At 61.4% G+C, this 57266-nt stretch carries 52 protein-coding genes (1 of these 52 running past the window's edge); 30 read left to right on the top strand and 22 right to left on the bottom strand.

Annotated elements, in window-relative coordinates:
* A protein-coding gene (locus tag PG888_RS10815) for a DNA-J related domain-containing protein (RefSeq protein WP_270693358.1) crosses the window boundary here: on the top strand, positions 1-329 show its 3' portion. The gene continues 244 nt to the left of window position 1, outside the view; only the last 329 of its 573 coding nucleotides appear in the window; the start codon falls outside the window, past its left edge; the stop codon is at positions 327-329.
* Positions 330-407: 78 nt separating this feature from the next.
* Positions 408-656: a hypothetical protein gene (locus PG888_RS10810; protein ID WP_042057543.1), complete on the top strand. Its 249-nt coding sequence runs from the start codon at positions 408-410 to the stop codon at positions 654-656.
* 78 nt (positions 657-734) lie between these two features.
* Here PG888_RS10810 and PG888_RS10805 read toward each other — a convergent pair whose 3' ends face one another.
* Positions 735-1247, bottom strand: a complete 513-nt coding sequence (locus PG888_RS10805) for a mechanosensitive ion channel domain-containing protein (RefSeq protein ID WP_005354921.1) — start codon at positions 1245-1247, stop codon at positions 735-737.
* A 13-nt stretch (positions 1248-1260) separates the two neighbouring features.
* Positions 1261-2226: a zinc transporter ZntB gene (gene zntB / locus PG888_RS10800; RefSeq protein WP_058053159.1), complete on the bottom strand. Its 966-nt coding sequence runs from the start codon at positions 2224-2226 to the stop codon at positions 1261-1263.
* Positions 2227-2366: 140 nt separating this feature from the next.
* On the opposite strand from zntB, the gene PG888_RS10795 reads away from it, so the two are divergent.
* Together PG888_RS10795 and PG888_RS10790 are read left to right on the top strand one after the other, a co-directional pair.
* A complete protein-coding gene (locus PG888_RS10795) occupies positions 2367-2816 on the top strand; it encodes a YaiI/YqxD family protein (RefSeq protein WP_005335916.1) in 450 nt (149 codons plus the stop codon).
* A 125-nt stretch (positions 2817-2941) separates the two neighbouring features.
* On the top strand, positions 2942-3442 hold the full coding sequence (locus PG888_RS10790) for a metal-dependent hydrolase (RefSeq protein ID WP_270693371.1): 501 nt from the start codon (positions 2942-2944) through the stop codon (positions 3440-3442).
* A 64-nt stretch (positions 3443-3506) separates the two neighbouring features.
* Here PG888_RS10790 and PG888_RS10785 read toward each other — a convergent pair whose 3' ends face one another.
* Positions 3507-4712 (bottom strand): NupC/NupG family nucleoside CNT transporter, encoded by a 1206-nt coding sequence (locus PG888_RS10785; protein WP_058053158.1) that lies wholly within the window; start codon positions 4710-4712, stop codon positions 3507-3509.
* A gap of 542 nt (positions 4713-5254) precedes the next feature.
* On the opposite strand from PG888_RS10785, the gene dbpA reads away from it, so the two are divergent.
* Complete coding sequence (gene dbpA / locus PG888_RS10780) at positions 5255-6634, top strand: ATP-dependent RNA helicase DbpA (protein ID WP_042057548.1); 1380 nt, start codon at positions 5255-5257, stop codon at positions 6632-6634.
* Positions 6635-6748: 114 nt separating this feature from the next.
* On the top strand, positions 6749-7039 hold the full coding sequence (locus PG888_RS10775; protein ID WP_042057550.1) for a YkgJ family cysteine cluster protein: 291 nt from the start codon (positions 6749-6751) through the stop codon (positions 7037-7039).
* A 27-nt stretch (positions 7040-7066) separates the two neighbouring features.
* Here PG888_RS10775 and PG888_RS10770 read toward each other — a convergent pair whose 3' ends face one another.
* Positions 7067-7474, bottom strand: a complete 408-nt coding sequence (locus PG888_RS10770; RefSeq protein ID WP_270693359.1) for a hypothetical protein — start codon at positions 7472-7474, stop codon at positions 7067-7069.
* Positions 7475-7750: 276 nt separating this feature from the next.
* Between PG888_RS10770 and PG888_RS10765 the strand changes: the two genes are divergently transcribed.
* Positions 7751-9145: a PepSY-associated TM helix domain-containing protein gene (locus PG888_RS10765; protein ID WP_270693360.1), complete on the top strand. Its 1395-nt coding sequence runs from the start codon at positions 7751-7753 to the stop codon at positions 9143-9145.
* 82 nt (positions 9146-9227) lie between these two features.
* Here PG888_RS10765 and PG888_RS10760 read toward each other — a convergent pair whose 3' ends face one another.
* Complete coding sequence (locus PG888_RS10760; protein WP_058053172.1) at positions 9228-10133, bottom strand: 1,4-dihydroxy-2-naphthoate polyprenyltransferase; 906 nt, start codon at positions 10131-10133, stop codon at positions 9228-9230.
* A 208-nt stretch (positions 10134-10341) separates the two neighbouring features.
* On the opposite strand from PG888_RS10760, the gene PG888_RS10755 reads away from it, so the two are divergent.
* From PG888_RS10755 to PG888_RS10715, 9 genes are all read left to right on the top strand, one after another.
* Positions 10342-11661 carry an isochorismate synthase gene (locus PG888_RS10755; protein ID WP_270693361.1) on the top strand — a complete coding sequence of 440 codons (1320 nt, stop codon included), beginning with the start codon at positions 10342-10344 and terminating at the stop codon, positions 11659-11661.
* A gap of 32 nt (positions 11662-11693) precedes the next feature.
* Positions 11694-13454 (top strand): 2-succinyl-5-enolpyruvyl-6-hydroxy-3-cyclohexene-1-carboxylic-acid synthase, encoded by a 1761-nt coding sequence (menD, locus tag PG888_RS10750; protein ID WP_270693362.1) that lies wholly within the window; start codon positions 11694-11696, stop codon positions 13452-13454.
* On the top strand, positions 13414-14211 hold the full coding sequence (menH, locus tag PG888_RS10745) for a 2-succinyl-6-hydroxy-2,4-cyclohexadiene-1-carboxylate synthase (protein WP_270693363.1): 798 nt from the start codon (positions 13414-13416) through the stop codon (positions 14209-14211). The genes menD and menH overlap by 41 nt, the downstream gene beginning before the upstream one ends.
* Entirely contained in the window at positions 14204-14341 is a 138-nt protein-coding gene (locus PG888_RS10740; RefSeq protein ID WP_156135269.1) for a hypothetical protein, read from the top strand. The genes menH and PG888_RS10740 overlap by 8 nt, the downstream gene beginning before the upstream one ends.
* Entirely contained in the window at positions 14334-15194 is an 861-nt protein-coding gene (gene menB / locus PG888_RS10735; RefSeq protein ID WP_042656614.1) for a 1,4-dihydroxy-2-naphthoyl-CoA synthase, read from the top strand. The genes PG888_RS10740 and menB overlap by 8 nt, the downstream gene beginning before the upstream one ends.
* Entirely contained in the window at positions 15194-16123 is a 930-nt protein-coding gene (menC, locus tag PG888_RS10730; protein ID WP_270693364.1) for an o-succinylbenzoate synthase, read from the top strand. The genes menB and menC overlap by 1 nt, the downstream gene beginning before the upstream one ends.
* Positions 16116-17543 (top strand): o-succinylbenzoate--CoA ligase, encoded by a 1428-nt coding sequence (gene menE, locus PG888_RS10725; protein ID WP_270693365.1) that lies wholly within the window; start codon positions 16116-16118, stop codon positions 17541-17543. Before menC ends, menE begins: the two co-directional genes overlap by 8 nt.
* 218 nt (positions 17544-17761) lie before the next feature.
* A complete protein-coding gene (locus PG888_RS10720) occupies positions 17762-20521 on the top strand; it encodes a collagenase (RefSeq protein ID WP_270693366.1) in 2760 nt (919 codons plus the stop codon).
* A 187-nt stretch (positions 20522-20708) separates the two neighbouring features.
* Positions 20709-21656, top strand: coding sequence for a SanA/YdcF family protein (locus PG888_RS10715; RefSeq protein ID WP_270693367.1), 948 nt, complete (start codon positions 20709-20711; stop codon positions 21654-21656).
* Positions 21657-21751: 95 nt separating this feature from the next.
* Here the strand turns inward: PG888_RS10715 and PG888_RS10710 are convergent, their stop codons facing one another.
* The 3 genes from PG888_RS10710 to PG888_RS10700 form a co-directional block, all read right to left on the bottom strand.
* Entirely contained in the window at positions 21752-22366 is a 615-nt protein-coding gene (locus PG888_RS10710; RefSeq protein ID WP_182938321.1) for a superoxide dismutase, read from the bottom strand.
* Between the two features lie 17 nt (positions 22367-22383).
* A complete protein-coding gene (locus PG888_RS10705) occupies positions 22384-22863 on the bottom strand; it encodes a hypothetical protein (protein WP_082040682.1) in 480 nt (159 codons plus the stop codon).
* Positions 22864-23038: 175 nt separating this feature from the next.
* Positions 23039-24055 carry a chemotaxis protein CheV gene (locus tag PG888_RS10700; protein ID WP_042057572.1) on the bottom strand — a complete coding sequence of 339 codons (1017 nt, stop codon included), beginning with the start codon at positions 24053-24055 and terminating at the stop codon, positions 23039-23041.
* Between the two features lie 203 nt (positions 24056-24258).
* Between PG888_RS10700 and PG888_RS10695 the strand changes: the two genes are divergently transcribed.
* Complete coding sequence (locus tag PG888_RS10695; RefSeq protein ID WP_042057574.1) at positions 24259-24978, top strand: SDR family NAD(P)-dependent oxidoreductase; 720 nt, start codon at positions 24259-24261, stop codon at positions 24976-24978.
* On the opposite strand, the gene PG888_RS10690 is transcribed toward PG888_RS10695, so the two are convergent.
* Both PG888_RS10690 and PG888_RS10685 read right to left on the bottom strand, forming a co-directional pair.
* Entirely contained in the window at positions 24965-27031 is a 2067-nt protein-coding gene (locus tag PG888_RS10690; RefSeq protein WP_042057576.1) for a tRNA(Met) cytidine acetyltransferase TmcA, read from the bottom strand. The genes PG888_RS10695 and PG888_RS10690 overlap by 14 nt on opposite strands.
* Positions 27028-27339, bottom strand: a complete 312-nt coding sequence (locus PG888_RS10685; RefSeq protein ID WP_042057578.1) for an HlyU family transcriptional regulator — start codon at positions 27337-27339, stop codon at positions 27028-27030. Before PG888_RS10685 ends, PG888_RS10690 begins: the two co-directional genes overlap by 4 nt.
* A gap of 136 nt (positions 27340-27475) precedes the next feature.
* On the opposite strand from PG888_RS10685, the gene PG888_RS10680 reads away from it, so the two are divergent.
* From PG888_RS10680 to PG888_RS10665, 4 genes are all read left to right on the top strand, one after another.
* Complete coding sequence (locus PG888_RS10680) at positions 27476-27682, top strand: bacterioferritin-associated ferredoxin (protein ID WP_042057580.1); 207 nt, start codon at positions 27476-27478, stop codon at positions 27680-27682.
* 145 nt (positions 27683-27827) lie between these two features.
* Positions 27828-28307: a bacterioferritin gene (gene bfr, locus PG888_RS10675; RefSeq protein ID WP_042057581.1), complete on the top strand. Its 480-nt coding sequence runs from the start codon at positions 27828-27830 to the stop codon at positions 28305-28307.
* A 202-nt stretch (positions 28308-28509) separates the two neighbouring features.
* Entirely contained in the window at positions 28510-30621 is a 2112-nt protein-coding gene (locus PG888_RS10670; protein WP_042057583.1) for a DUF885 domain-containing protein, read from the top strand.
* 88 nt (positions 30622-30709) lie between these two features.
* Positions 30710-31168 carry a methylglyoxal synthase gene (locus PG888_RS10665; RefSeq protein ID WP_042023112.1) on the top strand — a complete coding sequence of 153 codons (459 nt, stop codon included), beginning with the start codon at positions 30710-30712 and terminating at the stop codon, positions 31166-31168.
* Between the two features lie 88 nt (positions 31169-31256).
* Here PG888_RS10665 and PG888_RS10660 read toward each other — a convergent pair whose 3' ends face one another.
* Positions 31257-32408: an iron-containing alcohol dehydrogenase gene (locus PG888_RS10660; protein ID WP_270693368.1), complete on the bottom strand. Its 1152-nt coding sequence runs from the start codon at positions 32406-32408 to the stop codon at positions 31257-31259.
* Between the two features lie 245 nt (positions 32409-32653).
* On the opposite strand from PG888_RS10660, the gene PG888_RS10655 reads away from it, so the two are divergent.
* The gene (locus PG888_RS10655; RefSeq protein WP_042023117.1) at positions 32654-33232 is read left to right on the top strand and encodes a hypothetical protein; all 579 of its coding nucleotides are present in this window, start codon (positions 32654-32656) and stop codon (positions 33230-33232) included.
* Between the two features lie 199 nt (positions 33233-33431).
* Here PG888_RS10655 and PG888_RS10650 read toward each other — a convergent pair whose 3' ends face one another.
* Positions 33432-33857 carry a hypothetical protein gene (locus PG888_RS10650; protein WP_182938325.1) on the bottom strand — a complete coding sequence of 142 codons (426 nt, stop codon included), beginning with the start codon at positions 33855-33857 and terminating at the stop codon, positions 33432-33434.
* Positions 33858-34330: 473 nt separating this feature from the next.
* On the opposite strand from PG888_RS10650, the gene PG888_RS10645 reads away from it, so the two are divergent.
* The gene (locus tag PG888_RS10645) at positions 34331-35803 is read left to right on the top strand and encodes a C69 family dipeptidase (protein ID WP_182938326.1); all 1473 of its coding nucleotides are present in this window, start codon (positions 34331-34333) and stop codon (positions 35801-35803) included.
* Positions 35804-35864: 61 nt separating this feature from the next.
* On the opposite strand, the gene PG888_RS10640 is transcribed toward PG888_RS10645, so the two are convergent.
* From PG888_RS10640 to PG888_RS10630, 3 genes are read right to left on the bottom strand one after another with little or no spacing between them, the layout of a single operon-like run.
* Positions 35865-36611 (bottom strand): SDR family oxidoreductase, encoded by a 747-nt coding sequence (locus tag PG888_RS10640; protein ID WP_182938327.1) that lies wholly within the window; start codon positions 36609-36611, stop codon positions 35865-35867.
* Positions 36612-36667: 56 nt separating this feature from the next.
* Positions 36668-36913, bottom strand: a complete 246-nt coding sequence (locus PG888_RS10635) for a DUF3624 domain-containing protein (RefSeq protein ID WP_234605319.1) — start codon at positions 36911-36913, stop codon at positions 36668-36670.
* Positions 36914-36944: 31 nt separating this feature from the next.
* Positions 36945-37454 carry a GNAT family N-acetyltransferase gene (locus PG888_RS10630; protein ID WP_182938329.1) on the bottom strand — a complete coding sequence of 170 codons (510 nt, stop codon included), beginning with the start codon at positions 37452-37454 and terminating at the stop codon, positions 36945-36947.
* Positions 37455-37642: 188 nt separating this feature from the next.
* Between PG888_RS10630 and PG888_RS10625 the strand changes: the two genes are divergently transcribed.
* Positions 37643-39082, top strand: coding sequence for a RimK family protein (locus PG888_RS10625; RefSeq protein ID WP_042057599.1), 1440 nt, complete (start codon positions 37643-37645; stop codon positions 39080-39082).
* A gap of 82 nt (positions 39083-39164) precedes the next feature.
* Here PG888_RS10625 and PG888_RS10620 read toward each other — a convergent pair whose 3' ends face one another.
* From PG888_RS10620 to PG888_RS10610, 3 genes are all read right to left on the bottom strand, one after another.
* Positions 39165-40787, bottom strand: coding sequence for an alpha-amylase family protein (locus tag PG888_RS10620; protein ID WP_270693369.1), 1623 nt, complete (start codon positions 40785-40787; stop codon positions 39165-39167).
* Positions 40788-40896: 109 nt separating this feature from the next.
* Positions 40897-42864, bottom strand: coding sequence for a TonB-dependent copper receptor (locus PG888_RS10615; RefSeq protein WP_270693370.1), 1968 nt, complete (start codon positions 42862-42864; stop codon positions 40897-40899).
* 247 nt (positions 42865-43111) lie between these two features.
* On the bottom strand, positions 43112-43369 hold the full coding sequence (locus tag PG888_RS10610) for a DUF2442 domain-containing protein (protein WP_042057607.1): 258 nt from the start codon (positions 43367-43369) through the stop codon (positions 43112-43114).
* A 259-nt stretch (positions 43370-43628) separates the two neighbouring features.
* Here PG888_RS10610 and PG888_RS10605 point away from each other — a divergent pair, with 259 nt between their 5' ends.
* Positions 43629-45593 (top strand): LTA synthase family protein, encoded by a 1965-nt coding sequence (locus PG888_RS10605; RefSeq protein ID WP_234605316.1) that lies wholly within the window; start codon positions 43629-43631, stop codon positions 45591-45593.
* 91 nt (positions 45594-45684) lie between these two features.
* On the opposite strand, the gene PG888_RS10600 is transcribed toward PG888_RS10605, so the two are convergent.
* Entirely contained in the window at positions 45685-46155 is a 471-nt protein-coding gene (locus tag PG888_RS10600; RefSeq protein WP_005336001.1) for an Lrp/AsnC family transcriptional regulator, read from the bottom strand.
* A 143-nt stretch (positions 46156-46298) separates the two neighbouring features.
* Between PG888_RS10600 and PG888_RS10595 the strand changes: the two genes are divergently transcribed.
* Positions 46299-46817 (top strand): cyclin-dependent kinase inhibitor 3 family protein, encoded by a 519-nt coding sequence (locus PG888_RS10595; RefSeq protein WP_234605315.1) that lies wholly within the window; start codon positions 46299-46301, stop codon positions 46815-46817.
* Here PG888_RS10595 and metA read toward each other — a convergent pair whose 3' ends face one another.
* Entirely contained in the window at positions 46818-47765 is a 948-nt protein-coding gene (metA, locus tag PG888_RS10590) for a homoserine O-acetyltransferase MetA (RefSeq protein WP_042057613.1), read from the bottom strand. It abuts the gene before it with no gap.
* 144 nt (positions 47766-47909) lie between these two features.
* Between metA and PG888_RS10585 the strand changes: the two genes are divergently transcribed.
* The 4 genes from PG888_RS10585 to yidA all read left to right on the top strand — a co-directional run bounded on the left by PG888_RS10585 (position 47910) and on the right by yidA (position 53197).
* Complete coding sequence (locus tag PG888_RS10585; RefSeq protein ID WP_182938335.1) at positions 47910-49148, top strand: HD-GYP domain-containing protein; 1239 nt, start codon at positions 47910-47912, stop codon at positions 49146-49148.
* Positions 49149-49201: 53 nt separating this feature from the next.
* Positions 49202-50350 (top strand): CinA family nicotinamide mononucleotide deamidase-related protein, encoded by a 1149-nt coding sequence (locus PG888_RS10580; protein WP_234605313.1) that lies wholly within the window; start codon positions 49202-49204, stop codon positions 50348-50350.
* Positions 50351-50617: 267 nt separating this feature from the next.
* Entirely contained in the window at positions 50618-52285 is a 1668-nt protein-coding gene (locus tag PG888_RS10575) for a DUF342 domain-containing protein (RefSeq protein ID WP_323886284.1), read from the top strand.
* A gap of 102 nt (positions 52286-52387) precedes the next feature.
* A complete protein-coding gene (gene yidA / locus PG888_RS10570; protein WP_042657278.1) occupies positions 52388-53197 on the top strand; it encodes a sugar-phosphatase in 810 nt (269 codons plus the stop codon).
* Positions 53198-53310: 113 nt separating this feature from the next.
* On the opposite strand, the gene PG888_RS10565 is transcribed toward yidA, so the two are convergent.
* A complete protein-coding gene (locus PG888_RS10565; RefSeq protein WP_234605311.1) occupies positions 53311-56394 on the bottom strand; it encodes a transglycosylase domain-containing protein in 3084 nt (1027 codons plus the stop codon).
* Between the two features lie 208 nt (positions 56395-56602).
* Entirely contained in the window at positions 56603-56920 is a 318-nt protein-coding gene (gene tmaR / locus PG888_RS10560) for a PTS system regulator TmaR (protein WP_033136060.1), read from the bottom strand.
* Positions 56921-57266: the final 346 nt, after the last annotated feature.

The raw sequence follows: 57266 nt of genomic DNA, 5'->3' as shown, positions 1-57266 counted from the left end.
TCCGGCTCGAACCGCTGGCCAAGACCCCGGCGGCCAGCCACGCCTTTGCTATCGGCGAAAATCTGCGCAGCTATTACCTCGACTGGCAGGTGTTCTGGCAAACCGACCGTGCCGAAGTTGAAGCCCTGCTCAACCGCTTCTGGCGCGCTTATGACGGGGAGGGGCACAAAGCCGAGGCGCTGGCACTGTTCGAGCTGAATGAAGGGGCGAGCCAAGAGGCGATCCGCCGCCGCTGGCGGGAGCTGGCGCTGCAGCACCATCCGGATCGGGGCGGCAATGCCGAGACCTTTATCCGCATCCGCTGGGCCTGGCAGTGCCTGCGGGGATAAGCCCGTTGCCGCACTGCTGTTGCCGCACATAAAGGGCAGGCATAGACTGGGAGTGGATATTCCCCAAAGGAGCGCATCATGACAGTCAGTGAACTTCGTAAGCTCTATCAGCAACAGATCCTGCAAGAAGCCGAAATTCTCCACGACGTTGCCATCCCCGGCTGGCTTATCGAATTCAGAGGCAAGGATGGTGCCCTCTACGAGCTGACCGACACCCTCGGCTGCCCGGTCAGTTTCGGCACCGTCGATCAGGCCCGCGAACATGTGCATCTGGTGGCCGACTGCCCGATGCAGGTGGAGCACCTCTACCGCTTCTTCGAACGCTAGATCAGCACCCGCCACACAGAAAAAAGGCTCCAGAGGAGCCTTTTTCTTATTCCGGTTACTTTCTATTCCGGTTACTGTCTATTCCGGTTGCAGTGGTTCCGCCACCTTGCCCTCCAGCTTCCTGACCGGCTTTTGCAGGATCAGGTTGGCCGGATAGGTGACCAGATCACCGTTGTCATCCCGTACCCGCACGTAGAACAGGCCAATCTCGGTGATGACGCCGGTGACCGAGTCGTCCTTGTCGAGGATGCGGATCCGGTCGCCAATCTTGTAGGGAAAGGCGAAGAAGATGGTGATGCTGGCAGTGATGTTGGAGAGGATCGACCACTGGGCCACCATGGCGACCCCCAGTACCGCAAAGAAAGATGACGCGAGCACCACCAGTCGGGAGAAGTCGAGCCCCCACACACCGGCCAGCACCAGCAAGGTGGCGCAGCCGAGCAGGAAGTGGAACACATGGGCCACGTAGAGCACCCGGTTCTCGCTCACCTGTCTGCTCTGACCGAGCGCCAGCAAACTCTTGTGAATAAGCCGCCGGATCAGGGTGTGCCCCAGCAACAGCAGCAGGGTCAGGCCAATGGATTGCCACATGGGTTATGCCTCCCTACCACCAGCGCCGGTGCTTGAGCCAGATGGCCAGCCCGCTGGCCAGCGCCACCAGGGAGCCACAGAAGACCCAGAAGGCGGTCGGGCTCTCGGCCCCCGGAATCCCCCCCAGGTTGATGCCAAACAGACCGGTCAGGAAGCTGGCGGGCAAAAACAGCAGCGCCATCACCGACATCTGGTAGGCGCGGCGGTTGGTCGCCTCCGCCATCAGATTGTTGATCTCGTCCGCCAGCACCGCAGTGCGCGCCACCCCGGCATCGAGGTCATCGAGCCAGCGCCGCAGCCGGTCGGCGATATCGAGCAGACGGCGGCGGTCATCCTCATCCAGCCAGCTGATCTTCTCGTTGGCGAGGCGCGCCACCAGATCCCGCTGGGGGGAGAGATAGCGGCGGATCATGATGAGCTGCTTGCGGATCAGCGCCAGGCGGCCATTGGCGGGCAGGTCGCGCATCAGCACCATCTCCTCCAGATCGAGGATCTTGTCGTGCAGCTCTTCAACAAACTCCCCCGCCCGATCGGTCAGGGCATCGCAGATCTCCACCAGCCAGTCGGCCGGGGTATCTGCACCACCCCCCAGCTTGAGCTGGTTGAACACATCCTGCTCGGAGAGCAGCGGGCGACGACGGCTGCTGATGATGAGATCCGGGGTGATGAAGATGCGCAGCGCCACCATCTCCTCGGGCCGGTGATCCTTGTTGTGGTTGATGCCACGCAGGATCAGCAGCACCGTCTCCCCCATCCGCACCAGCTTGGGACGATTGCTCTGGCCGAGCAGCGACTCCTTGGCTGCCTCTCCCAGCAGCGGGGTTTGCAGCAACCAGCGCGCCGAATCGGGATGGCCGTAATCCAGATGCAGCCAGCCGGGGCGATCCCCCGGGATCTCGCTTCCCGCCGTCAGCGGCGCCATGCCACCCTTGCCATCCAGGGTCAGGGCATAAATCACTTCACCGGGCACCCGATCCATCTCGTCTCCTTCTCGTTGCATGTGCTGGCCCCAGCTTACACGAAAGGCGGGGCAGACTCAGCCCCGCACCGGCAAGGGGAGGCCTGTGTTAAGATGCCCGCTCCCGTGTTCCATCCGCTTTCACTACAGGAAACCATGCCATGCCCATCTGGGTTGATGCCGATGCCTGCCCCATTCCGGTCAAGGAGATCCTCTACCGCGCCGCCCACCGCGCCCAGGTCGTCACCACCCTGGTGGCCAATCAGGGATTGCGGGTGCCCCCCTCCCCCTTCATCAAAACCCAGCAGGTGGAGAAGGGTTTCGATGTGGCAGATCATGTCATCGCCCAGCAGGTTCAGCCCGGCGATCTGGTGATCACCGGCGATATTCCCCTCGCCTCCTGGGTCATCGATGCCGGTGGCGAGGCGCTCAATCCCCGCGGCGAGATCTACACCCGCGAGACCATCAAGGCGCGGCTCGGCATGCGCAACTTTATGGAGGAGCTGCGCTCGGCCGGTGTGCAGACCGGCGGCCCGGCCCCCTTCAATGCCGCCGACAAACAGCGCTTCGCCAACGCCCTCGACAAGTGGCTGGTCAAAGGCAAGCTGTAAAGAGACCCTAAAGGCGCCCTGTTTGGGCGCTTTTTCGCCGTAACATCCTGATTTTTAAAATAACTGCTGACCACAACCATCAGGCTGGTAAGATGCGCCGCCATCTTGTCCACGCCGTAATCATCATGACCGCCCAAGGGCACCTGCTCTTCTCCGTTACCTGCACTCTGATCGCCCACAAACTGCAGCTCACTCCGGCGCTGGCCGATGCCAGCCTGTGGCAGACCATCCCTGCCGCGCTGGCCAGCGCCCTGTTGCCCGACCTCGACCACCCCAAATCGGTGCTGGGGCAGCGCCTGCCGTGGATCTCGAAACCCCTGTCGCGGCTGTTTGGCCATCGCGGTTTCACCCACAGCCTGCTGGCGGTCGTCGCCGCCGTCTGGGGGCTGAACCAAAGCCTGCCGCCTGGCACCCTGCCCGTGGGGGTCAAGGATGCCCTGATCGTCGGCTACCTCAGCCATCTGCTGGGGGATTGGCTCACCCCGGCGGGCATTCCGCTCTTCTGGCCCATCAAGCGCCGCTTCCGGCTGCCGGGCTGGCCGCTGCGCAGTGGTGGCGCCCTCGAAACCGGCTTTTGTACCCTCACCCTGCTGGTTGCTGGCTGGTGGTGCGGCTGGCGGCTGTGAGCCAGAAACAAAAAAGCCCCTGACAAAGTCAGGGGCCCAAGCAGTGGCGCGAACCACTAGAGGATCAGATCATGATGCCTGCGATAACCGCAGAGAGCAGGCTGACCAGGGTAGAACCGTAGACCAGCTTCAGACCGAAGCGGGAAACCATGTTGCCCTTCTCTTCGTTCAACGCTTTTACCGCACCGGCGATGATGCCGATAGAGCTGAAGTTGGCGAAAGAGACCATGAAGATAGAGAGGATGCCGACGGTACGCGGAGAGAGCTCGGCAGCCACTTTGCCCAGATCCATCATCGCCACAAACTCGTTGGTCACCAGCTTGGTCGCCATGATGGAGCCCGCTTGCAGCGCTTCACCACTCGGGATACCCAGGATCCAGGCGATCGGGTAGAACAGGTAGCCCATGACGAACTGGAAGTTCACGCCAAATGCCATCTCGAACAGGTAGTTGACCAGGGCAATCAGGGCGATGAAGCCGACCAGCATGGCACCAACGATAACGGCAACCGTGAAACCGGCCATGATGTACTCGCCCAGCATCTCGAAGAAGTTCTCTTTCTTCGGCGTATGGTGCTCGTCACCTTCGGCAATGGCCTTGATGTCGGTCACGGAGTTATCCGGCTCGTACGGGTTGATCAGAGAGAGCACGATGAAGGTGCTGAACATGTTGAGCACCAGCGCGGCAACCACGTAGCGCGGCTCGATCAGCTGCATGTAGGCACCGACAATGGACATGGAGACGGTAGACATCGCCGTCGCCGCCAGGGTGTACATCTGCTTCTCGTTCAGGTGCGGCAGGATGTTCTTGAGGGCGATGAAGTTCTCGGACTGACCGACGATCATCGAGCTGATGGCGTTGAAAGACTCCAGCTTACCCATGCCGTTGATCTTGGCCAGCACGGTACCGATACCGCGGATCACCAGCGGCAGCAGGCGGATGTACTGCAGAATACCGATCAGCACGGAGATGAAGACGATGGGCATGAGCACCATCAGGAAGAAGGAGAAGGCCCCTTCGTTAACCAGGCCACCGAACACGAAGTCGGTACCCTGTTTGGCAAACTCCATCAACTTGGTGAAGCCGGCCGCGAAGCCACCCACCACCGCCAGACCCACTTCGGAGTTCAGCATGAACCAGGCCAGCGCCAGTTCGACCACCAGCAGTTGGCCGATATAACGCAGTTTGATCTGTTTCCAGTTGTGGCGGTTAGCCAGCAAAGCAAGAGCGAGGACCATCACCAGTCCGAGCACAAAGTGAACGTATTCCATACCTGTAGCACCTGAGTGAATTGTAATTTTTGACCGGCGCCATCATAGACATTTGCACATTTAAAAATCAGATAGCCATCACAATCCCGCCCAATAATATGCATGCAGGATAATACAAACGTTTTTAAATTAATTACGCAATGAACTGATATTAATCGCACAACATAGATAACATAAATCCTTTTAAAACATCATGTTGGGCAATTAAGTCGCCGTTTTCATGTTTTTTGAAAATATTCGAGCAGCATTTTCGCAACATTCATTGCGGCGTAGTCTCTGCTCGTGGAATATTTTTCAGCCATTATATTGAAATACCGAAATTGGAAAACGTTTATCCGCGATAAATAATTAGATGAGTGTTTGAAAAATAGTCCTTGTTACATTGTCAGTGATTGCCCGTGATCGGTTTGGCAACAAATGAACCCGGCACGCATCCTCGTGGCCAACCGTTCAAAAATCCGCCACATCCGGCAGCGCTTTCTGATACAATGCGCGCCCTTGCGCACGGCGCATCCCCGTTTTCTCCGAAATAGAGTCCTTTTGTGAACAACAGCGAATTTAGCAGCCTCAATCTCTCCCCCGCCCTGCAAGAAAACCTCACCAGCCTGGGTTACCTGCAGATGACCCCGATCCAGGCCCAGAGCCTGCCCCTGGTACTCGAAGGCAAAGACCTGATCGCCAAGGCAAAAACCGGTAGCGGCAAGACCGCTGCTTTCGCCCTCGGCCTGCTCTCCCGCCTCAACGTCAACCGTGTCGACGTACAGGCGCTGGTACTCTGTCCGACCCGCGAACTGGCGGATCAGGTGGCTCAGGAGATCCGTCGTCTGGCGCGCGCCCTGCCCAACGTCAAGCTGGTCACCCTGTGCGGCGGCACCCCGACTGCACCGCAATCCGCCACCCTGAGCTTTGGCGCCCACATCGCCGTCGGCACCCCGGGTCGCATCCTCAAGCATCTGGAGCAGGGTACGCTGGAGCTCTCGAGCCTGGAAACGCTGGTGCTGGACGAAGCTGATCGCATGCTGGACATGGGCTTTGGCGAAGACATCAACCGGGTCATCAGCTATGCCCCCGAGCGCCGCCAGACCCTGCTGTTCTCCGCCACCTATCCGGAAGGGATCGCACAGATGAGCCGCGGCGTGCAGCGCAATCCGGTCGAGGTGAGCGTGGAGTCCCTGCACGAGGGGAGCGCCATCGAACAGAAGCTCTATGAAGTCCCCTTTGGTCAGCGCCTCGATGCCCTCACTTGGCTGCTGAGCCACTACCAGCCGAGCTCCTGCGTGGTGTTCTGCAACACCAAGCGCGCCTGTAACGACGTGGCCGACCATCTGGCTGCCAAGGGCTTCTCGGCGCTGGCGCTGAACGGCGATCTGGAACAGCGCGAGCGGGATCAGGTGCTGGTGCGCTTTGCCAACGGCAGCGCCACCATTCTGGTGGCCACCGATGTGGCGGCCCGTGGTCTCGACATTAAGGAGCTGGGCGCCGTCATCAACTACGAGCTGACCTATGATCCGGAAGTGCACGTGCATCGCATCGGCCGTACCGGTCGTGCCGGCCAGCAGGGTCTGGCTCTGAGCCTCTATCAACCGAACGAAGCCCAGCGCGTCAACTTCATCGAAGAGTACCAGCAGGCTCCGATGCCGCTGGGTGATCTCGACAGCATCGGCCGCGACATCAAGCCGATCGCTCCGCAGATGGTGACCCTCTCCATCGATGCGGGTCGCAAGACCAAGGTGCGGGCCGGTGACATTCTGGGTGCGCTGACTGGCGAAGGCGGCATTGCCGGTGCCGACGTCGGCAAGATCCAGATCTCCGAGCAGTACTCCTACGTCGCCGTGAAGCGCAGCGTGGCGAGCGCCGCCCTCAAGCGGTTGCAGGAAGGCAAGATCAAGGGGCGCAGCTACCGCGCCCGCAAACTGGGCTAAGGGCGATGGCGGGCAGCATCTCTGCCCGACTTGTCATGAACCACAGCACGGGCGCCTTTGCAGGCGCCTGTTTTTTATCGAAAATGTGCCATTCCGATGGCATGGACAACACAGATGAACAGAGAACCCCAAGCCGAAGTCAGCTGCCAGAACTGCGAAGCCTGCTGCTGCCGCCTCGAAGTGATGCTGTTTACCGATACCGGCGTACCGGATCGCTACGTGGACGAGATAGAGGGACAGGTGCCCGTGATGCACCGACTGGAAGATGGCTGGTGTGCGGCGCTCGACCGCAACACCATGATGTGCCGCATTTATGAAGTACGACCGCTGATCTGCCGTGAATTCGAAATGGGTGAACCCGACTGCGTTGACGAGCGGGACAAGTGGTTTATCAAGCTGGAGTGAACTTGGGCCAGGCAGGATGCGGGGTGGTCAAGCACCCGCTGGTTCGCAGGGAGTAGCTGTGAGCTGCTCCCCCAGCCACTGGATAGCGGCCGCCTCCTGCTCGAAGTAACGCACCGCCCGAAACGGCAGATCCTTGAAGATGTTATCCGCCAGATAGCGCTTGAAGCCCCCCACGAAGACCACCGCCAGAAACTGACAGCCACTCTCGGCACACCAGCCAAACTGGCGACGAAAACGGGCCAGCACCTCGGGCCCGGCCGCTTCGAACTCGGTCGCGACCTCGACAATCCCCCACGGGCGATCCACCAGTCCGGCCAGCTCGTGGCGAAAGCCCGCTTCATAGGCCATGGCCCCTGCCAGATTGAAGGGGCCACGCGGGCGGCAGATCAGCATCTGGCCCCTGCGCTCCATGTCGAATTGCCCATGTGGCTGCATGACTGCTCCCATTCCGTTACCACCACCGCCTGCAGATTGTTATCACAAGGTAATAATTTATAAAGAAAAGTCCAGCATCAAACAGGCTTCCCACAAAGTGTGCTCATCCCATCCGGCAAACCGCCATCGCCCTGTCAGCACACCATATCACCGCCATCCCGTACTGAACCGACCTCGAGATGTGTGATTGCAGTTAACGAAACGTTACTGCTATTATCCGCGCCGCCACAAACATTCCACCAGCCGAAAGGTTTACCCCCCCAACAAGGATGTGCAATGAAAAACAGGGACTCGAGTCATTACCAACGGATCTGGCGCTGGCACTTCTACGCCGGTCTCTTTGTCGCTCCTTTCCTGATCCTGCTGTCACTGACCGGGATCGTCTATCTGTTCAAACCCCAGCTCGACAACCTGATATACCCCGATCTGATGAAGGTCGCCCCCGCCAGCCAGACGCTGAGTGCCGACCAGCTGCTGGCCAAGGCGATGATGACCATGCCCGATGCCAGCCTGCGTAAATATCTGCCGCCTGCCGCTCCCGACCAGAGCGCCCAGTTCATCGTCAATCGGGGCGAACAGGAGCTGACCCTGTTCCTCGATCCTGCCAGCGGCGCCCTGCTCGGCACCATGGACAACAAGTGGAATCTGCAGGCGGTGGCCCGCTCCCTGCACGCCGACCTGCTGCTCGGCACCACCGGAGATCGGCTGATCGAGCTGGCTGCAGGCTGGGGACTGGTGTTACTGCTAAGCGGTCTCTACCTCTGGTGGCCACGCAAGGGGCCCGGGGTGAGCGGCATCCTCTGGCCCAGAGTAAGCCAGCGCGGACGCCTCTGGTGGCGGGATCTGCACGCCGTGGTTGGCTTTTGGGGCGCCGGTTTCCTGCTGCTGTTGCTGCTGAGCGGCATGACCTGGACCGGTTTCTGGGGCGATCAGTTTGCCGCAGTCTGGAACCGCTTCCCCGCAGCCATGTGGAACGAGGTGCCCAAATCGGCGCCACTGGCCCGCAGCCTGAATCAAGCCCACGAGCAGACCGTCCCCTGGGCGGTGGAGAACACCCCGATGCCCAGCTCGCAGCCGGTCGATGAGGCGCACGATCATGGTGCCATGAACCACGGCGAGCATGAGGGTATGGTGATGGCAAGCCAGCGCATTGCGCTGCAACAGGTGGTCGAGACAGCCAGTGAACGGGGCGTCAAACCGGGTTATAGCATCACACCACCGGTCGGTGAGAGCGGCGTCTACACCATCGCCCTGTTTGCCGACGATCCACGCAACGACGCCACCCTGCATATCGATCAATACAGCGGCAAGGTGCTGGCCGATGTGCGCTGGCAGGATTACGGCCCGGTCGCCAAGACGGTAGAGAGCGGCGTCATGCTGCACATGGGCAAGCTCTACGGCTGGCCCCATCAACTCGCCATGCTGATCATCTGCCTGATGGTGCTGATCAGCGCCGTAAGCGGCTTGTGGATCTGGTGGTGCCGCCGCCCGCAGGGCCGTCTCGCCGCGCCGCCGCTGCCCGCCAAACTCCCGCCGATGCGCGGTGCCATCGCCCTGCTGATCCTGCTGGGGATCGCCTTCCCGCTGGTCGGCGCCTCCATGGTTGTCATCTGGCTGCTGGATACCCTGATTTTCTCTCGTCGCCCCCTCAAGGTGGCGCGCGCCAGCTAAACCCGACGGCACAGCTGAAAAGAAAAAGGGCTCCCATCTCGGGAGCCCTGTTCATTGTTCGCCTTGGCGTTTGCGCCCCCCGTCAGGAGAGCGCCAACCCGATGGAGAGCAGCAGGCTGAACAGAAACGCGCTGATGGCGGTCTTTTTGAGCGCGCCGGTCAGCACCTCGCCATCGTAGCTCTCGCGCAAGGTGCGGGCCGCATCGCTAAGCGGCTTCATGGCAGGCAGGAAGATCCACGGCCAGAAACTGGCGGGCTGGGTCAGGATAAAGGCGATGGTCGCCAGCAGCGCCGCCCCCAGCAATACCCAGTGATAGGCGATGGCGCGGTTGCGGCCAAGACGTACCGCCAGGGTGATCTTGCCGCTGGCGGCGTCGGTCTCGATATCGCGCACATTGTTGATATTGAGCACGGCGGTCGCCAGCAAACCACAAGCGGTGGCGGGCAGCAGCAGATCCCACTCCAGACTCTTGGTGAAGAGGTAGTAGGAGCCGAGCACCCCCAGCAGACCGAAGAACAGGAACACCGAGATATCGCCAAACCCGCGATAGCCGTAAGGGGTCTTGCCCACGGTATAGGTCACTGCCGCAACGATGGCCGCGCCACCCAGCACCACAAATGCCAGGATCTGCAGCCACTGGCCACCGAAGGCGCAACCGAGTAACAGCAGGCCACTGGCCACCGCCGCCAGCGCGGTCAGCGCCATCGCCACGCACATCTGTTTTTTGGTGATAAGGCCGGAGACCACCGCCCGCTGCGGGCCGATCCGCTCGCCGTTGTCGGCGCCGGAGACCGCATCGCCGTAATCGTTGGCCAGATTGGAGAGGATCTGCAGCAGGATGGCTGTCAGTAGCGAGAGCGCCATGATGGTGCCATCAAAGGCACCACGACTGGCAGCCAGCCCCGAGCCCAGCAGGATGGAAGAGCAGGCGAGCGGCAGTGTTCGCAAACGCGCCGCCAGCAACCAAACAGAGAAGGTATTTGTCATATTGTGATGGCCAAACAATCGGATATTGATCGTGTTAAGGGTTATCGAACCGGATTTGGGTATACTTGGCCCCGGAGAGTGAAGCTCCCTCGGGCGATTTACATGGACGAATGGGCAGATAATATATAGGAAATCATCGCCCTTTGGCATAAACCTACGGCATCCTGCTACCGGATCGCTCGTTACTACCCGGCTCAGAAAAGAATCCATGTTGGCTCAGACCCATATCAAGCAACAACTGGACGCCCTGCGTCACAGCAACGTCAGCGGCTTCGTGCGGTTGCGAGTGGCAATCGAGATCCGCTCCTTTCTGGGCTGGCTCGCGGCGCAAACCCTCTATCCCCGCATCTACTGGCAGGCCCGTGGAGAGGATCGTCCCGAGTATGTCGCGCTGGGCGCCATCCATGAACTGACCGAGCCGCACGCCATCAAGCAGGTGTGTGCCAACGCCAGCCAGCATCACGACGACAGCCCCCGCTACTATGGCGGACTGGCGTTCGATCCGGCCCAATCCGGCTGGCAAGGGTTTGGCCCCTGCCGTTTCGTGCTGCCCCGCATCGAGCTGGTGCGCCGTGGCGAGTGCGTCAGCCTCTGCCTCAACCTCTGGCTGGATGACGACAATCTCGAGGCCGAACTGCAGGCCGCCGAAACCGCTCTCGATGCCCTGCACCCGGAAGCCCCGCTGCCCGCCCTGCAAAAGCAGCCCTGGCAGCGACAGGATTGCCCCGGCCCCGCCCAGTGGCAGACGCTGGTAGAGCGCGTCACCGCCCCCGATTTTCAGACCCACACTCCCAAGGTGGTGCTGTCGCGGGAGAGCGTGCTGACCAGTCCGAACCATGATGCGGATATCAATCCCTGGGCCATGCTCGACCAGTGGGCCCGCCACGCCCAGGACTGCTTCCACTTCGGTTTTCAATTCTCCCCCGAGCAGGCCTTTATCGCCTGTTCCCCCGAGCGGCTCTACCGCCGGGAAGGGAGCCACCTCTTTACCGAGGCGCTGGCGGGCACCATCCGCCGCTCCGGCGATGAGGAGGTCGATGCCCAACTGGCCGCAGAGCTGCTGGCCGACAGCAAGAACCGGCTGGAGAACCGGCTGGTGCACGCCGACATCCTGAGCAGGCTGGCACCGCTGGCCCACGATGCCACCCTGACCGAGCCGCGCATTCTCAAACTACGGCTGCTGCAACACCTCAAGTGCGATATCGAAGCCGAGCTCAAGCCTGGCGTCTGCGACTGGCAACTGCTCGACGCCCTCCACCCGACTCCGGCGGTGGGCGGCGCCCCGCGCGAAGCGGCGCTGGCCTTTATCCGCGAGTTCGAGCCCTATGAGCGGGGCTGGTACGCCGGAGCCTGCGGCATGTTGAGCCGGGAGACCTCGGAGTTTTCGGTCGCCATTCGCAGCGCCCGCATTCAGCCGGGCAGCGTCACCCTGTTTGCCGGTGCCGGCATTGTCGCCGGTTCCGAGCCTGTCGCCGAGTGGGCCGAACTCGACAACAAGATCGCCAATGTGCTCTCCCTGCTGGGATAGCCATGACCCCTTTTCAACCCGCGAGAGCCCCTATGCCCACCCGTAAAGAGCCTGCCAGCGAAGAGTTTGCCTGCCCCCCGTTTTCGAGCCAGCACGCCACCTTCAACCACGTCTGGTCCTCCCTCTTGCTGGAGGAGCTCTTTCGCCTCGGGGTGCGCGACATCGCGCTGGCCCCCGGCTCCCGCTCCGCGCCGCTGACCATGGCGGCCGCGGCCCATCAGGGCTTTCGCCGTCACCTGCACTTTGACGAGCGCGGTCTCGGCTTTATGGCGCTGGGGCTGGCCAAGGGGAGCAACCGGCCGGTGGCGGTGATCATGACCTCGGGTACTGCGGTGGCCAACCTCTGGCCCGCCGTGGCAGAGGCCCAGCTCACCGGCGTGCCGCTGATTATTCTCTCCGCTGATCGCCCTCCTGAGCTTATCGACAACGGCGCCAATCAGGCGATCGACCAGCAGGGGATCTTCGGCCGCTACCCCGTCTATCAGCAGAACCTGCCAAGCCCCACTCCGACCATTCCAGCGGCGTTTGTGCTGAGCTCGGTGGATCAAGCCTTGGCCAAACAGGCGCTCACTCCCGGGGTGGTGCACTTCAACTGCATGTACCCCGAGCCCCTCTACCCGGGCGAGCACTATCAGGATTTCGCCGACTATCTGGCCCCCCTCGGCAACTGGCTCGGCTCCCACAGGCCATGGAGCCCGTGGCAGCAAAGCGAGCCGAACTGCCCGCCGCAACCCGAGTGGAACGAATGGCAGCACAAGCGCGGGGTGATTGTGGCCGGACGGATCACGGATCCCGCACAGGCACAGGCGGTCGCCGCGCTGGCGGAGCAACTTGGCTGGCCGCTGCTGGCGGATCTGCAGAGCCAGATCCGCTTCGATAGCCGCAACCTCATCCACATGGATCTGGCGCTCAACGACCCTGAATTCGTCGCCGAGCTGGGCCGCGCCGAGGTGCTGCTGCAATTTGGCGCGCGGCTTATCTCCAAGCGGCTCAGCCAGTTCATCAAGCACCATCCATGGCAGGATTACTGGCTGGTGGATCCGCAACCGGCGCGGTTCGACCCCGACTACCGGCTGCGCAACCGGCTGCTCTGCAGTGCCAGCACCTTTGCTGCGGCCCATCCGGTCACCACCGTTCAGGCCCCCTGGCACCAGTTGGCCGAGCTGCAACACCATGCCAGCCAGCAGATCGCCGCTGCCTGCGAGCGCTTCTCGGAGCTCGGCATCTGCCATCGCCTCAATCACCTGATCGAAGGACAGCTGTTTGTCGGCAACAGCATGCCTGCCCGACTGATGGATATGCTCGGCGAAACGGGCAAGGGGCCGAGTCGGGTGATGACCAACCGCGGCGCCTCCGGCATCGATGGCCTGATCGCCACCGCCTACGGGTTTGCCCAATCGATCGAGCCGGGCAGCGATGAGCCCACCACTCTGCTGCTCGGCGATCTCAGCGCCCTGCACGATCTCAATAGCCTCGCCCTGCTCAGCAAGGCGAGCCGACCGCTGGTGGTGATCCTGCTCAACAACGATGGCGGCAGCATCTTCCGTATGTTGCCGGTGCCCACCGAAGGGGAGCTGCTGGAGAGCTACTATCGACTGCCCCACGGCCTCAGCTTTGAACATGCCGCCGCCATGTTTGGCCTCGCTTATCGCGCACCGACCACCCTGCCCGAGTTCGAGCACGATTACCGCGCCGCCCTCAAACATGGCGTTACCTTGATCGAGATCCGGGTACCGAGCGAGCAGGTAGCCGATGATCTCAAGGCACTGGGGGCCGCTATCCGTGGCAAATAAAGATGCCAATGTGCCGCTGGTGCTGCTGCACGGCCTGCTGGGGGATAGCGGCGACTGGCAACCGGTGATCGACCGGCTGCCCGCCATCCGCTGCATTGCCCTCGATCTGCCGGGTCACGGCCAGCATCACAATCTCAACGTCAGCGACTTTGAACAGAGCCACCAGTGGCTGGTTGCCGAGCTGGCCAGCCGCAATATTGAACGCTATCTGCTGGCGGGCTACTCGCTGGGGGGGCGACTGGCGCTCTATCACGCCAGCCGCGAACCCGCCGGGCTGCAGGGGCTGCTGCTAGAGAACTGCCACCCGGGGCTACCGGCCAGTGAACGGGCCGCACGCATCCAGCACGATGAACTGTGGGCGCAGCGCTTTGAGCGTGAGCCCTTGGCTGACGTGCTGGCAGACTGGTATCGGCAAGGGGTGTTTGCCGATCTCGACGACGCGGCCCGCGCCCGCCAGATCGCCCGCCGCCTTGGCAATGATGGCAAGGCCATCGCAGCCATGCTGCGCGCCACCTCGCTCGGCAAGCAGCCGGATCTCGCCCCCTGGCTCATGCGGTGCCCGCTGCCGGTCACCTGGGTGAGTGGCAAGCGGGATCACAAATTCCATCAGCTGGCTTGCCAGCTGGCGAGTCAACATCGCAAAATCAACCACTTGGTGCTGGAGGGCGGCCACAACCTGCACGCCCATCAGCCAGAAACCTTTGCCCGACTCCTCGCGGAGTGGGTCAACCAACAAGAAGAGACGAGTCATGATTGAAGCAATGACGGAAGCTGAACTGTACGCACCTGTTCAACATGCCGGGATTGCTCAACGCTGTGCTCAACTCTTTGCTCAACTCGGTGCTCAACTGCGCTCGACCAGATCAGAAGGAAAAAACCATGATTGAAGCAATGACCGAAGCGGAACTGTACGCTCCTGTTGAGTGGCAGGATTGCTCCGCCGGTTACGAGGACATCCTCTATCACAAGTCCGGCGATGGCATTGCCAAGATCACCATCAACCGTCCCCAGGTCCGCAACGCCTTCCGTCCCCGCACCGTCAAAGAGATGCTGCAGGCACTGGCCGATGCCCGTTATGACGATCATATCGGCACCATCATCCTGACCGGTTTTGGCGAAAAAGCCTTCTGTGCCGGCGGTGACCAGAAGATCCGTGGCGACTACGGTGGATACCGTGATGACGAGGGGACTCACCACCTCAACGTGCTCGACTTCCAGCGCGACATCCGCACCTGCCCGAAACCGGTCGTTGCCATGGTGGCCGGTTACGCGGTCGGTGGCGGTCACGTGCTGCACATGATGTGTGATCTGACCATCGCCGCCGACAACGCCCAGTTTGGCCAGACCGGCCCGAAAGTGGGCTCCTTCGACGGCGGTTGGGGGGCTTCCTACATGGCCCGCATCGTCGGCCAGAAGAAAGCCCGCGAAATCTGGTTCCTCTGCCGCATGTACGATGCCCAGCAAGCCCTCGATATGGGTCTGGTCAACACCGTCGTGCCGTTGGCGGATCTGGAGCGCGAAACCGTGCGCTGGTGCCGCGAAATGCTGCAAAACAGCCCGATGGCGCTGCGCTGCCTGAAAGCGGCCCTCAACGCTGACTGTGATGGTCAGGCGGGCTTGCAGGAGCTGGCAGGCAATGCCACCATGCTGTTCTACATGACCGAAGAGGGTCAGGAAGGCCGCAACGCCTTCAACGAAAAGCGTCGCCCCGACTTCTCCAAATACAAGCGGAATCCCTGATGACACTAGCCCTGTATCGCTATCAACTGCCTTTTACCCAGCCACTGACCTTTCACGGCAAGGTGGAGGTGGCGCGAGAGGGGCTGTTGGTGCGCATCAACGACGGCTGGGGGGAGATTGCCCCCCTGCCCGGCTTCTCGAAAGAGAGCCTGCAACAGGCAGAGGCGGAAGCCCTTGCCGCGCTGGCGGTCCTGGCTGCTGGCGACACCCCGAACCCCGTGCTGCCGTCGGTGCAATTTGGCCTCGACTGCGCGCGCCGGACATGGCCCGAGCAGCGCAACCCGCTGCCGGAGCCCTATCCCCTCATTCAAGGCTCCCCCCAGGAGCTGCTGCGCAACTGGAAAGAGTGGCTGCACCGCACGCCCAGCAAGGCCAAGCTGAAGGTGGCACGCTACCCGATGCGTGACGAGCTGGCGCTGATCCGCCTGCTGTGCGATCGGGTGCCCTCCCTCAAGCTGGTGCTGGATGCTAACCAGGGCTGGACCCGCGAGGAGGCGTGGACCTTCTGTGGCCACCTCGACCCTAATCGCATCGAGTATCTGGAAGACCCCTGCGCCGACTTTGCCGACATCGCCTTTGTCGCCAACCGTACCGGCATGCCGGTGGCGCTGGACGAGCTGCTGGCGCAGGGCAAGCCGTGGGAGCCGATCCCGCAACTACGTGCGCTGGTGCTCAAACCCACCCTGCTCGGTTCGCTGGCCAACTGCGAAACGCTGATCGCCCGCGCCCGCGAACTGCGGCTCAAGGTGATCATCTCCTCCTGCTTCGAATCGGATCTGGGCCTGAACCAGCTGTTCCATCTGGCGGGCGAATGGGCACCGGAACAGGCCCCAGGCCTCGATACCCGCCGCTGGATGGCGGGCAATCTGCTGGGGGAAGATGGCAAACCAGATCTGAGCCGACTGGAGAAACTGTATTACCGTGATTGACCCCTCACGCTCACCAGAACAGACGCCTTGCCCGGTACGCCACCGGGCAATCACCACCCCGAACCGCATTGCCATCCACGCCGCCTCGCCCCTCAGTTATCGCCAGCTCGATGCCCGCCTCAACAGCCTGTGCCAACAGCTGGAACAGGCTGGGGTGCGCCGTGGCGATCATCTGGCGGCGGTGGTGCGCGGGTCGCTGGAAGATGTGCTGCTGGCCTGGGCCTGCGTGCGCAGCGGCATCATCTTCTGTCCACTCAATCCCGCCTTTCCCCTTGAAAAGCAGCGCGAGCTGGCGGTGCAACTCGATGCCAGCGCCTTCTGGTCGGCAGGGGAGATACCGGCAGGCAACTGGCAACCCTTGCAGCTCGACTTCGCACGCGACCTGCCGGCAAGCGAGGAAACATGGCCGCTAGAATCGACCCAGCTCAACAACATGATCCTCACCTCCGGCTCCAGCGGTACGCCGAAAGCGGTGGTGCATCGGCTCTGCAACCACCTTGCCTCGGCGCGCGGCTCTGCCACCCTCATTCCCCTCGATGAGAGGTCCGGCTGGCTGCTCTCCCTGCCGCTGTTCCATGTCGGCGGCTACGCCATCCTGTTTCGGGTCTTTCTGGCGGGTGCCACGTTGGTGCTGGATCAACGTGAACGCCCCCTCAAGGAGCGGCTGGAGTGCCAGCCCATCACTCATCTCTCGTTGGTGCCAACCCAGCTCTGGCGCCTGCTGGCTGAGGGTTTTGACCCCGCACGAACCCGCCTGCGCGAGCTGCTGCTCGGGGGCGCCGCCATCCCGCAACCGCTGGTGAAGCGCCTCTGCGCCATGGGGCTCGAACCCAAGGTGAGTTATGGTCTCTCCGAGATGGGCAGTCAGGTCTGTACCGCTATCCCCGGCGATGCAGGCGTAGTTGGCAAACCGCTACCGGGACGGGAAGTGTGTATCAGGGAGCAGGAGATCTGCGTGCGCGGCGCCACCCTGTTTGCCGGTTACTACCGAGATGGCGAGCTGGAACTGCCCCTCGATGACGAAGGCTGGTTTCATACCCGCGACAAGGGGAGGTTCACTGCCGCAGGGGAACTGGTTGTAGAGGGGCGGCTCGATAACCTCTTTATCTCGGGTGGCGAAAACATCCAGCCCGAAACCATAGAGCAGCGACTGGTGGATCACCCCGCTGTCGCCCAGGCGCTGGTGGTGCCGGTGCCGAGCGACGAGTGGGGGCAACGCCCCGCCGCCTTTATCGACTGGCACGGCGAACCGGTTCCCTACTCCGAGCTGGCAGCCTGGATCCGCAACACCCTGCCCGGCTTTATGGTGCCCGACCACTGGCTCCCCTGGCCCGATCTTGGCGGCAATCTCAAGCCCTCCCGCCAACTGCTGGGCAAGGTAGTCCGACAACAGACCACTCGGGTACGACAAGCTGAATGAGATCGGACTCACAATTTACCGATCTTCTTTGAAAACAAAAAAGAAACATGTGAGTCCTCACTGCGGCGCCAACCCACGATAATTCGATCAGACTCAAAAAGTCACCATCTTATTGATTTATCTGATTTTTAATTGGCAATTGATATCCCTTTGGAACTGTTTAAATTGCCTTGCGATTACTCGCAAGACAATACACAAACAAAAACAAAGGGATAAAAATGAACCGTTCGGGTACCGGGTGGCTGCTGCTGGCAGGCCCCCTGCTTTTGGCGACATCCTCGGCGCAAGCCAACTACTCCCCCAATGACTGGCGACAGTATCAGCTGACTGGCGAATCGAGCCGGCAACTGGCCGCTCGCATCACCGAGATCACCTACGAACTCAAGGCGCGCAGCAGCAACGCCCCCTATCAGCAGCTTAGGGTATACCGTCGCTTCGACTGGCAGAGCAGCGATCTCGCTGCACTGGCCGAACAGCAGTGTGGCGAGCCGCAGCTCAAGGTAGATGCGGGCTGGCAGATCCGCTTCGTGCGCTGTGAAGATCGGATTCCGGCGGGCAAGCTCATTCCCGCCAGCAGTTATGACTTTGGTTATGGCCTCAAGCAGGGTCGCTGGGAGCAGCTGACGGGCACGCCGACCGCCCAGCGCCAAGATCGTCTGCCGCTGCCGCAAGCCATCATCCTGGGCCAGAGTGAAAGGGAGCTGGATCGCTGCGAACTCAACGCGCAGGGCCGCTGCGCCGAGTCGGAATGGCACTATCAGCCGCAGGATTGGCAGCAGTTGCAGGTACTTGAAGAGACCCCGAGCGAGCGGGATGGCCGGTTGGAGCAGATCTTCTTCCGTCTGCAACCGGTGGCAGGCAGTCAGGCTGCCGCTCAGGTCAGCGAGATCCACGTCTGGCGCCGCTATCAGTGGCAGCTGGATCAGCTCACGCCTCAGCAGGAGTGTGATGAGCCGCAGGAACGCAAGGAGGGGAGCAACACCATCCGCTATCGCATCTGCCGTCAGGTGATCCCCGCTGGCAGCGAGGTTCAGGTAACGTTGCAAGATAGCGGCTACCAATACCCGGTCGCTGGCGGCGAGTGGCAACCCCTGCCAGAGATCAAAGAGTGGCAGGAGAGCCGGGTGCTCAATCGCCCCATCGTGCTAGCCAGCAAGGAGGATCAGCTGGAGTGCCGCCGCGCCAACGGTCGTCTCTGCTCCGAGCTCGAGCAGCCCGATGTGGATCTGCTCAACAGCGATGCCGCCAAACTGGTAGCCGACGTGAGCGGCCAGAACAGCCCTGCCTGGCAGGCGGATTACGGCCACGATGATGCCAAGCTGATGGCGGTGGTGCGCGGCATGCGTGCCCTACTGGCGGCCAACCAGCCGACCCATCCGGCAATGGACAAGCTGCTCTACTATGTGCGCGCCCATAACTACCATGGCGGCGTTGGCAAGGAGAGTGATCAGGCCGCCCGGGCACTGGCCGGGGTGATGATTGATCTGCTTAACCACCCATTGCTGCTGGGAGCTGAACCACAGGATCAGGCTGGCACAGTGCTGGAAGCCTGGAGCGTGGCGGCGCAGGGACAACTTGGGCAAGCCGCCTTCCGCCAGAGTGCCGCCCCCATGCTGGCCCAGCTCAACCAGGCGCTCGGCTATGCGGTGCAACATGCGGCGCAGATCAATGGCCACAAACCCTGGGCCGATGGTCTGTTCGAGCTGCTCAATCTGGTCGATCAGAGCGCCTCTTATGGTCAGCAGGCTGACTTCAGCGCAGTTGTGCTGCAACAGGAGGCGGCATTGCGCCAGAGCCTGCTGCAACTGGGCCTGAGCGAGCTGGCCCTCTGGAAACAGCGCGATGGCTCACGGGATCTGTTTATCTTCAACAACATCCTCGATGCCCATAGCCGTCTCTACCAGATGATGCGCTACCTCCATCACACCAGCCCGGATAAGGCGATCGCCTATCGCCAGCAGCTGGATCGCGATGTCATCGCCATCATGCGCCAGCAGGGGCTGATCCCGGGTGGCCAACATCCGGCCGCCATGCTGGAAGAGGTCTCCCTGACTCTCTCCAGCTACTACCTCACCTACACGGATCGCACCAGCGAGGCCTGTGTCAGCGGCGAGTTCGCCGGGCTTTGTACTCCGATCCGCATGGAGGAGATCCTGCCGTTCGAGCACACCTGCTCACCCACCCTGCGTCTGCGCGCCCAGGATCTGACTCAGGCTCAGGCCGAAGGGATCTGCCGCGAGCTGGGTGACGAGGAGCAGCGCTTCCACCAGCAGATGGAAACGGGCGAGCAACCGGTGGCCGATGATCACAACGAGGCGCTGGAGCTGGTGATCTTCAACTCCTCCGCCGACTGGGGCCGCTACGGCAGCGCGCTGTTTGGCGTCTCCACCGAAAATGGCGGCATCTATATCGAGGGGGATCCGGCTCGCCCCGGCAATCAGGCCCGCTTCTTCGCCTATGAGGCGGAGTGGAAACGCCCCACCTTCCAGGTGTGGAACCTGCGCCACGAGTACGTTCACTATCTGGATGGCCGCTTCAACCAGTACGGCAGCTTTGGCCACTATCCGCTCAACCGCACCACCTGGTGGGCCGAGGGGATTGCAGAGTACATCGCCCACGGCCAGTGCTTTGCCCGGGGTCTGGATAACGTGGCAAACCGCCCCGCCAACCAGCGCCCGACACTGGCGGCGATCCTCCACCTCGATTACGAGCAGGGGGGCGAGATGGTCTACTCCTGGTCCTATACCGTGCACCGCTTCCTCAACGAGACCGGTCGCGGCGCCAGCTGGCTGGCGCTGGCACAGGCGCTGCGCAATCCGGATCGGCAGCAGGCGATGAGCGACTTCGAAGGGGAGCTGGACCGGCTGATCGCCAACGACAGCGACGCTTATCAGGCGTGGCTCGGCCGGGATCTGCTGCCCTGGTGGCAAACCAACAAGGAGTCAGACGCCTGCAAGGGCAACGACTCCGCCCACTGATAGACCTCAAACAAAAAGAGGGGCTGCCACCGCAGCCCCTCGCGTTATCCTCCCGCTCGCCCGGCCTCGCCTGCGACAACCTCTGCCCGAATGAGCGGCCCGCCCGTTATCAAGCCTGACGCCAGCGGCCGAGTTGTAATAGAATGCCGAAAGCCATTCCCAACTTCAGACCCTGACCGCACCGCGCATGAAGAAGTTTGCCAAGATCCTCCTCGCCTGCCTCGTTTTGCTGCTGGCCCTGATTGCCATGCTGCTGGGCTACAGCGAGTGGATCGTCTCGGATGCCCGCCACTATACCCACGACAAGGTGGACGAGGTGCCCTACAACCGGGTTGCGGTGGTGCTGGGTACCTCCAAATATCTCTCCGGTGGCGGCCCCAACCACTACTTCAAATACCGCATCAAGGCGGCGGCCGAGCTCTACAACAATGCCAAGGTGGACTTCATCATCGTCTCCGGTGACAACGCCACCGTGCAGTACAACGAACCACGCCAGATGCGCCGCGCCCTGATCAAGGCGGGCATCCCCGCCTCCGCCATCTATATGGATTTCGCCGGATTCCGCACCCTCGACTCAGTGGTTCGCGCCAGGGAGGTATTCGGTCAGGATCGCTTTACCGTGGTCTCACAGGGCTTTCATAACGAGCGGGCCATTTTCATCGCCCGCCATTTCGGTATCGATGCGGTCGGCTTCAATGCCGAGGATCCCAGCGCCTATCAGGGGATCCGCACCCGGGTGCGGGAAGTCTTTGCCCGCCTGATGGGTCTGCTCGACCTCTATGTACTGGACAAGGGGCCCAAGTTCCTCGGAGCACCGGTGCCCATCGGTCTGCCTGTGCCTTGCCACTCGCTGAGCACCATCGGCAGCCTGCAACCCTGCCTCAAACAGCCCAAACCGGCGGTGGATAAGACCAAGCCTGCGGCGGTATCTGCAGCGGTTGCCACCGAGTCGGCCACTCCGGCTATCTCGGCTGCGATTGAACAAGTCACTGCAGCTGCATCCGCAGCGGCAACCACTGAACCGGTCACCCCCGCCAAACCCGCGGCAGAAACCGCCGCCAAGATGCCCAGCGCGGCCTTGCCCATATTGCCGGTGGGCTCTTCAGCCGCCAGCGCCAGCACTGCCGCACCATAAACAGACGACCCGCCAACTGGCGGGTCCTGTTATTGCAGCGTGGATTGTGGCAGCCAATTTGAACTGCTCATCCTGGCCCATCCCCTGTGGCTATGTCAGCCGCGCGCCGCCTGATAGCGGCGGGCCACTTCGGCCCAATCCACCACCTGATAGAAGGCCGCGATATAGTCAGGACGCTTGTTCTGGTACTTGAGGTAATAAGCGTGCTCCCACACATCCAGCCCCAGGATCGGGGTATGGCCATGCATCAGGGGACTATCCTGATTGGCACTACTCTCCACCTGCAATCTGCCCGCCTTGTCCACCACCAGCCAGGCCCAACCGCTGCCAAAGCGGCTCAGGGCAGCCTGAGTGAAAGCCTGCTTGAAGGCATCGAATCCCCCCAATTCCCGCTCGATGGACAGCGCCAGCTCACCACCCGGCTCACCGCCCCCCTGCGGGCTCATCACCAGCCAGAACAGGGAGTGGTTGGCATGACCGCCGCCATGGTTGCGTACCGCCCCCTGCAAGGCGGCTGGCAGGCTGTCGAAGCGGCGCAGCAGATCCTCAACCGGCAGTGCGGCCAGCTCGGGCGCGGCTTCCAGCGCGACGTTAAGGTTGTTGATATAGGTCTGGTGATGACGGCTATGGTGGATCTCCATGGTCAGGGCATCGATATGGGGTTCCAGTGCGTCGTAGGCATAGTTCAGGGCTGGCAGGGTATGACTCATGATGACCTCTGTTCGGATTAATGGAGCCGGGATGAGGGCTCGCTCTGGCACAGGCAGTGACCGAGCGAGCGCATGATCGCGGCGTGGCTGCCGTGGCGCTGTACGAACGTCAGCAACTCGGCACGGGTAGTGCGGGTATGGCGCAAAGCGGCCTCTCGCAGGCGGGAGGAGCAAGCGGGGGAGTAACAGGTCGCCAGCAGGCAGTCGTGCACATAGCAGAGCAGGTCGGCGGCGCGATCGGGCAGAGTCATGGCCACCAGCAGATCCGCCAGATTGTGGTGGGCCACCACCAGCGCCGCCACCGCCTCGTCAGCATCGTGCCACTGCACCAATTGCTGACGAGCCAGCCAGAGCGCCTGCTGATAATGGGCCAGCGCCTGATGGTACTCGCCGCAATCAAACAGCCGGTTGCCCTCTCTGGTCTGCTGCTTCCAGTGGGTCATACTGCTGCCACCTTCGGTCGACTCGACCCACCCCTTCACCCAGGTTGCTGTCATACGCTTCACACCAACAAATGATAATAATTATCATTACATGAATCATATCCGGGAGACAAGGGGTGTGGGGATCGCAGCAAACAACCAAAACAGCGCGGCCACTCCTTGGCAAGGAGTGGCCGCTTGAGGCAACCGGTCAGAAGATGCGACCGGTCAATGGCAAGTTAATGTCAGGTCAGATGTTGTTGGCTGGCGAGGGCGGGGCGATCCCCAGCAGCATATGATCCATCATCCCCACCATGCGCCCTATCTCCGGTTTGGTGATGGTATCGTTGGCCCCCAGTTGCAGCGCCTTCTGGCGGTTGTCATCGCTCATCAGGGAGGAGAACATCACGATGGGCATCTCCTTGTAGGAGGGGGTATCCCGCAGTCGCTTGAGCAGGTGCATGCCATCCATGCGCGGCATCTCCACATCGGTGATCACCGCATTGACGAAGCCGGAAACCGGCATCTTCTCCTCCTGCGCCAGACGATCGAAATCCGTCAGCATCTCCAGCCCTTCCCCCCCGTCCTTGGCCGTTATCACGTTGTAGCCGGCGGTACGCAGGGTGGTCTCGATCATCTTGCGGATAAAGGCCGAGTCGTCCACCACCAGAATGGTCTTGCCCTGACGCAGCGCCATCATGCGATCGTCGATGAGCACCTTGCGATCCTGGGTGACGTCGTACTTCTCCATGCTGAGTTCGGGGTTGATGTCGGCGATGATCTTCTCGAAATCGAGGATCATTATGAGGTTGCCATCGCGCCTGACTACCGCCACCACGCAGTCGTTCTCTCCCGCTTCCAGAAACTGGCTGGGGGACTCCACATCCTCCCAGGAGACCCGGTGAATCCTGCTGACGCTGTCGATCAGAAAGCCGTTGGCCATCTTGTTGAAGTCGGTGACGATCACCACCTTGTGGCTGGGGTCAGGGTTGGTCTTGATGCCGAGCCAACCGGCCAGATCCACCAGCGGGATCAGGCGCTCCCGCAGGGAAAAGACCCCCACCATATGGCGCTGGGCATTGGGGTAATCGGTGGTTTCCGGCACCCGGATCACCTCGCGCACCTTGGCGACGTTGATCCCGTAGTAGGCGATCTTCTCTCGCCCGTCCGGCAACTGCTTCTTGAGGTGAAACTCGATGATCTCAAGCTCGTTGGTGCCGCTTTCGGTCAGGATAGATTTACGCTCTTCCCCATCTTTGGACATCATGGTGACTCTCATTCTGGTTGCGCGGGCAGCAGACCGCTGCGGTTTTCTCTCAGTATAGGAATGGAATGCACTCTGCTGCGCTGATCCGGTCAAGAATGCAGCTATAACCGCTTGATCCGCGAGGCCGGAGGGCTCGTACCAGCCTATCAGGAAAATTGCGGTGCGATGGAGAAGGCCATCACAGCGTCACAAGGAGAGGGATCATGAATGAGAGCGTGCTCGTGATTGGGGCTGGCGGCGGGATCGGGGCGGCGCTGGTCGCACAATGGCTGGCAACCGGCACAACCCGGGTCATCGCCATCAGTCGTCAACCCGCACCTGCGGGCCTCTCGTCGCCAGATCTTCACTGGCTATGTTGTGATTACAGCGATGAGCAGATGGCAGCTGCGGTAGCCCGCATCGCGGAATTGGCGCCGAGACCGCATCGGGTGGTGATCTGCAACGGCATGCTGCATCAGGGGGAGATCCAGCCAGAGAAACGGCTCGAAGCACTCAATCTCGCTGTCATGACCCGCCTCTACCAGACCAACGCCTTGCTGCCGCTGCGCTGGATCAGCCAGTTGTTACCGCTGTTTGGCCGCGAGCCTTGCACTCTGGCGGTACTCAGTGCCCGAGTCGGCAGCATTGGCGACAACCGAGCAGGCGGCTGGTATGGCTATCGCGCATCCAAGGCCGCCCTCAACATGCTGCTCAAGTGTGCCGCCATCGAGCTGGCCAGGCGGGCCACAGGCGTCAAATTGCTGGCCTTCCATCCCGGCACCGTGGATACCCAACTCTCCCGCCCGTTTCACGCCAATGTACCGGCGGGAAATGTGCAGAGTCCCGAGCTGGTAGCCGACCATCTGATTAACCTGATGAACCGGCTGCAACCGGATGGCGAGCTGAGCTTTCTCGACTGGCAGGGCAAACCTATCGAGTGGTAGGGGAACCCAAGAGACGTGCCAGCAGTGCCCGCAAGCTCTTGATCACGGCGGGCTTGCCTGCCAGCTGCAATCTCGCAGCAAGTCTTCCCCAGTCGGCATATTGCCAGATGGTGGCGATCAGCAGATGGCGCTCGGCAGGGGTGAGCGAGGCCAACACATCCAGATGTCGCGCCAGCCATAGCTGCAGGCTGGCTTGGCTTAGCTCGAACGGCTTGTGATGCAGGGCAAAGCATTCAATATCGTCGAGCTCGAACTCGCCAAGCTCAGTTGCGGTGACGGTACTGCCTTGCAGAGATTGCCATACCAGCTCGGGATCCAACGCGCTCAACTCACCAGCCAGCAAGGTCGGCAGCTGGCGTACGAAACGCTGCTGCCACTGATCCAGCTCGGGCTCATGCTCGGGTTTCAGCGCTTTGAGCAGCAGGGCTGCGTGGCAGCCGCTGGCGGCATCCCGTTGCAAACCGATGCGCAGCACCGTCAGTCCTGCCTTGCGCCAGAAGGGGAGCAGGTCGGCGCTGGCCGAAAAAGCCGAGCCCAGGTAGTCGATACCAATCTGGCGATAGTGCTCCTCAAGCTTGCCAAGCAGCAGCGAACCCAGCCCATGGCGATGCAGCTCGGGGTGGATGGCGATACGCATCACCCGGGCGTAACTGCGCGCCCCCGCCGTTTTGAAACCGGCGTGGGCCAGCAGCGACTGGGGCAGCAAATGGCCGCGCGGGCGGCGGCGCCCTGCCCAGATCGCCTCGGCGAGTTCGGGTTCGATTTCCCCTTCCCGCGCCACCAAGGCCACACCCAGCAGGCTCTCGTCCTGCTCCAGCAGATGGATGTCGAGATCCGGGCTCTCCAGCAGCGACCTGAGATCGCTCGGCGTGGTTTGGTAGTGGGCCAGCACCAACAGGCCGAACAGCTGGTTGAGCAGCGCCTCGTCACTCGACAGCGCCTCTTGGCTGACCAGACGCCAGCTCGGGCTGGTCGGTGGCATGGGAGTTGCGACTTCGGCATTGAGGCCGAGCAGGCGGAAAATCAGCGGCTCCAGCGGATCGTGCTCACTCCAGCGGATCGGTTCGCCCAGTTGGATCTCCTGCCAATCCGGCGTTTGGCTATCCAGCACTCGCTTGAAGCGCAGGTGAAAACCACGTCCTGTTCCCTCGTAACCGTGCTCAGTGGTGGCAAACACGATACGGCTGTGACGGGCCAGCATGGCCTCGAGCAGCGGGGTCGGAATGGCGGCCGCTTCATCCACCAGCAGCAGATCGGGATTAATCGCCTCGTGCACCAGCCGATCAGGAGAGCAGTAGCTCAGCCCGGTTAGCTGCTCCGGCGTGGTATCTAGCCCGCGAGCTGCGTGGGCAAACAGGGTCGCCACCGTCGCCTGTGAGGGGGCCGTCACCACTATGTTCAGCCCGGGCTGCTGGCGCAGCAGCTCGGCGGCGGCCAGCCCCAGCAGCGCACTCTTGCCACGGCCGCGGTCGGCACTCAACACCAGCGGCCGGCGGCGATGACCGTGCAACACCTTGTGGATGGCGGGCAGCGCCCGGGCCTGATCGCAGCTCAACGCACGCTCCGGCCCAATCGGTTGCCACGGCTGCGGGCAAACCGGCAGCTCCAGAGAGAGGGCCGGATCGCCAGTTAGCAGCCGCACCAGCCGGGCGATAAAGCCGTGACCGGCCCGGCTTACCTCCTCCTGCTGGGCCACCAGCCTAACCCGGTCGGGATCCGGCCATGCGGGCCAGATCTCTCTGGGCGGCGTCAGCAGCAACAGCAAGCCACCGGCGCGCAAGGTGCCTGCCAGCGCCCCGAAGGCGTCGGGGTGAAAACCGCTGAAGGCGTTGAACACCAGCGTGTCGCACTCCTGACCGAGCCGCTGCAGCGCCTTGGCGGCGGGTTGCGGGGCATAACACTCAGGCCCAGCCCCCAGCCAGAAGATGTGCTCACCGAGCAGGGATTGGGCGCGGGCAATGCACTCGGCCTCCTCCCCCTCCAGCCAGATCAGGCGCCGCTCACCGGCGCGGGCCAGCGCCTCGCGCAGCCGGTTGACCTCTTGTGGCGTCATGAAGCCGCGCTGTCAACCGGTTTGCGGGGTTCGAACATGCGCTCCCCCATCTGATCGATAAAGGTGTGGGACTTCTGCACCATGAAACGCTCGGCATCGGCCGGATTGGCAAACAGATCGGAGCGGATGAAACGGTGGGTTTGCAGCACCCCATCCAGCTCCTTGGTGATGCGGCCCGCCAACCGGTACTGGCCCCCTTCCGCCATGGGCTCGGGGTAGATGAGATAGCCGGCATATTCGGTGGGAGTGACTTCAGGCGCCTTGGTCGGCTCGCCCCCGAACAGGGCGCTGAACAGTTTCTTGAGCATGGTGATCTCCTCTGGTTGCCAGCATTGTCCCCAAGGGGTTGCACAGTGGCAAGCAGGGGATCTTATTACCAATAGTTATTTGCATCACGAACCATTCTCATTTAGATTTCACTGCATTCCACAAGAGGTAACCATCATGTACGTCTGTTTGTGCCGCGGCATCACAGATACCCAGATCCGCAAGGCGGTGCAGTCAGGTAACAGCGAATTCCGCCAGCTCAAGCAGTCGCTAGAGGTGGGCGCCCAGTGTGGCAAATGCGTGCGAATGACCATGGAGATCATCGCCGCCGAGCTCGACACAATGGAGCAGGAACAATCCGTGCTCTACTACGAGGTGGCCTGACCCGGCCCCACCCTCTTCTGATTTGACCCGCCAGCAGGGTCACCCTTCCTCTCGGGCGAGCTGACTCGCCAGACCTCTTGTTGTCACTTTTCTGGACTAAGCTCTAACGATCGAAGCCTCAGGCACGAACCAAGGAGCACTGTCGATGAAAGGAGATCCCAAGATCATTGTCCACCTCAACAAGGTGCTGGCCAATGAGCTGATTGCCATCAACCAATACTTCCTGCACGCCCGCATCTACGATGACTGGGGCCTCAAGGCGCTCGGGCACAAGGAGTATCACGAGTCTATCGATGAGATGAAACACGCCGACGAGCTGGTCAAGCGGGTGCTGTTTCTCGAAGGGCTGCCCAACTTGCAGGATCTCGGCAAGCTGCGCATCGGTGAGACCGTCGAAGAGATGCTGCGCTGCGACCTGTCGCTGGAGATGGATGCCATCCCCGATCTCAGGGTCGCCATCGCCTATGCCGAGTCGGTGCAGGACTACATCAGCCGCGACCTGTTCCAGGAGATCCTGGAGGATGAGGAGGAGCATGTGGACTGGCTGGAGACCCAGCTCGATCTCATCGATCGCATCGGGCTGGAGAACTACCAGCAGTCGCAACTGCACCACGGTTCATCCTGAATAGTTATGGCATGAAAAAACGGTTAAAAAACCCGCTCAGGCGGGTTTTTTAATGTCTGGCTGCATAGCTTTTCACACCACTTATCAGCATGAAAAATAAGCGTATTTTTGCTATTCAGGTCGCAAAAACAGACGCCGAGTAGTTGCACTATTGGGGCCCCTCACAGGGACACACAATAACAACATGTGAAAGGACTACATCATGCACTTCCTACCCAACAAGCTCGCGCTAGCCTGCGCCATTGCCCTGTCTCTTGCCGCCTGCAATGACAACAGCTCGAACGCACCTGCAGATCCCGCAGCCACCAAAGCATCCCTGATGCAGACCATGGATGAGGCTCTGCGCGAGAGCCAGGCGCTCGACCCCTACGGTTTTGCCATCGATGCCGCCAGCATCGCCAAGCGCAAGGCACTCGACAGTTCTCTGCTCAAACGGCTGGATGCCCTGGATCCCTCGGTGCTAAGTGAGCGGGATCGGCTGTTCTACGACATGATCCGCTGGGACTTGCAGATCAATCTTGAAGGGTACGATTTACCCCAATCCCAGATCCCGATCCATCACTTCCGCAACCGTGTGGTGGATCTGGCAGATGACGTTGGCGCAGCCCCTGCCAGCGGCAAAGCAGCTCGCACCGTCAGCGGTGACTTCGACTATTTCGAGCACAGCTCGGCCGACCGGGTGGAACCGGGTGATGGCGCATGGCGACGCGATCTCGACCGCACAGACACAGCTCCGGCACTTGCAATGGCAACCCGGGCAAAGACAACAATGACCCCGCAGGCCTGGTACCAGGAACACCTCACCTGGCTCAAGGCATATGATGCCTATCTGGCCGAGGTGAAACACCAGTTCGAGCAGGCCAGTGTTCAGGGCAACACCTTGCCTGATGAGCTGGTAGACCGGCTGCTGGCCCAGCTCAACAGCAAGCTGGATGGCGACATGCTCGCTGGCGCCTACCTCGGCTGGCAGCAGTTGCCGGGGGATGCCGATGCCACACTGCGAGCAGACTACAAAGCCGTGTTGGACAGCATCAACAGCCGTTATCTGGCGCTGCGCGACTATCTGGATTACCAGCATGGCGGCGCCTATGCAGTGCGCCTGGGTAGTGGCGAGTGTGACGACGGTTTCTGTGGCATGACCAACGGGCGCGACTGGTATCGCTGGCTGCTGAAGAAGCACACCACCACCAATATGACACCGGAACAGGTTCATGAGCTGGGATTGAGCGAGGTAGAGCGGATCTTCGGTGCCATGGTCAAGGTGTGCCACACCGTTGGCAAGTGCGACAACGAAGACGTGGCCCAAAGCAAGCAGAGCGGCCAGATCTACGCCTTCTTCCGCTATCTGAACGAGCCTGCCTTCTTCTATCAGAACCCGCTGGCACTCTGGTCGGCTGGCCTCAACCCGGACAACGCGGCCGGTGCGACCCTGAACGGGCCGCAGCAGCAGGCACTGGCCGAACACGAGCGGGCATTGCAGGAGTACAACGTCTTCAAGAGCAAGGCGGCGCTGGTGCTGCCGGACTTCTTCGATGCCGAGCGCACCATTCCCAAGCTCGATTACGAGGTGGTGCCCGTCTCCTATGAAGATGCGCCATACGGCGGAGTGGCCTGGTATCAGGACGGCAACCCGCAGACCGGCCGCAAGGGACAGTTCGTCCTCAACACCTACTACCCCTATGGTCTGCAGAGCTGGAACATCAGCACCCTGCTGGCCCATGAGGCGGCGCCGGGCCACCACTTCCAGATCACCATCGCTCAGGAGCTGGCCGCCAAGGATCCCGACTTCCCGCAGTATGTGGCGAACGCCTCCTACACCGCCTATGCGGAGGGTTGGGCGCTCTACACCGAATATCTGGCGGATCACGACATGGGGCTCTATCAGGGACGGGGCCTCTATGATCCGGCGGTGGGAGACGTGAAGGTCGAGGGCTCGTCCGCCTTCAACAACCAGTTGCAATACTTTGGCCGTCTCAACGAGGAGATGCTCAGGGCGATGCGGCTGGTCGTGGATACCGGTATCCACTGGTATGGCTGGAGCCACGATCAGGCTGTCAACTACATGAAGGAGAACTCGGCGCTGGGTGCCGGGGACATCAGCTCCGAGGTGCCGCGCTACATGGCCTACACCGGTCAGGCGACCTCCTACAAGGCCGGCCAGCTGGCGCTGATCCGGATGCGGGAGTCGGCCGAGCAGGCGCTGGGTGGAGACTTTGACCTCAAGGCGTTCCACCACCATGTGCTGGAATACGGCATGTTGCCCATCTCGGTACTGGAGCAGAAGAACAAGCAGTGGATTGAACAGTCGAAGTGATCACAGTTACGGCGCCCGGCAAGGCAACGGGCGCCGCTTTCGATTAGGATACGGCTCTCTGCCAATAACAATGCTACGGACGATTTCCATGGAACAGATTGCACGCGAGATGGCGGCCCACAAGCGGGTGGCGCTGGTGGCTCACGACAACATGAAGACCCCGCTGCTGAACTGGGTGATGCGCCGCAAGGAGGAGCTCAAGCTCCACCATCTCTATGCGACCGGCACCACCGGCACCATGCTCGGCAAGAAGGCACAGCTGCCCATCACCTGCCTCTTCTCCGGCCCCATGGGGGGCGATCAGCAGCTCGGCGCCCTGATTGCCGAAGGGAAGATCGACGTGCTGATCTTCTTCTGGGACCCCCTCAATGCGGTGCCCCACGACCCGGATGTGAAGGCGCTGCTGCGGCTGGCGGCGGTGTGGAATATCCCGGTTGCCACCAATGAAGCGACCGCCGACTTCATCATGGACAGCCCCCACATGCAGCAGGCGTTCAGCGTGCAGATCCCGGATTACGCCGGTTATCTCAAGGCGCGTACCGAGTGATCCGCTGACCCCTCATGCAAAAGGGCCGCAACAAGCGGCCCTCTTTATTGGGGAAATGAATCACTCGTGGAAACCAATCGACACCGGCTTATAGCGCCCGGGCGAGAATGCGCGCCACCCGATCCGGGTCGATATCCTGATGTTCCCCGATCGCGGTACGCCCCACCCGCTTGAGGTTGGAGCAGACCGCCGGAATGCAGCTTTCGCTGAGACCATAGTCAGAGAGCCGGGTGCCCAATCCCATCTTCTGGAAGAACTGCTCGGTACGGATGATCGCCTCTTCAATGCGCAGGGCCTTGTCCTCGCGGGTCGAATGCCACACCCGCTCGGCAAACTGGGCCAGCTTGTCCTGCTTCTGGCTCGCCCGCTCACGGAGCAGTGAGGGGAGCACCACCGCCAGACTCTGGCCGTGATCCAGCCCGTAGAGCGCCGTCAGCTGATGACCGATTGCGTGAGCGGCCCAATCCTGCGGCACCCCGCAACCGATAAGGCCGTTGAGCGCCAGACTGGCGGCCCACATCAGATTGGCCCGCACCTGATAGTTGGCAGGCTCCGCCAGCGCTCTGGGGCCGTTTTCCACCAGCACCTGCAGCAAGCCTTCCGCCAGCCGGTCCTGCACATCGCCCCCCACCGGGAAGGTGAGGTACTGCTCGGTGATATGGATGAAGGCATCCACCACCCCGTTGCCGGTCTGACGGGGTGGCAGGCTGTAGGTGGTCGCCGGATCGAGCACCGCAAATTGCGGCTGCACCAGCGGGCTTCTGAAGGAGATCTTCACATCTCCCCGGCTCACCACAGAGGTGGGGTTGTTCTCAGATCCGGTGGCGGGCAGGGTCAGCACGCAGCCCATCGGCAGCGCCTGGTGCAAGCTCGCCTGTTTGCCGCAGATATCCCAAGGATCGCTCCCCTCATAGCAGGCCGCCGCCGCGACAAACTTGGTGCCATCCACCACCGAACCGCCGCCGACCGCCAGCAGGAAGTCGATACGCTCGCGCTTCACCAGCGCCACCGCCTCCATCAACAGCTCGTATCTGGGGTTGGCGCCGATGCCGGAGAACTCCTGCCACGTCCCCCCTGCCAGCGCCCGGGTCAGCTGCTCATAAACGCCGTTCTGCTTGATGCTGCCACCGCCATAGAGCACCAGCAGGCGACTGCCGGGCGGGATGAGCTCAGGCAGGCTGGCGATCTGCCCCTCACCAAAACAGATGCGGGTCGGGTTGGCATATTGGAAGTTGTACACGGCGGGATCCTCGACTTGAACAGAGCGGGGACATTGTGCGCCTGCGATCACGTCAGGTCAAAAACGGGAGCTGGTTATCAGAATGGAGATTGCCGGGCGTTGCAGAGGCATTTTCAGGTATGGCTCTGCTATGGTCTGTCAGGAGGGCGGGTAGCACCCAGGTGATCAGACTCCCCATCACTTTCCCATCCTGCTACCCCCGTCAGTTTTCATCCAATCCCTCGTCATACAGGAAGGTCTGAAATATGAAACTGAAGCATGCATGGATTGCTGGTCTGTTTACCCTCTCGACCACTCTGGTACAAGCCGCCGAGGTCATCGCAGGAGTCGACGTCGCTCCTGGGCAAGCCAGCCTGGCGCAAGAGCTCACGGCGAGTGCCACCGTGACCGCCATCGACCTGGAGACCCGCCAGGTCAGTCTGAAAAACGCAGAGGGTGAAACCTTCGATATCGTCGCTGGCGAGCAGGTTGCCAACCTGCCGAACGTCAAGGTCGGGGACAAGGTCATGCTCAAGTATCTGCAGATACTCGATGTAGAGCTGCTGAAAGGCACCGCAGGCATCAGAAAACGGATCGTGGAAGTGGATGGCGAACGGGCCGGGGCAGATGAGAAACCGGGTGGCGGTGTCGGCATGAAGGTGACCATCTATGCCGATGTCATCGGACTGAACAAACAACAGCAGACGGTCACCGTCAGAGGGGTGGATGAGACCCTGACCATCAAGATCAACAACCCGGAGCAGTTTAACCTGATTGCAGAGGGCGACCAGCTCAAGGCGGTTCAGACCAAAGCCATCGGGATCGGCATCGTCGCTAGCGAATAGTCCCGACCGGGCTGCTCAAACTGCCATGCAAGCGTAATGACGCCCGACTCGCGGCCACATGCGCGGCCACCATATCAAGCGGGAGGCAATATTGTCTCCCGCCTTCCTTACCCAGACCGTTCACTCCCCGAGCCACCATTCAGGGCAAGATCTTGCCTCTTCGCCCCGACTTGCCGGCCAATCCGGCACATCGCCGCCCCTACTTCTGGCCGGTCAGGCGATCCATCGCCTCTTTCAACATCTTCTCTCGCTGCTCGTTGAGCGGCTTGCTCTGCTCCGCCCGCTCCTCGGCGGTCAGCTGCTTGTTGTCGGCGATCGTCTTGAGCTTCTCCTCTATCTCGTTGAACTTCTTGCGATCGAAGCCCAGCGCCTTGTCCACCAGCTGCTGCACCACGCCCCCCTTGTCGGAACTCATATCCAGCGCCGGCGGCAGCTTGTTGTTCTTGGCCAGATGTTCGTAGGTCAGCACCTGCTGGGCCTGACCGGTCATGCGCTGGGTGGAGAGGCTGACCATCTCCTCCCAGCCACCGCCCTGACCGCCACTGCCGGCACTGTTGAGGGTGGCGAGGGCGCGGTTGTTGGATGCGCTCTGGGCAAGCTGCTGGCTGTAGGGTTTGATATCCATGGGGGCTCCAATTCGGTGCGCATCTGCGGCAATGGGCACAGGCTGATCCGGTCACATGGGGCGTCAGGCCCCACCATTACCAATAAAACCAGCAAGTTACAGGCCAACTTGTCAGATGGTGCAAGATCCCGCGCTATGGCGGCGCTCACCACGGCCCCCACGCAAGCAGGCGTCAGAATCATGACTCATCTGCTGCCGGTTCACGCTGTTTTGGCACATTTCACCGTCCGCGCGCCACGGCGCCAGAGAAAAGTCAGGAACAGCAGTTCGATCACAAAACAAACAACCAGCGAGGCATACAATTTTGGCGCACATCACAACCAGCCAGCCGTGTCATGGATGATCTGTTCGTAAAACCAATAACAGGCAGACCAATCTGCCGTGCTCGCTCCGCTGCCAGTTCGGAGTTGCGGCCTCCCCACACCTCATCCCCTCGTCTGACTCTCACTCACCGCAACCTTTCGGGCATAACTATGAAAAAACACACCTTGAGTCTTCTCTCCGCCACCCTGCTCACCCTGCTTGGCACCAGTGCCGATGCCTGTACCGGCCTTATCGTCGGCAAGGGGGCCAGTGCCGATGGCAGCGTAATGATCGCCAGAAACGAGGATTTTGGCGTCAACAACTGGAACAAGTATCTGGCCTTCCACCCGGCACAACAGAACGAGGGCAAGAGCTGGAAACTGGGCAACGGGCTGGAAGTGCCAATGCCCAAGGCGTTCTTCGCCTACTCCGCCATCCACGACTGGGATGCAACAACCAGCGACCCAGCAGGCAAATATTATGAGGAGCGCGGCATCAACGAGTTCAACGTCGCCATCTCGGCTACCACCAGCGCCGAGGTCAACGACAAGGCCCAAAAAGCGGATCCGCTGATCGAGAAGGGGGTCATCGAGGCCATCATCCCGACCCTGATCCTGCCGCAGGCCAAAACGGCCAAAGAGGGGGTCGAGCTGCTCGGCCGCTATGTGGAGCAATATGGCGCCGGTGAGGGCAACAGCCTCTATCTGGCGGATGTGAACGAGGCCTGGCTGATGGAGATTGGCTCCGGCCACCACTGGATCGCGGTGCGGGTGCCGAACGACAGCTACGCCATGGTGGCCAACGGCCTGCGCATCCACGGCGTCGCTCTCGACAGCGCCGATGTGCTGCACTCGCCCAAGCTGCTGGAGTTTGTACGCGAACACAAACTGCTGGATAACGCCGATCCGAAGGATTTCAACTTCGCCAAGGCGTTCGGGGTGATTGCCGATCCCTACAACGTGGATCGGGAGTGGCTCGGCCAGAAAATGCTGACCGCCAGCCAGAAACAGGCGACTCGGCTGGCGCAATATCCACTGTTTATGAAGCCGGATACTCCCATCGCTGTGCCGGACGTGGCCAGGGTGCTGAGCGCCACCTATGACGGCACGCCGCTGGCGGGCAAGGCAGAGCGGCCAATCCGCGTCGATCGCCAGCTGGAATCCCACGTCATCCAGCTGCGCAAAGAGATGCCCAAAGAGCTGCAGGGGCTGATCTGGCAGAGCTACGGCGTGCTGGCCGAATCTGTGATGGTGCCGCTCTACAACACCCTGGAAAACTACCCCCTGCCCTATCGCAGCGGCAGCGACAGCTACTCCGATGATTCCGCCTACTGGCAGTTCCGCAGCCTGACGGCGCTGGCCAACACCAATCCGGACAAATACCTGCCGCTGCTGCGAAACGTCTGGAGCAAGGAGAGCGCCAAGCTCTACAAGGAGGTCGCCGTGCTCGACAAGAGCCTCAAGCAGACCTACGCCAACGACAAGGCCACCGCCATCGGGCTGGCCGCCGACTACTCCTACGGCCAGCTGGAGCAGACCTATCAGATGGCCAAAGATCTGCGCTACAAGCTGATGACGGATCTGACCAAGAGCAGCGAGAAGAAATACTCGGAGGAGGAGTTCAAGAAGATCATGAGCCTGTAATCTGCTCGCCAACGCAAAGAGGCTCCCGAGGGAGCCTCTTTTGTTTCATCCAATGCAGCGATCAGCGGCGGCTGATATTGAGCGGGCCGAAGGTCTGGGCCACCGGCATGATCTCGATGCTGTTGATGTTGACGTGGGCGGGCTGCTGGCTCACCCAGAGCACGGTATTGGCGATGTCTTCCGGCTGGATCGCCTCCACCCCCTGATAGACGGTGGCCGCCTTGGCATCGTCACCGTGGAAGCGGACGTTGGAGAACTCGGTGCCGCCGCACAGGCCCGGCTCCACGTTGGTGACGCGAATGGCGGTACCCGCCAAATCGGCGCGCAGGTTGAGGCTGAACTGCTTCACGAACGCCTTGGTGGCGCCATAGACGTTGCCGCCCGGATAGGGGTAGGTGCCCGCGATGGAGCCGATGTTGATGACGTGGCCGCGATTGCGCGCCACCATGCCCGGCAGCAGCAGGCGGGTGAGCAGGGTCAGGCCGCTGATGTTGGTGGCGATCATCTGCTCCCAATCGTCCAGATCCGCCTTGTGGGCAGGCTCCAGCCCCAGCGCCAGACCGGCGTTGTTGACCAGCAGATCCACTTCGCTCCAGGCGGCTGGCAAACCGGTGATCGCGGCGCGGGTGGCCGCCTTGTCCTGCACGTCGAACACCAGCGGCAGAAACTGCTCGCCCAGCTCGTCAGCCAGCGCGGCCAGCCGCTCGGCACGGCGACCGGTGCCGATCACCTTGTAGCCCGCCTGCACCAGCTGGCGGCTGATGGCTTCACCAAAACCGGACGAGGCGCCCGTTACCATTGCAATCATCTGAACCTCCATATCTACACCGATATCGTTATTTATCTGTTTGAATCTATTCAGATTCATTCATCGCTCAATTCACGTCCGGTCGCCTTGCGCCAGACAAATACCACCAGATGGAGCAGAAACAGGCCCGAGCCCCCCAACGCAAACAGCAGGCCGGTGAGGGCGTTGACCGAGGTGTCGGCGCCGCACCACCACCAGACCAGCCAGCCGATCAGGCCGATGACGAAAGTCTGGATGGCACAGACCGGGCAACGCCCCAGCTTGGCCTTGATGGCGGTAGCAAGACAATTGTCGCAGCTCATCCTGCTCCTCGATGTTGCTCGTTCCACACGGCTAGCATGCCTGCAAAGGCGGCTTGCGAGCCACTCTGCGCCGCTCACGCTCCTCGTCGCTCACCAGCGGCAGCACCAGCCGGTGGGCGTGCTGGTCGCGGCCATAGTAGTCCGCCAGCCGCTGCTGGGGACGAAATCCCAACCCCTGATAGAGCGCCAGCGCCTCTTCGTTGGCGTCCCCCACCTCGAGGCGAATCGCCCCCCAGCCAGCGGCCTTGCCCTCCCGGATCACCTGCTCCAGCAGACGGCGGGCCCAGCCCAGACGGCGCACCGTCCAGCGGATGGCCAGCGCCTGAATGACCAGCCGATCCCAGCCTCTGTGCTCCAGCAGGCAGAGATAGCCCATCAGCTGATGCTTCTCATCCAGCAGCAACAGGGTGCGCCCCTTGGCGTGGGCCAGCAGATAGTGCCAGCGGCTGCGGCCAAAGGCGACTTCGGGGGGAAAACAGTAGCGTTCCAGATTAACGATGGCGCCCAGATCATCTGTTCGGGCCGCACGTACGGTCAACACGGGGAGTCCTTGTTCGGTTATTTATCTTCAGCACCAAAAATGCGACTTGTATCACAAGTTACCAAAGCGTCATATTAGGCACTGTAACCTCTTGTTTCCCCTCGCGCCATTGTCGTGCTTGTCGGTGCATCGAAGCCCACTGGGGATCCTGCCTTTTTTCAGGCAGTCTGATCTGTGGAGCCGAAAATATGAGTACCTATGTCATCGTCGAAGAGCTGGGCGACTGGCCTTACCATGCCGATTATCTGCTGACCGCCCGCACCTATCTGCAACATGGCGTGCCGACCACCGGCGGCCGACCCCGCATCATCAACCTCTGCCGCAATCTGGAGCACCTGAGCGCAGGCTACTACTGCTCGCTGCTGGCCCAGGCCCGCGGCCACCACTGCCTGCCGGGTCTGCAGGCCATCAGCCGACTGCAACCCCAGCAGCCACCGGCCAAGCTGTGGCGCAAGGCACAGGGGTGGCTGGCCCAGCAGAGCGAGGACAGGATCCGGGTGCGCGCCATCTTCGGCCAGTGTGAACAGAGCGAGCTGGCGGGGCTGGCCCGCTACTACTACGGCCTGAGCCAGTTGCCGCTGCAGGAGCTGACCCTCAAGCGCGGCCGTCATGGCTGGTCGGTACGCCAGCAGCAGAGCCTGTCACCGCTGGAGCTGAGCCCAAGCGAAAAGGCACTGATGCTGCACCATGCTCAGGCGCTGGTGGGCACCGGTGATGAGGAGCAGGCGGCGCCGCTCTACCAGCTCGCCATTCTGGTCGATCCCGATGATGGCCGCGCCAGCAGTGATGGGCTGGCGCTGGAGCGCTTTATCCGGGCTGCTGCCGCCCAGGGGATCCGGGCCGAGATCCTGCCACCGTCGGCCATCGAGCGGTTGCCGGAGTTCGACACCCTCTGGCTGCGGGCCGAAACCGCGGTCGGCCACTACACCTTCGAATTTGCCCGCCGTGCCGAGCAGCTCAAGATGCCGGTTATCGACAGCTCCCGCGCCATCCTCGCCTGCAGCAACAAGCTCTATCTCTACGAGCTGATGGTACGCAGCGGCGTGCCCATGCCGCCCACCATGGTGGTGACCCGTCGCGGTCGCCACCATGTGGATGAGCTGGTACAGCGGCTCGGCCTGCCGTTGATGGTGAAGGTGCCCGATGGCGCGCAGGGGCGCGATCTCGCCATGGCCAGCGACGAACAGCAGCTGGCCCGGCTGCTGGACGAAGGGCTGAGCCGCTCCGCCCTGCTCTTGGTGCAGAGCCGGATCCCCGCCGAGTTCGACTGGCGCATCGGTTTTCTCGATGGCTCGCCGCTGTTTGCCTGTCGCCGCTACCGGCCAGAGCCCGGTAACCGCATTCGCCGCCGCAAGCACCCGCTCGACATGAGCCGCATCGAGGCGTTGCCACTGAACGAGGTGCCGGAACGGGTACTGCAGACCGCCCGCCGCGCCGTCCATCAGCTCGGCAATGGCCTCTACGGGCTCGACTTGCGCCAGCAGGGCCGCGACTGCGTGCTGCTGGAGATCGTCGACAACCCCTGGATCCGCGGCGATATCGAGGACAAGGAGGCGCAGGATCTCTACGAGCGACTGGCCCGCGCCTTCCGCCAGCGGCTGGAAAACCGGGGCCAGACCACCGCATAACCCGCCATGACCTTTTCGCCACAATGACAGAGAGGGCCCCGCGATGGGGCCCTCTCTCATATCAAAGCGTACTGCCGCTGACTTATTGCAGGCGGAGGAAACGGCCACTCAAAGGGGGAAGCGCCACCGTCACACTGTCACTACCCAGGGCCAGACTCTCGCCACTTTGCAGATCCACCAGCGCACTGCCGCTGCGCAGCTTGTTGGTCGGCAGGTTGTAGCTGAGCGCCGAGGTAGAGAGGTTGAGCAGATAGACGACTTGCTCGCTCGCCGTCTGCTTGATGTCACCATAGAGGCTGCCGTCGGCCACCAGCTTGACTCGCTCCCCCTGATAGAGGGCGGGATGAGCGGCGCGCATCGCCAGCAGCTGGGCGAGCCACCCTTTCAATTCGGCCTGCTCGCTGTCCGGCACAAAGCCGGTGACACCGGGCACCTTGCCGTCGCTGCGGGCCACATGGTCATCGCACAAACCCTGCGCCGCACAATCACCGCTCACCTGCTTGGCAAAGCCCGGCACCTCGTCGCCAAACTCCTCGCCGTAATAGAAGGTGATGGGGCCGGAGCGGGCCGCCATAAAGCTGAAGGCTGCCTTGTGGCGCAGCCAGTACTCGGCCGGATTGAAGTTGCCGCGCTCCAGCAGATCGCCGAAACGCACCAGATCGTGGTTACCCAGCATCAGGTTCGGCATGGCGTGGCCGGGGTAGTTCTCCACCTTGTTCCAGCTGGCATCGAGCACACTGGCCCCCTGGCCCCCCTTGCCGGACTCCTCCACCGCCAGCGCCTGCACGATGCCGTAGCGCAACGGGAAGTCGAACGCCGAGGCGAGCGCCGGATTGTCGCTGCTGCCGTAAGCCTCGGCACGGATCTCGTCGGCACTCTTCCATACCTCGCCCACCATGTAGCCGAGGGTGCCCCACTGCTGACCGGCGGCCTTGCGTGTCGCGCTGGCTTGCTCCACTTCGCTGCGCATGGCACGCCACTCATTCAGATTGAGCTGATAAGCCTGATCGAGGCGCCAGCCGTCGATACCGTACTGCTCGACCCAGTAACGGGCCACCTCCTTGAAGTAGGCGAGGCTCTCCGGCTTGCTGTAATCCACCAGCTGACCGGGATAACCGGCACCACCGCCGGTGAGAGCGGGCAGACGCCCCTCTGGCGATGGCTTGCTCACACCCACCTTGTTGACGTGGCCAAACACCCCGTCGAGGAATACATAGAGACCGCGCTGGTGCGCCGCATCCACCAGCTGTTTGAGCTTGGCGTTGCTGCCAAAGTTGGGCTCCACGGTGAAAAAGTCGCAGGCGAAGTAGCCGGTGGCATCGAGCTTGTTGTCACCGCCTTGCCCTGCGCAGGAGTCGAATACCGGAGTGAGCCAGATGGCGTTGACGTTGAGACTCTTGATGTGGTCGAGGCTGTCGATGATCCCCTGCAGATCGCCGTTGTGCTGGGAGGGGCCATAACCGACGCCGTAGTTGGCACTGCCGTCACCATCGGCAAACGACTCCACCATCACCTGATAGATGCGCAGGTTGCAGGCGAGTTGATCATCGCCATAACAGGCGCGGTTGTTGACCAGATCGGTACGGTTGGGTACCGGTGGGATTATCTCGCCACCGGAAGAGCTGCTGCTACCGCTACCACCACAGGCCGCCAGTAACAGAGCGGCCCCGAGCAGGCCGCCATAGCGCAACGTTCCTTGTTTCATTGTTATGTTCCCGCTGTGAGAACAGGCGTCTGATACGCCTGTTTTTCACCATGATAGCGAGGCTCACACAGCGGTGTCTGTGACTGAAAACGTTATCTGACTCAACTGGTTAGAGCACGCCTGCCGAGGCAAAACGGTAGTTGAGCGAGAGCCAGTACGAGCGACCCGGCTCGGGGATACGGCCGCTCTGCTCGTAGCCAAGCCCCGCCTGACTGGCGTGCACCGACTTGGAGAGGTGCTCGTAATAGAAGGTGTCGAACAAGTTGTCTACCCCGGCCGAGAGCTGCCATCCCTTGGCAAACTGCCAGGCACCGCTCAGGTTCAGGGTGAAGAAGCCCGGGGTCTCCCCCTGATCCTGACCGGCGACCGTGCCGGACCAGAGATCCACCCGATCCTGCGCCGCCACCGCGCGCCCCAGCAGGGTGAAGTTCAGCGCCTCGTCTGGCTGCCAGCCTAGGGCCAGCTTGCCATCGAGCGGCGGCATCTGGGCCAGCGGCTTGTTGTCGCTGCGGTTTTCCCCATACACCACCGCCAGACCACCATCGAGACGCCACTGCTCGGCAAACTGCCAGCGCCCCTCCAGCTCGCCGCCCCGGGTCTGGGCATCGATGTTGCGCACCTTGTTCGACTTGCTGTTGTAGAGCAGGTAGTCCTTGATGTCGGCGCTAAAGAGGGAGAGGGTCAGATCCAGCTCGCGACTGCGCAAAGCCAGCCCCGCATCCCACTGACGGCTGCGCTCCGGGTTGAGGGTGAACGGGGTGCTGTCCTTGCTGCGCTCCCAGTAGTCCGGCGCACGCTCTGCCTGCCCCCACGCCAGATAGCTGGACCAGCGGGGCGACCACTGATACTCGTAGCGACCAAACCCGCTGTTCAGGGCCAGGGTGTCGCTGTAGAGGGTCTGTTCACCGGCGCCATAGCGGGTGGTCACTACCCGATCCTGCCGGTAGCCTCCTTTGTAGCTATGAGCCCCCTGCTGACGGCCCAGCTCGGCGAAGCCGCCCTGCTGCTCGAAACGCAGGGTGCGCTGGCGATCTTGCGTCGCATAATCGACGCCACCCCGGCTGCGGTGCTGATCCCGGTTGCTGTCGAACCCGGCGGTCAGCAACCAGTCGGCAGGTAAAGCGATGTCGTTGGCCCAGCGACCGCCGCTGTTGCGGCGATCCGGGTTGGAGAGCATCTTCATGCCGCTGTTTTGCCGCAGGCTGAAGTTGTCCATGATGTGGTCGATGTCGTTGTCCCACAGAGTCAGCTCGCTGCGCTGCCAATAACGGGTGATCTCCTCCTGCTTGAGCTTCAACCCGAAGGACTCCCGATCAAACATGGGGCCATCCATGGTGCGGTCCGCATAAGCGGCGCGGGCATTGCTGCGCTCGGCGGTGAGTTCCAGCCAGGTGTGCTCCCCCGGCGTCCAGCCAAGCTGCGCGGTGCCATTCTCGCGGCGATAGAAAGAGCGCACCTTGTTACCGTGACCATCGCGGTAATCGTCGCTATCGGAATGGGTGAACTGACCGCGCAGATAGCCATCGGTCGAACCCGCCGTCATATCCACCATCTGGTCATCGCGGCCAAAACTGCCGTAGAGAGCCGAGGCATCGGCCTTGAGACCCGGCGCGGTGAACTCGGGCCTGTCCCGCTCGAACAGCACGGTTCCCGCCAGCGTGGCCCCCTGCTCGAGGGATTGCGGCCCCTTCAGCACCCGGATCCGGTCAAAAGATTGGGGGAAGACGTAAGCAGTGGGTGGATCCATGCGACCACCGCAGCCGCCAGCCAGCATGCCGCCATCCATCTGCACGTTGAGGCGGGACATCCCCATCCCCCGCAGCACGGGATCGCCGCCCAGCCCCCCTTTACGCACCATACTCATGCCGGTGACATTCTTCAGATAACCGGCGCCGTCGGCAGCGGGCATCGGGGAACCGGGCTTCTTGGGATCCAGCGTCACCTCCAGCGTGCTGGCCGGGCGAGTTGCCACCACCACCATGGGATCCAGCTGTTGAACCGGTTCCTGACCGGCGGCGCCGTGACAGGCGAGCCCGCCCACCAGCAGGGCAAGAGGAGTGCGCATATGACAAGCCATACATTTTCCTTATGTATTTGTTTATTTTGTTTTTTTTCATTAAACCCACCAAACCTTTCACTAGGGGAAAGGTTTACCATCAGGCCGCAAAAAAGGCCTGCGGCGTGAAAGCGGCAAGCCTCTGTCGGGGGAAAGCGAAGGCAGGTTGGCAAAATGTTGCGCAGGTTTTACCCAAGTTCATTCATAAAGGCAAACGGACAAACATTCCAGTAACAGGAATCTGGCGTTGGCTCACAAAAAGCGTGGATTAGCTGAAGGCTTCCCGTTCATCGATGGGGGAGATCAGGTGATAAACCTCGTGGGCAGACAAGGTGCATCCGACAGGCCACTCCAGCTGGTGGTGACGGTTGATGAAGACCCTGGCACAGTGGCGTTCGCTCTCCAGCTTTGCAAACAGCGGCTGACCTCGCCAGGGGGTCAGATCCAGCACGCCCGTGGTGCCATCCGATAACACCACAAACAGGCGCCATCCCTGCACATACTCGACATCGATAAAGACCGGCATCCCTTCGGCTCCGATTGAGATTATTCGCGGCAATTATAAATGGAGTCCCCCCTTCCATTCGCGCTGCGGCTCACATTTTATCCAGCAGCTTATTCTGCACTCAGTAACCGGTCGAGTTCACACTTTTAGATAAGCGATATGTTAATTGCCTCTTTTGGCAAGATAGAGTGCAACCTTATCCGCATCTGCCTGTCATAAAAGCACAACAAATAAAAAAGCGTCTGTGGACAGACGCTTACAGGCCCAATCAGGAACAAACATGACAGCTCTAAAACAGCGACTCGGCCCGTTTTGGCCCTTCGCCATCTTCTGCGCGCTCGCGCTCTTCTCTCTCTCTTTCAGTCGAATTGCCCTCGGTGTCTGGCAACTGGAACGGGTGGATGCCGTGGCCGGTTGGCAGGAGATGCTGCTGCAAGGGATCCGGGTCGATTTTGCGACCCTCTGCTGGGTCTGGGGCGTCCCAGCCATGCTCACCCTGCTGCTGGCAGGCCCCCACGCCATCGGTCGCGGCTGGCTGCAACTGATGCGCGTGTGGCTGACCGTCGGGTTCTGGCTGATGCTGTTCCTCGAGATCTCCACCCCCTCTTTCGTCACCGAATATGGCGTGCGCCCCAACCGCCTCTATGTGGAGTACCTCATCTATCCGAAAGAGGTGCTCTCCATGTTGTGGGCGGGCCGCAAAGCCGAGCTGCTGCTGGCAGTGCTCTTCAGTGGCGCCGTGCTGGCCGGTGGCTGGTGGTTGAGCGGCCGTCTGGTGCGTGGCCTCAGCTTCCCGCGCTGGTATCTGCGTCCGGCCTTCGCCCTGCTCATTCTGGCCATCGGTTTTCTCGGTGCCCGCTCCAGTCTCGGCCACCGCGCCCTGAACCCGGCCATGGTCGCCTTTGCCGAGGATCCGTTGGTCAACTCGCTCACCGTCAACTCCGCCTACTCCCTCTTCTTTGCCATCAAGCAGATGGGTGCCGAGGAGGATGCCAGCCAGTTTTACGGCAAGATGTCCGAGCAGAAGGTGCTCGACATCATGCGCAAGGAGAGTGGCCGTCCGGCCAGTGATTTCAACTCCGATCTGCTGCCCAGCCAGACCTTCAATGAGGCAAGCTTCCAGGGCAAACCGAAGAATCTGGTGATCCTGCTGCAGGAGAGCCTGGGTGCCCAGTTTGTCGGCTCCCTCGGTGGCCTGCCGCTCACCCCCAACATCGATGCGCTGTCGCAGCAGGGCTGGGCGTTCGAGCAGCTCTACGCCACCGGCACCCGCTCGGTACGCGGTATCGAGGCGGTACTGACCGGCTTCACGCCGACCCCGGCGCAGGCGGTGGTCAAACTCGGCAAGAGCCAGACCAACTTCTTTACCATCGCGGATCTGCTCAAACAGCGGGGTTACGACACCAGCTTTATCTACGGGGGCGAGAGCCACTTCGACAATATGCGCAGCTTCTTCCTCGGCAACGGCTTCACCACCATCGTCGAGCAGAAGGATTTCGACAATCCGGTGTTCAAGGGCTCATGGGGCGCCTCCGATGAGGATCTGATGGCCAAGGCCGACGAGACCTTCAAGGCGCTGCACAAGGAGGGCAAACCCTTCTTCAGTCTGGTATTCAGCTCCAGCAACCACGATCCGTTCGAATTCCCGGACAACCGCATCGAACTGTTCGAGCAACCCAAGCAGACCCGCAACAACGCGGCCAAGTATGCGGATTACGCCATCGGCGAGTTCTTCAAGAAGGCGAAACAGTCCGAATACTGGAAGGACACCCTGTTCCTGGTGATCGCCGACCACGACAGCCGGGTCGGTGGTGCCAGCCTGGTGCCCATCCCCCGCTTCCATATCCCCGGCGTCATCGTCGGTGACGGCATAACGCCGAAGAAGGATCCACGCATCGTCAGCCAGATCGACATGGCGCCGACCCTGCTCTCCCTGATGGGGATCAGTGCCGACTACCCCATGCTGGGCAAGGATCTGACCCGCATGCCTGCCGACTGGCCGGGGCGCGCCATCATGCAGTACGACAAGAACTTCGCCCTGATGCGCGGCAAGGATGTGGTGATCCTGCAACCGGAACGCGCGGCGGAAGGCTATGTCTACGATGATGCCAGCGAGAAGCTGACCCCGGCAGCGCAACCGGACGCCTTGAAGGAGGATGCGCTTGGTTTGGCGCTGTGGGGCAGCATGGCCTATCAGAAGAGTCTCTATCAGACGGCCAAGGATGAACGCACCGCCGCCAATTGAGCCGCCCGTGCTGATTCAACCGATAGCAAAATAGAAAAAACCGCCAGCTGGCGGTTTTTTCCATCTCCCCATACTGCCGGCCCACAGGCCATTATGGCTGGGGAAAGCAGGGCAGGGAGCGGCTGAACTTGTGCTCGAACACCAGCGAAGTTTCGAGGTGCACCACCTCCTCGCGGGAGGTGAAGTGGTCAAAGACGAAGTTACGCAGGTGCTCGGTGTCGGAGACACACAGGTGCACCAGAAAATCATCCTTGCCCCCCATGTGGAACAGGCTGATCACTTCGGGCAGCGCCAGAATGGCATCGCGGAAGGCATCGATGATCTGGCGGCTGTGACGGGCCAGTTGCAGGGAGACCATGGCCTGAATGTGGCCACCCAGGGCCTGATAATCCACTTCGCAGTGAGCGCCCTTGAGCACGCCATCCTGCTGCAACTTGCGCACCCGCTCCAGACAGGTGGAGGGGGCAACGCCCACCAGCGCGGCCAGATCCTTGTTGGTCATGCCCGCATCCCGAAACAGATGGGCCAGGATATCCAAATCCAGTTGATCCAGGTTTCTCATCTTAACTCCTTGAACCGCTCAATTTTTTAGACTCTGCCCGTAAACCGGGGCAAACACAACGGCCATTGACATCCCCCCTGCCCCGCCTATCCTTGGCGCCATTCACCGGCCGCGGCCCTGCGGCCACCACGCGAGGATCCGCCATGCACCCGTTTCACCCCTTCTGGAGCCTTGAGGTTCCCCGTGTCGATGGCCAGTTACTGCTGACTCCCTGCCCCGGCACCCAGCAGGTGCCGCTGACCCTGGCGCTCGATCAGCTGCGGTTGGCCGGTGCCCACGGGGTGGTGACCCTGATGACGAGCGCCGAATTGATCCGACTCGAACTGGCGCCGCTCGGCCAGCAGGTCGAGCACGAAGGGATGCGCTGGTTCCATCTGCCCATCGAGGATGATCTGGCCCCCGACGCTACCTTCGAGGCCGCTTGGCAACAGGCACTGCCGCAGTTGCGCGAGCTGCTGGGGGATGGCAAGCATCTGGTCATCCACTGCAAAGGGGGCAGCGGTCGTACCGGTCTGGTCGCCGCCGCGCTGCTGATGACCTTCGGCCAGCCACAGCAAGAGGCGATGGCCGCCATCAAGGCCCACAGACCCAAGGCGTTCACATTGGCCTGCCACCGCCAATGGCTCGACCAGCTGGCCGAGCGGCTGGAGCAGCGCGACTGACTACTTGCCCCCTTGGTCGTAGGTGAAGACCTTGCCAATATCCTCCACCCGATAGCTGGTGAGCTGATAGACGTAGTAGTTGAGCCAGTTGGCAAACAGCAGATGACCATGGCTGCGCCAGCTGGCGCGCGGGGTCTGGCCCGGATCGTTATTCGGGTAGTAGTTGACCGGAATGGCCGGGTCGAGCCCCGCCGCCAGATCCCGCTGATACTCCCCGTCCAGCGTCAGGGCATCGTACTCCGGGTGCCCGGTGACAAACACCTGACGACAATCCTTGGTTGCCGCCAGATAGACCCCCGCCTCTTCTGACTCGGCAAAAATCTGCAAGTCGGTGTGAGCACGAATAAGATCACCATCAAACGCCGCGTAACGGGAGTGGGGCGCGACGAACTCGTCGTCGAAACCGCGCAGCAGCGGCTCATGCTCGTCGAGGCGATGGTGGCGGTAAACCCCGGAGAGCTTCTCGCCGTGGGTCTGCTTCTCCATGCCATAGAGCGCCTTGAGCGCCGCCTGTACCGCCCAGCAGAGGAACAGGGTGGAGGTGACATGCTGATGAGACCACTCGATGATCTCGACGATGCGTGGCCAGTAGACCACCTCCTCGAACTCCACCAGCCCGAGCGGCGCCCCGGTGATGATCATGCCGTCGTAGTTGTTGCCACGCACCTGCTCAAAGTCGTGATAGAAGTTCTCAAGATGCGCCTGTGGCGTGTTCTTCGACTCCCTGTCATCGATGCGCAGCAGATCCACATCCACCTGCAGCGGCGAGTTGGAGAGCATCCGCATCAGCTGGATCTCGGTCTCAATCTTCTTGGGCATCAGGTTGAGGATCAACACCCGCAGCGGGCGGATGTTCTGGGTGACGGCCCGGGATTCCGTCATCACGAAGATGTTCTCCTGCCCCAGCACTTCGGCGGCGGGTAACTGATCCGGGATCTTGATCGGCATGCTTACTCCCTGTACTGCATCGGTAAATATGTCTGGACATCCAGAAGCCTATAATAAAGCTCCCGCCCTGTCATCAGATACCTTTTGTATTCACCCCCGCCTTTGACTAGCATACGGCTCAGTGTCTCTCCTGCTTCCAAGATAATGACCGGTATCAAGATTTCCGTAGATCGACTGCAAGTCGGCAACTATGTCTCCCTGCCACTGGGGTGGCGCGAACACCCGTTCCTGTTTTCCAGCTTCAAGATCAAAAGTGAAGAGGAGATCGAGCTGATCCGCCGGCTCGGCCTGAAACTGGTCACCATCATTCCCGACAAGAGCGACGTCCCGCCAAAACCCCTCAGTCAGGTACAGCCTCAGCCACAAGAGAGCTCGGACGCCGCCCAGCGGCAGGCCCAGATGCAACAGGAGAAGGATCGCCGCATCGAGCAGTTGCAACAGTACCGCCGCGATCTGCAGCAGTGCGAGAAGCAGTTCCAGCAGTCGCTGGCGCAGGTGCGCAGCGTGATGAGCAAGATCCAGTCCCGCCCCCTCAACGCCATCGGCGAGGCGCAGGAGCTGATCAACGCCATGACCGAGCAGTTGCTCGCGGTGGACGAGATGGTGCTCCATCTGGTCTCCGACGGCGAGGATGGCAACAACCTCTACTTCCACTCCCTCAACGTCAGCGTGCTCAGCATGCTGCTGGCCAAGGAGTGCTGCATGTCAGCCGACCAGATCCGTCAGGTCGGCATGGGTGCGCTGTTCCACGATATCGGCAAGCTGAAGATCCCGAGCCAGATCCTGCGCAAGACCGAGCCGCTGACCAAGCCGGAGCAGAACCTGATGGCCCAGCATCCGCGCTACGGCCTCGACCTGCTCAATCTGGCCAAGGATTTCCCCGCCGAGGCGAAGGGGATCGTGCTCCATCACCACGAATATCTCGATGGCAGCGGGCCGGAAGGGCTCAAGGGTGGCCAGCTCGATCCGCTCACCCAGATGGTGTCGCTGATCAACGAGTACGATAACCTCTGCCACATGCAGGCCAAGGTGCCCTACTCGGCCCTGAGCGGCCTCTACAAGCAGCGCAAGGCGCAGTTCAATCCGGAGTACCTCAGCATGCTGATCCGGTTGATGGGGATCTATCCCCCCGGCAGCGTGGTACAACTCTCCAACGGTCAGGTCGGGCTGGTGATGTCGGTCAACGCCTCGCGCCTGCTCTATCCCTCGGTGCTGGTCTATGATCCGCGCATTCCCCGTCAGGAAGCGGCCATCATCGACCTGCAGCAGGCCGAACTGTCGATCGCCAAGGTGATCCACCCCAAACGGCTGCCGCCCGCCGTGTTCGAGTATCTCAATCCGCGTACCCGGATCAGCTACTACTTCGAGCACAACAAAGCCTGATTGTGCTGGCCCCAGGCCAACCATTGTCACCCGTTTCACCCAAGGAGCCCGCCATGCGTATCGAGATCATCAGTACCGGAGACGAAATAGTGACGGGTCTGGTGGTGGATACCAATGCGGCCTGGCTCAGCGCACTGCTGCTGGAACAGGGGTGGCAGGTGCGCCGTCGCCTGACGGTAGGGGACAACCTCGCCGACCTGAAAAGCGTGCTGCAGGAGAGTGCCAGCCGCGCCGAGGTGGTGCTGGTGTGCGGCGGGCTCGGGCCCACTGCCGACGACCTGACCGCTCAGGCCGCCGCCGAGGCCTTCGCCCAGCCGCTCATCCTCTTCCCAGACTGGCTCGCCACCATCACGGCCCGCTACGCCAGCCGTGGCCGCCCGATGGCACAGAGCAATGCCAAGCAGGCCTGGCTGCCACAGGGGTGCGAGCTCCTCGACAACCCGGTCGGTACCGCCTGCGGCTTTGTGGTGCGAAGTGGTCAGAGCCAGCTCTTCTTCACCCCGGGCGTGCCGTTCGAGTTCAAGCAGATGGTGCGCGAGCAGATTCTGCCGCGTCTCAAACAGCTGGCCGGTGCACAGATCGATACCGAGCTGCGTCGCTTTTACACCTTCGGCGTCTCGGAATCGGCCCTCAGCGATATACTGGATGCCGCCCCCTGGCCCACCGGCATCGAGCTCGGTTACCGCTCCGCGATGCCCCTTATCGAGCTGAAGCTGATCGGCCACGGCGCCAGCGCCGCAGACATGGAGAGCGCCGAGCACCGGCTGCTGAACAGGATCCGCCCCTGGCTGATTGGCAGCGGAGATACGGAGCCGGCGCAGCAGATCCTCGCGCTGCTGCAAGGCAAACCGCTGGCTCTGCTGGAGGGGGAGAGCGGCGGCGCACTACTGGCGCTTTGTCACGGCCATCACCGGCTGGAGGCCAACTTCAGTACGCAACTGGCCGATGAGCTGGCGCAACTGCCGACAACCGATGCGGACCTGCAACTGACCATAGGGCGAGAGGGCTCTGAGGGTGTACCACTGCTGCTCTGCGCCGATGGCCAGCAGATTGGCCAGACGCTCAAGGTCAGCCACCCTGACCCGGAGAGCCGCCGCAAGATCCTCGCCTTTGCCGCGCTCGACATGCTGCGTCGCCATCTGCTGGGTGAGCCGGTGCTCGGCGATTACCTCACGTTGACCAGAACGGCGCAGCGCAGCTGATAGCCTACCCCCGCCAGCGCTCCCTATGTCGCTGGCAGGGATCCCCTGCCGCGATCCGGCGAACCACCCTGCCCCATTGCCGAACAACGCCCGAATTTATCCGGCCATCATCACCGATTTGACCTCAATCCATTGACCATTCAGAAGAAATATCTGAATACTGCCCACTCTCAAGATTGACGACTCGCTTTATTAATCACTGAGAGATTAAATGACAGTAGAGGGGGGAAAAACGCGTACCCCTCTCCCACCTGGCAAGGAGATACGGTGTTAAGCAAAGAGTGGCTGCTGCTATCAAACGACATGGAACTGGTCTGCCTGCGGATTGCCGCCGGTCTCACCAAACCGGTCACGGAACAGGATGTGCAAGCTCTGCTGCTCGCTTCCAACTGTCGCCGCTATCAGCCGCTGAATGAGGGGATCAAACAGGCCATCAGCCTGCTCAATACCCTGCTCACCAACCCTGCCGCCCCCGTGCCCGCCAGCCCGATCCCTGTAGGTAAACGTCAGGATGCCCGACTCGCCGTGATGATAGAGAAGGATCGCATGAGTGCAATCGCCCAGATCACCGCCGACTGGGGGGGAAAGTATGTGACTCTGGAACAGCTGCAAGAGGCGATCGCCCTCAGCGAGATCAAACAGGGGGTCAGCGAGCAGCTACTCACCGCTGCCATCCAATCGGCCAAAGAGGCAGCCCCCGGTACTCTGCTCAAGCTGGTCATTGCCCGTGGCCAGCCTGCCGTCAATGGTCAGGACACCCGCTACGAGCGGCTGGTGGAGACCCCGGCCGAGCGGATCCTCAAACCGCAGGAGCTGGATCATGGCAAGGTCGACCTGCGGGATCTCGGCTCCCTTGTCACCGTCAAAGCCGGTGCTCCGCTGATGCGCCGTCATCCGGCCACCGTCGGGGTGCCCGGCTTTACCGTGACCGGTCAGGATCTGCCCGCCAAAGATGGCAAGGACAGCCCGATGAGCGCAGGCGAAGGCACTTATATCTCTCCCGACGATCCCGACCTGCTGATCGCCAGTCGCGCGGGACTGCCCTGTCAGGAGAAGGCGGGCATGAAGGTGGACGAGGTACTCAGCGTCAAGCAGGTGGATGCCCGTCACGGTCACATTGCGTTTGAAGGGGGATTAATCGTCAGCGGTGACGTCAACCCCGGCATGAAAGTGCGGGTCAGCGGCGATATCGTCATCGGCGGCTTTATCGAAGGGGGCCTGATCGAGGCTGGTGGCAGCATCACGGTACGCCACGGCATCATTGGCCGCCGCAACGAACAGGGGGAGTACCTCTGCCAGCTCAATGCCCAGGGGGAGATCCACGCCAGCTACGCCCAGTATGCCCAACTGGAAGCGGGGGGCGATATCCAGATCCAGAGCCAACTCAGCCACTGCTACAGCCGCAGCGGACAAGATATCAAGGTGGGCGATAGCAACATGCGCAAAGGCAATCTGCTGGGGGGTACCTGCATTGCCAATCGCCTGATCATGGCGCCGAGTCTGGGTGCCGAGGCCGCCAACCATACCCGGCTGCAGATCCTCGGCGGCTACTTCACCCACAAGGAGCAGGAGCACCAGCTCAAGTTGCGCCAGCTGGAGTGTCAGGCCCAGCTCGACAAGATCAAAGCGCTGGTGATGAAACTGCTGCAACTGCCCAGCGACAAGCGTAACCCGGAAACCCTGCGCAAAATCAAACCGATCCGGGATCACCATCTTGCCGAGCTGACCCTGATCCACGAGCAGCTCACAGCAAATTCTGAAGAGCTGCAAAACTTGATGGCACAAATGGAGGTTATTGCCACCCAACACCTCTTCTCCGGCATAGAGGTCGAGATGGCCAGCTTCAAGCGCAGGGTCACCATCACCCGGGGCCCCACTCGCCTGGCCATCCACGACGAAGCACTGGAGATGACCCCGTACGAGGGGCACAGCTAAAGCAAGACCAGCCCGTCGCCCGTGATCCCGCCGCCGATTTTCGCTACACTCGCCACTTCCTTGGCCCCACCGGGCGGGCCACCCAGACTCAGGTAGTGAGAGATGTACAAGCTGATCGCATTGGATATGGATGGCACCCTGCTCAACCCGCAGGGCCAGATTACTCCCCGCACCCACGCCGCCATCAGCGCTGCGCGCGCCAAAGGGGTTACTGTGGTACTGGCCTCCGGCCGCCCGCTGGAAGGGATGAGCCGCTATCTGGCCGAGCTCGGCCTCACCACCGAAGATGATTACGTCATCTGCTACAACGGCGCCCTGGTGCAACAGGTGGCCGATCAGCGCATCATCCGCAGCCAGCTGCTGACCGGCAGTGACGCCAGCGCCGTCGCCAGACTGGCTGACGAGCTGGAGGTGAACGTTCACGGTTTCTCGGTCACCCAGGGCCTGATCAGTCCCCGTGTCAGCACCTACACCGAGCACGAATCCCGCCTGATCGGCATGCCGATCAATCTGATCGACTTCGCCACCCTGCCTGCCGACGAGCAGATCATGAAGGTGATGATGATCGACGAGCCGCCCCAGCTCTCCCGCGCCATCGAGCAGCTGCCTGCGGAGCTCTATGAGCGCTATACCGTGGTACAGAGTGCTCCCTTCTTCCTCGAGTTCATGCACAAGCACAGCAACAAGGGAACCGGCGTTGCCGCGCTGGCCGAGCACCTTGGCCTGACCGCCGGGCAGGTGATCTGCGTCGGAGATGCTGGCAACGACCACCACATGATCGAGTACGCTGGCCTTGGGGTTGCGATGGGCAATGCCACTGACGAGATCAAAGCTCTCGCCCAGCACACCACAGCACGCAACGATGAAGATGGCGTTGCCCGGGTGATCGAGCAGTTCGTGCTGAACGTCTGATCGCTTCGGCGCCGCCGCTGCGCCCGCGGCGGAAAAGAGAACGGGGAGGCTGTCAGCCTCCCCGTTTTTTTGTCTGGTTAGTTATCGATGTGCTTAGCTGCAATCAACCCGTATCACTGGTTCGCCAAGCACTGGGTATGGGATCCCGGCTGCAGATAAGGTATCAGCAGCGGAGCCATCCCCTTGAGTACTTGCACCGGCAGCGCCGAGGTGAAGCGGAACTTGTCGGACTGGCTACCCGGCACATAGGCGGTCAGGGTACCGAAGTGATCCTCACCCAGATAGAAGACGAAGGTCGCGGTACGGTTGCGCGCCAGCGAGCTGGTCACGTTGCCATAACGGCCCACGGTCTCAATCCGGTTATCCCCGGTCCCGGTCTTGCCACCCATTTGCAGCACAGTGCCATCAGGCAGGGTAAATGCCCCGGCGATACGTCTTGCCGTACCCCCTTCCACCACCTTGGAGAGCGCATTACGCAGGGCGGTCGCGACCTCAACAGGCAGAACCCTGGTGCCTTCGGCATGGGTCGGTTCGAACTCGGTCTCGAAAGGCGTCCCCTTGGCGAACGAGAGGTGCTCGATACGCAGGGTCGGCGAACGGACTCCGCCATTCTGGATAATCCCCATCAGCTCGGCCAGCGCAGCCGGGCGATCACCTGAGCTGCCCAGAGCCGTCGCCAGCGAGGGCACCAGATGGTCGAACGGATAACCGAGCTTGGCCCAACGCTGATGAATATCGAGGAACGCCTCAACCTCCAGCATGGTGCGGATCCGGCTGTCACGGGCACTGCGATGGCGGGTCTTGAACAGCCAGCTGTAGACCTCCTGGCGCTCGTCACGGCTGGCCGCCACCGCATCGGCAAAGGTCGCCTTGTCAAACTCCTTGAGATAGGCCAGCAGCCACAGCTCCAAGGGGTGCACCCGGGCGATATAGCCCTGATCCGGCAGTGAATACTTGCCAGGGCCATAGCTGACATAGAGCTGATTGATCCGCTTCGCGCTCAGCTTCTCCCGCGGCAACCGTTCCGCCAGGAAGGCGGCAAAGGTCGCCTCATTGGCATCCGGCATCAGGTAGCGGTGAACCGCAGCCAGACGCACCGCGCTCGGCTTGAGTCCGTCGAGGAAGGTATCGAGCTGCTCCTCGGGGGTCTTGCCGCGATATTTGCGCCAGAAGCGCAGCAGATAGGTCTGCCCCTCTTTGTCGGCAAATTTGGCCAGATACTCCTGACGACGGGGATCCTTGTCATCCTTGAGCAACTGGGCACGATTCCCCTCCTTGTAGAGGCTGTAGCGCACGATATCGCGCATCAGCCGCACAAACGGCAGGTTGATGGACTCGCGCAGCGCATCGCGGATGGGGGGAATACGCCCGTTATCCTCACGGCGGAAGTTGTTGAAAGTGTGCATGCCACCACCGGTAAAGAACCCTTCGTTGGGGCTGGCGGAGTATTTGCGATCCAGCGCCGCGTCCAGCATCACCGGCAGGCTCTTGTCCTGAGCCGTCATCAGATAGGAGATGGCCCAGCGGCTGAGGTTGTCCTGAGAGGCCGACGCGAGTTTGCGCAGACTATCGGGCGACATGCCCGCATAGTTGTCGTGCAGCTCGGCCACGATCTCCAGATAGGTGGTCAGCACCCGCAACTTGGCGGTTGAGCCCAACTCCAGCTTGGAACCTTCGTTGATATCGAACGGTTGATCGGTGTTGTCAGTCTGCACCCGCACCTTGAACCCTTCCGGCGACTTCTCGAACAGGGTGAAGCTGTAGCGCACATCGCCCGTCTTCTCCGGCGAGAGCAGACGCTCACCAAACAGCCCGACCTGAGCGGCAAACGTCGGGTCGGCCAGCTGTTGCAGGTAACGGGAGATTTCGTTCTGCAGCGGCATGTTGAGGCTGGTATCGGCCGTCAGATCCATCCGGTCGAGGTCATAGAGCTGCACCCCGAGCTGACGGCTCAGGCGAGTGCGGGCAACCTGCAACCCCTTGTTGTTGTTCACCCGGGTGATGGCCGGGGACTGCAGGAAGTCACGGAACGAGATCTTGGCTTTGAGCGCCTCCTCCATCAGCGGTGGCGTGATCATCCCCTCCTGCACAAACAGGCGCAGATAGCTGTCGGTCAGATCCGCGAGCGATTCACGACCCTGCGCCAGATAGTAGGAGGGACGGCGGTGCGCAATCATCAGCGAGACCACCTGACGCAGGGCAAGCCCCTGCTCGGCGAGCGGTGCATTCTGGTTGCGGGCGGGATCCAGCAGACGGTTCACGTCATCGACGTTGGCACCAAACCAGACCCAGAGCCCATCCCCCAGACCATGCACCTCACCATATCCCGGCGCAGCCGAGAGCGGCACCGAGTTGAGGTAGGCCCAGGCGACCAGCTTGCGCGCTTCGAGGGTTTCCGGCCCGAGACGATAGGCCCGCACACTGGCAGAGGCCATCTGGCGGATCTTCTCGGTCGGCGACAGGGTCAGACCATCCGGCGAGTGGCGATACTTCTCCACCTGGGTCGCCAGGGTACTGCCACCGGCAGATTGATCCTGCATATCAAGCGCCTTGCCCACCTGGGAGAGCGCCGCCTTGGCAAAACGGGGCCAGTCGACTGCCGGGTTGGCCAGCGGCTCCTCATTGCTCAGCAGATCGCGGTTCTCGATAAACAGCAGCGACTGGATGACGAGCGGCGGAATGGAGTCAAAATCCGGATAGTGGTGGGTCGGATACTTGAATTGATAGAAGGGCTCGGCACGGCAATCGTGCAGCGTCAGTCCGGCCTGTACCTTCTCGGTATAGGGCACGAAGAAGCCACGACTGGCGTAGTCATAGAGTGCGTCGGAGAAATGCACCTGTTTGCTGACTTCATAGCCCCGTTGTAGCAGACGCTCCTGCATCATCGGCAGTTGCACATAGCCGAGCCGCTTGTCGAACGGGCCATCCTCAGGGAAGGCGATCTGCTTGCTCTGGCCTGGCTCGACCTGATAGGTGAGCTTGGCGGCATAGCGGGAGATCTCCTGAGACTGCAGCTTCGAGGTTTTCATCTCATAGCCAACCAGAGCGATCACCGCCCCCAGGCACAATAAAAAGAGAAAACAGAACAGCCAACGCCACCAGGGACGGCGCTTGCGCTTTGGGTTCCCGTCCGTGGTCTGGACAGATGAATCTTGAGATGCCACTTGTGTCAAATCCGTCTGTTCTGATGCGCCCATATCAGCCCCACCATGGTTGCGCAATTTATTGTGTTTCACTCAAGCTTAGTCTTTTCAAGTCAATGGCTTGAAACTATTGACCGCTTTGTAGTGATGGTAACAGGGCAATTCTAAAAAGGGGAGCCGATTGTTGCAGGAGTGGCAGAGATCCGAGCTGATAACAAAACACCGGCCAGTGGCCGGTGTCTCTTGAGCGAAAGCGGAACGCTTACTTGTGAGAGCTCATGCCCTTCAGTTTGGTGCTCAGCTCTTTACGCTCTTTGGAGAGCTCGGCGTTCTTGATGATGTGATCATCCACGCGCTCTTCATAGTCGGTACGCATGTTGGCAATGATCGCCTGCACATCATCAATGCTCATGCCCGGCTTGATGTAGTCGCTCAGGTTGTCGAGCAGCAGTACGCGCTTCTGGTTGTCACGGATCTTCTTCTCGTTATCCGCGATTTCACGCTTGAGTTTGTTCTGGCGACGGGACATACGCACATATTCCAGTACATCGCTGAAGGTGGACTTGTTTACTTGTTCCATATCGATACCACTGACTTAAGGTTGATAAAAACTGGCCAAGTTACACCTGAAACCCGGCAAACGCGGCGCGGGACAGGCAAACTCAAGATGCCCTTACTCTACCGAGTTATAAGCGAGATACAACCCTAATCACGCGCCATGAGCCGAGTTTGGCCAAAAGTAAACCAGTTCAAACTGGTTGAGGAACGACCAGAAAAGGGCAGGATTTATAGACAAAATAGCAAGGAGTGTAGTGGTCTAATCATCCCGGACACCATTTTAGGTGGTACAGTCGCCACCATGACCTGAGGTGTTCAATGACAAGATTACGTCGCTCATTTACTGCCGAATTCAAACTCGAAGCCGC

The sequence above is a fragment of the Aeromonas sp. QDB23 genome, assembly GCF_027707745.1.
GTDB lineage: Bacteria > Pseudomonadota > Gammaproteobacteria > Enterobacterales > Aeromonadaceae > Aeromonas > Aeromonas allosaccharophila.
Note: the sequence above shows the minus strand (reverse complement) of the source record. Positions and strands in the feature narration are given on the sequence as shown.

Excerpts from the sequence above, each read along its gene's own strand:
- PG888_RS10655 (WP_042023117.1), top strand. The coding sequence starts at position 32,654 with ATGAAACTGAAGCATGCATGGATTGCTGGTCTGTTTACCCTCTCGACC.
- PG888_RS10755 (WP_270693361.1), top strand. The coding sequence starts at position 10,342 with ATGTTGGCTCAGACCCATATCAAGCAACAACTGGACGCCCTGCGTCAC.
- PG888_RS10775 (WP_042057550.1), top strand. The coding sequence starts at position 6,749 with ATGAACAGAGAACCCCAAGCCGAAGTCAGCTGCCAGAACTGCGAAGCC.
- menD (WP_270693362.1), top strand. The coding sequence starts at position 11,694 with ATGCCCACCCGTAAAGAGCCTGCCAGCGAAGAGTTTGCCTGCCCCCCG.
- PG888_RS10565 (WP_234605311.1), bottom strand. The coding sequence starts at position 56,394 with ATGGGCGCATCAGAACAGACGGATTTGACACAAGTGGCATCTCAAGAT.
- PG888_RS10685 (WP_042057578.1), bottom strand. The coding sequence starts at position 27,339 with ATGCTCAAGAAACTGTTCAGCGCCCTGTTCGGGGGCGAGCCGACCAAG.
- PG888_RS10595 (WP_234605315.1), top strand. The coding sequence starts at position 46,299 with ATGCACCCGTTTCACCCCTTCTGGAGCCTTGAGGTTCCCCGTGTCGAT.
- PG888_RS10640 (WP_182938327.1), bottom strand. The coding sequence starts at position 36,611 with ATGATTGCAATGGTAACGGGCGCCTCGTCCGGTTTTGGTGAAGCCATC.
- PG888_RS10625 (WP_042057599.1), top strand. The coding sequence starts at position 37,643 with ATGAGTACCTATGTCATCGTCGAAGAGCTGGGCGACTGGCCTTACCAT.
- PG888_RS10665 (WP_042023112.1), top strand. The coding sequence starts at position 30,710 with ATGGAACAGATTGCACGCGAGATGGCGGCCCACAAGCGGGTGGCGCTG.
- yidA (WP_042657278.1), top strand. The coding sequence starts at position 52,388 with ATGTACAAGCTGATCGCATTGGATATGGATGGCACCCTGCTCAACCCG.
- PG888_RS10605 (WP_234605316.1), top strand. The coding sequence starts at position 43,629 with ATGACAGCTCTAAAACAGCGACTCGGCCCGTTTTGGCCCTTCGCCATC.
- PG888_RS10650 (WP_182938325.1), bottom strand. The coding sequence starts at position 33,857 with ATGGATATCAAACCCTACAGCCAGCAGCTTGCCCAGAGCGCATCCAAC.
- PG888_RS10670 (WP_042057583.1), top strand. The coding sequence starts at position 28,510 with ATGCACTTCCTACCCAACAAGCTCGCGCTAGCCTGCGCCATTGCCCTG.
- PG888_RS10740 (WP_156135269.1), top strand. The coding sequence starts at position 14,204 with ATGATTGAAGCAATGACGGAAGCTGAACTGTACGCACCTGTTCAACAT.
- menH (WP_270693363.1), top strand. The coding sequence starts at position 13,414 with ATGATCTCAAGGCACTGGGGGCCGCTATCCGTGGCAAATAAAGATGCC.
- PG888_RS10705 (WP_082040682.1), bottom strand. The coding sequence starts at position 22,863 with ATGACAGCAACCTGGGTGAAGGGGTGGGTCGAGTCGACCGAAGGTGGC.
- PG888_RS10635 (WP_234605319.1), bottom strand. The coding sequence starts at position 36,913 with ATGAGCTGCGACAATTGTCTTGCTACCGCCATCAAGGCCAAGCTGGGG.
- PG888_RS10715 (WP_270693367.1), top strand. The coding sequence starts at position 20,709 with ATGAAGAAGTTTGCCAAGATCCTCCTCGCCTGCCTCGTTTTGCTGCTG.
- PG888_RS10680 (WP_042057580.1), top strand. The coding sequence starts at position 27,476 with ATGTACGTCTGTTTGTGCCGCGGCATCACAGATACCCAGATCCGCAAG.
- PG888_RS10695 (WP_042057574.1), top strand. The coding sequence starts at position 24,259 with ATGAATGAGAGCGTGCTCGTGATTGGGGCTGGCGGCGGGATCGGGGCG.
- menC (WP_270693364.1), top strand. The coding sequence starts at position 15,194 with ATGACACTAGCCCTGTATCGCTATCAACTGCCTTTTACCCAGCCACTG.
- PG888_RS10810 (WP_042057543.1), top strand. The coding sequence starts at position 408 with ATGACAGTCAGTGAACTTCGTAAGCTCTATCAGCAACAGATCCTGCAA.
- PG888_RS10600 (WP_005336001.1), bottom strand. The coding sequence starts at position 46,155 with ATGAGAAACCTGGATCAACTGGATTTGGATATCCTGGCCCATCTGTTT.
- PG888_RS10645 (WP_182938326.1), top strand. The coding sequence starts at position 34,331 with ATGAAAAAACACACCTTGAGTCTTCTCTCCGCCACCCTGCTCACCCTG.
- PG888_RS10615 (WP_270693370.1), bottom strand. The coding sequence starts at position 42,864 with ATGGCTTGTCATATGCGCACTCCTCTTGCCCTGCTGGTGGGCGGGCTC.
- bfr (WP_042057581.1), top strand. The coding sequence starts at position 27,828 with ATGAAAGGAGATCCCAAGATCATTGTCCACCTCAACAAGGTGCTGGCC.
- PG888_RS10710 (WP_182938321.1), bottom strand. The coding sequence starts at position 22,366 with ATGAGTCATACCCTGCCAGCCCTGAACTATGCCTACGACGCACTGGAA.
- tmaR (WP_033136060.1), bottom strand. The coding sequence starts at position 56,920 with ATGGAACAAGTAAACAAGTCCACCTTCAGCGATGTACTGGAATATGTG.
- PG888_RS10690 (WP_042057576.1), bottom strand. The coding sequence starts at position 27,031 with ATGACGCCACAAGAGGTCAACCGGCTGCGCGAGGCGCTGGCCCGCGCC.
- PG888_RS10620 (WP_270693369.1), bottom strand. The coding sequence starts at position 40,787 with ATGAAACAAGGAACGTTGCGCTATGGCGGCCTGCTCGGGGCCGCTCTG.
- PG888_RS10795 (WP_005335916.1), top strand. The coding sequence starts at position 2,367 with ATGCCCATCTGGGTTGATGCCGATGCCTGCCCCATTCCGGTCAAGGAG.
- PG888_RS10720 (WP_270693366.1), top strand. The coding sequence starts at position 17,762 with ATGAACCGTTCGGGTACCGGGTGGCTGCTGCTGGCAGGCCCCCTGCTT.
- metA (WP_042057613.1), bottom strand. The coding sequence starts at position 47,765 with ATGCCGATCAAGATCCCGGATCAGTTACCCGCCGCCGAAGTGCTGGGG.
- PG888_RS10580 (WP_234605313.1), top strand. The coding sequence starts at position 49,202 with ATGCGTATCGAGATCATCAGTACCGGAGACGAAATAGTGACGGGTCTG.
- PG888_RS10760 (WP_058053172.1), bottom strand. The coding sequence starts at position 10,133 with ATGACAAATACCTTCTCTGTTTGGTTGCTGGCGGCGCGTTTGCGAACA.
- PG888_RS10700 (WP_042057572.1), bottom strand. The coding sequence starts at position 24,055 with ATGATGTCCAAAGATGGGGAAGAGCGTAAATCTATCCTGACCGAAAGC.
- PG888_RS10770 (WP_270693359.1), bottom strand. The coding sequence starts at position 7,474 with ATGCAGCCACATGGGCAATTCGACATGGAGCGCAGGGGCCAGATGCTG.
- zntB (WP_058053159.1), bottom strand. The coding sequence starts at position 2,226 with ATGGATCGGGTGCCCGGTGAAGTGATTTATGCCCTGACCCTGGATGGC.
- PG888_RS10765 (WP_270693360.1), top strand. The coding sequence starts at position 7,751 with ATGAAAAACAGGGACTCGAGTCATTACCAACGGATCTGGCGCTGGCAC.
- PG888_RS10610 (WP_042057607.1), bottom strand. The coding sequence starts at position 43,369 with ATGCCGGTCTTTATCGATGTCGAGTATGTGCAGGGATGGCGCCTGTTT.
- PG888_RS10785 (WP_058053158.1), bottom strand. The coding sequence starts at position 4,712 with ATGGAATACGTTCACTTTGTGCTCGGACTGGTGATGGTCCTCGCTCTT.
- PG888_RS10790 (WP_270693371.1), top strand. The coding sequence starts at position 2,942 with ATGACCGCCCAAGGGCACCTGCTCTTCTCCGTTACCTGCACTCTGATC.
- PG888_RS10805 (WP_005354921.1), bottom strand. The coding sequence starts at position 1,247 with ATGTGGCAATCCATTGGCCTGACCCTGCTGCTGTTGCTGGGGCACACC.
- PG888_RS10585 (WP_182938335.1), top strand. The coding sequence starts at position 47,910 with ATGACCGGTATCAAGATTTCCGTAGATCGACTGCAAGTCGGCAACTAT.
- menB (WP_042656614.1), top strand. The coding sequence starts at position 14,334 with ATGATTGAAGCAATGACCGAAGCGGAACTGTACGCTCCTGTTGAGTGG.